The organism is Streptomyces sp. NPDC057271, from assembly GCF_042668715.1.
GTDB lineage: Bacteria > Actinomycetota > Actinomycetes > Streptomycetales > Streptomycetaceae > Streptomyces.
This window is the reverse complement of sequence record NZ_JBHUYJ010000050.1, coordinates 1-56,445: the sequence shown is the minus strand read 5'-3', so window position 1 is coordinate 56,445 and position 56,445 is coordinate 1. Positions and strand designations below refer to the sequence as shown.

45 protein-coding genes and 3 pseudogenes are annotated in these 56,445 nt (G+C 72.1%); 21 read left to right on the top strand and 27 right to left on the bottom strand.

Annotation, left to right across the window (positions count from 1 at the left end):
* Positions 1-153: 153 nt before the first annotated feature.
* The 7 genes from ACFUJR_RS22855 (at position 154) to ACFUJR_RS22825 (ending at position 6,414) form a co-directional block, all read left to right on the top strand.
* Complete coding sequence (locus ACFUJR_RS22855) at positions 154-354, top strand: DUF5988 family protein (protein WP_383171539.1); 201 nt, start codon at positions 154-156, stop codon at positions 352-354.
* Between the two features lie 158 nt (positions 355-512).
* The gene (locus ACFUJR_RS22850; protein WP_383171537.1) at positions 513-1,472 is read left to right on the top strand and encodes an NmrA/HSCARG family protein; all 960 of its coding nucleotides are present in this window, start codon (positions 513-515) and stop codon (positions 1,470-1,472) included.
* A 38-nt stretch (positions 1,473-1,510) separates the two neighbouring features.
* Complete coding sequence (locus ACFUJR_RS22845) at positions 1,511-1,774, top strand: hypothetical protein (protein ID WP_383450668.1); 264 nt, start codon at positions 1,511-1,513, stop codon at positions 1,772-1,774.
* Positions 1,771-2,679, top strand: coding sequence for a non-homologous end-joining DNA ligase (gene ligD / locus ACFUJR_RS22840; RefSeq protein WP_383171535.1), 909 nt, complete (start codon positions 1,771-1,773; stop codon positions 2,677-2,679). The genes ACFUJR_RS22845 and ligD overlap by 4 nt, the downstream gene beginning before the upstream one ends.
* Before the next feature lie 286 nt (positions 2,680-2,965).
* Complete coding sequence (locus ACFUJR_RS22835) at positions 2,966-3,385, top strand: CBS domain-containing protein (RefSeq protein WP_383171533.1); 420 nt, start codon at positions 2,966-2,968, stop codon at positions 3,383-3,385.
* A gap of 205 nt (positions 3,386-3,590) precedes the next feature.
* Positions 3,591-4,937 (top strand): NADP-specific glutamate dehydrogenase, encoded by a 1,347-nt coding sequence (gene gdhA, locus ACFUJR_RS22830; protein WP_383171531.1) that lies wholly within the window; start codon positions 3,591-3,593, stop codon positions 4,935-4,937.
* A 235-nt stretch (positions 4,938-5,172) separates the two neighbouring features.
* A complete protein-coding gene (locus ACFUJR_RS22825) occupies positions 5,173-6,414 on the top strand; it encodes a cation:proton antiporter (RefSeq protein ID WP_383171529.1) in 1,242 nt (413 codons plus the stop codon).
* Between the two features lie 62 nt (positions 6,415-6,476).
* Here ACFUJR_RS22825 and ACFUJR_RS22820 read toward each other — a convergent pair whose 3' ends face one another.
* The 7 genes from ACFUJR_RS22820 to ACFUJR_RS22790 all read right to left on the bottom strand — a co-directional run bounded on the left by ACFUJR_RS22820 (position 6,477) and on the right by ACFUJR_RS22790 (position 14,438).
* Complete coding sequence (locus ACFUJR_RS22820; protein WP_383171527.1) at positions 6,477-7,439, bottom strand: ABC transporter substrate-binding protein; 963 nt, start codon at positions 7,437-7,439, stop codon at positions 6,477-6,479.
* Position 7,440: 1 nt separating this feature from the next.
* On the bottom strand, positions 7,441-9,414 hold the full coding sequence (locus tag ACFUJR_RS22815) for an ABC transporter permease subunit (protein ID WP_383171525.1): 1,974 nt from the start codon (positions 9,412-9,414) through the stop codon (positions 7,441-7,443).
* Complete coding sequence (locus ACFUJR_RS22810; RefSeq protein WP_383171523.1) at positions 9,411-9,545, bottom strand: hypothetical protein; 135 nt, start codon at positions 9,543-9,545, stop codon at positions 9,411-9,413. The genes ACFUJR_RS22815 and ACFUJR_RS22810 overlap by 4 nt, the downstream gene beginning before the upstream one ends.
* Complete coding sequence (locus tag ACFUJR_RS22805) at positions 9,545-10,612, bottom strand: glycine betaine/L-proline ABC transporter ATP-binding protein (protein WP_383171521.1); 1,068 nt, start codon at positions 10,610-10,612, stop codon at positions 9,545-9,547. Before ACFUJR_RS22805 ends, ACFUJR_RS22810 begins: the two co-directional genes overlap by 1 nt.
* Positions 10,609-12,135 carry a GMC family oxidoreductase gene (locus ACFUJR_RS22800; RefSeq protein WP_383171519.1) on the bottom strand — a complete coding sequence of 509 codons (1,527 nt, stop codon included), beginning with the start codon at positions 12,133-12,135 and terminating at the stop codon, positions 10,609-10,611. The genes ACFUJR_RS22805 and ACFUJR_RS22800 overlap by 4 nt, the downstream gene beginning before the upstream one ends.
* Positions 12,132-13,640 (bottom strand): aldehyde dehydrogenase family protein, encoded by a 1,509-nt coding sequence (locus ACFUJR_RS22795; protein ID WP_383171517.1) that lies wholly within the window; start codon positions 13,638-13,640, stop codon positions 12,132-12,134. Before ACFUJR_RS22795 ends, ACFUJR_RS22800 begins: the two co-directional genes overlap by 4 nt.
* A gap of 213 nt (positions 13,641-13,853) precedes the next feature.
* Positions 13,854-14,438 carry a snapalysin family zinc-dependent metalloprotease gene (locus tag ACFUJR_RS22790; RefSeq protein ID WP_383171515.1) on the bottom strand — a complete coding sequence of 195 codons (585 nt, stop codon included), beginning with the start codon at positions 14,436-14,438 and terminating at the stop codon, positions 13,854-13,856.
* Between the two features lie 253 nt (positions 14,439-14,691).
* On the opposite strand from ACFUJR_RS22790, the gene ACFUJR_RS22785 reads away from it, so the two are divergent.
* Entirely contained in the window at positions 14,692-16,107 is a 1,416-nt protein-coding gene (locus ACFUJR_RS22785; protein ID WP_383171513.1) for an amidase, read from the top strand.
* A 459-nt stretch (positions 16,108-16,566) separates the two neighbouring features.
* On the opposite strand, the gene ACFUJR_RS22780 is transcribed toward ACFUJR_RS22785, so the two are convergent.
* The 3 genes from ACFUJR_RS22780 to ACFUJR_RS22770 form a co-directional block, all read right to left on the bottom strand.
* Positions 16,567-17,829: an FAD-dependent monooxygenase gene (locus tag ACFUJR_RS22780; protein ID WP_383171511.1), complete on the bottom strand. Its 1,263-nt coding sequence runs from the start codon at positions 17,827-17,829 to the stop codon at positions 16,567-16,569.
* Positions 17,830-17,963: 134 nt separating this feature from the next.
* Positions 17,964-18,212 (bottom strand): ferredoxin, encoded by a 249-nt coding sequence (locus ACFUJR_RS22775; protein WP_383171509.1) that lies wholly within the window; start codon positions 18,210-18,212, stop codon positions 17,964-17,966.
* Positions 18,209-19,402, bottom strand: coding sequence for a cytochrome P450 (locus tag ACFUJR_RS22770; RefSeq protein WP_383171507.1), 1,194 nt, complete (start codon positions 19,400-19,402; stop codon positions 18,209-18,211). Before ACFUJR_RS22770 ends, ACFUJR_RS22775 begins: the two co-directional genes overlap by 4 nt.
* 190 nt (positions 19,403-19,592) lie before the next feature.
* On the opposite strand from ACFUJR_RS22770, the gene ACFUJR_RS22765 reads away from it, so the two are divergent.
* A complete protein-coding gene (locus ACFUJR_RS22765; protein WP_383171505.1) occupies positions 19,593-19,922 on the top strand; it encodes a TfoX/Sxy family protein in 330 nt (109 codons plus the stop codon).
* 194 nt (positions 19,923-20,116) lie between these two features.
* On the opposite strand, the pseudogene ACFUJR_RS22760 reads toward ACFUJR_RS22765, so the two are convergent.
* From ACFUJR_RS22760 to ACFUJR_RS22740, 5 genes and pseudogenes are all read right to left on the bottom strand, one after another.
* Positions 20,117-20,502: pseudogene (locus tag ACFUJR_RS22760) on the bottom strand (universal stress protein).
* A gap of 240 nt (positions 20,503-20,742) precedes the next feature.
* Complete coding sequence (locus tag ACFUJR_RS22755) at positions 20,743-22,605, bottom strand: NAD-binding protein (RefSeq protein WP_383171541.1); 1,863 nt, start codon at positions 22,603-22,605, stop codon at positions 20,743-20,745.
* 478 nt (positions 22,606-23,083) lie between these two features.
* On the bottom strand, positions 23,084-23,950 hold the full coding sequence (locus ACFUJR_RS22750; protein ID WP_383171503.1) for an alpha/beta fold hydrolase: 867 nt from the start codon (positions 23,948-23,950) through the stop codon (positions 23,084-23,086).
* Between the two features lie 149 nt (positions 23,951-24,099).
* Positions 24,100-24,402, bottom strand: a complete 303-nt coding sequence (locus tag ACFUJR_RS22745; RefSeq protein ID WP_383171501.1) for a DUF3040 domain-containing protein — start codon at positions 24,400-24,402, stop codon at positions 24,100-24,102.
* Between the two features lie 97 nt (positions 24,403-24,499).
* Positions 24,500-24,643, bottom strand: a pseudogene (locus tag ACFUJR_RS22740) (PucR family transcriptional regulator); the annotation flags it as partial.
* A gap of 164 nt (positions 24,644-24,807) precedes the next feature.
* Here ACFUJR_RS22740 and ACFUJR_RS22735 point away from each other — a divergent pair.
* From ACFUJR_RS22735 to ACFUJR_RS22705, 7 genes and pseudogenes are all read left to right on the top strand, one after another.
* A pseudogene (locus tag ACFUJR_RS22735) lies at positions 24,808-25,047 on the top strand (flotillin family protein); the annotation flags it as partial.
* Between the two features lie 174 nt (positions 25,048-25,221).
* On the top strand, positions 25,222-30,069 hold the full coding sequence (locus ACFUJR_RS22730; RefSeq protein WP_383171499.1) for a DNA repair ATPase: 4,848 nt from the start codon (positions 25,222-25,224) through the stop codon (positions 30,067-30,069).
* A gap of 371 nt (positions 30,070-30,440) precedes the next feature.
* A complete protein-coding gene (locus tag ACFUJR_RS22725) occupies positions 30,441-31,979 on the top strand; it encodes an alanine/glycine:cation symporter family protein (RefSeq protein WP_383171497.1) in 1,539 nt (512 codons plus the stop codon).
* 228 nt (positions 31,980-32,207) lie between these two features.
* The gene (gene nhaA, locus ACFUJR_RS22720) at positions 32,208-33,509 is read left to right on the top strand and encodes a Na+/H+ antiporter NhaA (RefSeq protein ID WP_383171495.1); all 1,302 of its coding nucleotides are present in this window, start codon (positions 32,208-32,210) and stop codon (positions 33,507-33,509) included.
* Between the two features lie 315 nt (positions 33,510-33,824).
* On the top strand, positions 33,825-35,072 hold the full coding sequence (locus ACFUJR_RS22715; protein ID WP_383174574.1) for a cation:proton antiporter: 1,248 nt from the start codon (positions 33,825-33,827) through the stop codon (positions 35,070-35,072).
* 13 nt (positions 35,073-35,085) lie between these two features.
* Positions 35,086-35,262 (top strand): hypothetical protein, encoded by a 177-nt coding sequence (locus ACFUJR_RS22710; RefSeq protein ID WP_383174577.1) that lies wholly within the window; start codon positions 35,086-35,088, stop codon positions 35,260-35,262.
* Complete coding sequence (locus ACFUJR_RS22705) at positions 35,259-35,522, top strand: hypothetical protein (protein WP_383174580.1); 264 nt, start codon at positions 35,259-35,261, stop codon at positions 35,520-35,522. The genes ACFUJR_RS22710 and ACFUJR_RS22705 overlap by 4 nt, the downstream gene beginning before the upstream one ends.
* A 199-nt stretch (positions 35,523-35,721) precedes the next feature.
* Here the strand turns inward: ACFUJR_RS22705 and ACFUJR_RS22700 are convergent, their stop codons facing one another.
* The 3 genes from ACFUJR_RS22700 to ACFUJR_RS22690 all read right to left on the bottom strand — a co-directional run bounded on the left by ACFUJR_RS22700 (position 35,722) and on the right by ACFUJR_RS22690 (position 40,734).
* Complete coding sequence (locus ACFUJR_RS22700; protein ID WP_383174583.1) at positions 35,722-38,658, bottom strand: ABC transporter permease; 2,937 nt, start codon at positions 38,656-38,658, stop codon at positions 35,722-35,724.
* Positions 38,659-38,660: 2 nt separating this feature from the next.
* Positions 38,661-39,398: an ABC transporter ATP-binding protein gene (locus ACFUJR_RS22695; protein ID WP_383174586.1), complete on the bottom strand. Its 738-nt coding sequence runs from the start codon at positions 39,396-39,398 to the stop codon at positions 38,661-38,663.
* A 121-nt stretch (positions 39,399-39,519) separates the two neighbouring features.
* Positions 39,520-40,734: a nitrate/nitrite transporter gene (locus tag ACFUJR_RS22690; protein ID WP_383174589.1), complete on the bottom strand. Its 1,215-nt coding sequence runs from the start codon at positions 40,732-40,734 to the stop codon at positions 39,520-39,522.
* 233 nt (positions 40,735-40,967) lie between these two features.
* On the opposite strand from ACFUJR_RS22690, the gene ACFUJR_RS22685 reads away from it, so the two are divergent.
* Both ACFUJR_RS22685 and fdhF read left to right on the top strand, forming a co-directional pair.
* Entirely contained in the window at positions 40,968-42,656 is a 1,689-nt protein-coding gene (locus ACFUJR_RS22685) for an NADH-ubiquinone oxidoreductase-F iron-sulfur binding region domain-containing protein (RefSeq protein ID WP_383174592.1), read from the top strand.
* Positions 42,653-45,346 (top strand): formate dehydrogenase subunit alpha, encoded by a 2,694-nt coding sequence (gene fdhF / locus ACFUJR_RS22680; RefSeq protein WP_383174595.1) that lies wholly within the window; start codon positions 42,653-42,655, stop codon positions 45,344-45,346. The genes ACFUJR_RS22685 and fdhF overlap by 4 nt, the downstream gene beginning before the upstream one ends.
* Before the next feature lie 12 nt (positions 45,347-45,358).
* Here the strand turns inward: fdhF and ACFUJR_RS22675 are convergent, their stop codons facing one another.
* The 8 genes from ACFUJR_RS22675 to ACFUJR_RS22640 are packed head-to-tail and all read right to left on the bottom strand — an operon-like array spanning position 45,359 to position 53,165.
* Positions 45,359-46,207: a universal stress protein gene (locus ACFUJR_RS22675; protein ID WP_383174598.1), complete on the bottom strand. Its 849-nt coding sequence runs from the start codon at positions 46,205-46,207 to the stop codon at positions 45,359-45,361.
* Positions 46,204-46,884 carry a CBS domain-containing protein gene (locus ACFUJR_RS22670; RefSeq protein WP_383174601.1) on the bottom strand — a complete coding sequence of 227 codons (681 nt, stop codon included), beginning with the start codon at positions 46,882-46,884 and terminating at the stop codon, positions 46,204-46,206. Before ACFUJR_RS22670 ends, ACFUJR_RS22675 begins: the two co-directional genes overlap by 4 nt.
* Complete coding sequence (locus ACFUJR_RS22665) at positions 46,884-47,153, bottom strand: phosphopantetheine-binding protein (protein ID WP_383174603.1); 270 nt, start codon at positions 47,151-47,153, stop codon at positions 46,884-46,886. The genes ACFUJR_RS22670 and ACFUJR_RS22665 overlap by 1 nt, the downstream gene beginning before the upstream one ends.
* Positions 47,150-48,613 (bottom strand): 2-oxo acid dehydrogenase subunit E2, encoded by a 1,464-nt coding sequence (locus ACFUJR_RS22660; RefSeq protein ID WP_383450665.1) that lies wholly within the window; start codon positions 48,611-48,613, stop codon positions 47,150-47,152. Before ACFUJR_RS22660 ends, ACFUJR_RS22665 begins: the two co-directional genes overlap by 4 nt.
* Position 48,614: 1 nt before the next feature.
* Complete coding sequence (locus tag ACFUJR_RS22655; RefSeq protein WP_383174609.1) at positions 48,615-49,625, bottom strand: alpha-ketoacid dehydrogenase subunit beta; 1,011 nt, start codon at positions 49,623-49,625, stop codon at positions 48,615-48,617.
* Positions 49,622-50,689 (bottom strand): pyruvate dehydrogenase (acetyl-transferring) E1 component subunit alpha, encoded by a 1,068-nt coding sequence (gene pdhA, locus ACFUJR_RS22650; RefSeq protein WP_383174611.1) that lies wholly within the window; start codon positions 50,687-50,689, stop codon positions 49,622-49,624. The genes ACFUJR_RS22655 and pdhA overlap by 4 nt, the downstream gene beginning before the upstream one ends.
* Positions 50,689-52,491, bottom strand: coding sequence for an acetate--CoA ligase (acsA, locus tag ACFUJR_RS22645; protein WP_383174613.1), 1,803 nt, complete (start codon positions 52,489-52,491; stop codon positions 50,689-50,691). The genes pdhA and acsA overlap by 1 nt, the downstream gene beginning before the upstream one ends.
* Positions 52,488-53,165: a CBS domain-containing protein gene (locus ACFUJR_RS22640; protein ID WP_383174616.1), complete on the bottom strand. Its 678-nt coding sequence runs from the start codon at positions 53,163-53,165 to the stop codon at positions 52,488-52,490. The genes acsA and ACFUJR_RS22640 overlap by 4 nt, the downstream gene beginning before the upstream one ends.
* Before the next feature lie 201 nt (positions 53,166-53,366).
* Between ACFUJR_RS22640 and ACFUJR_RS22635 the strand changes: the two genes are divergently transcribed.
* The gene (locus ACFUJR_RS22635; RefSeq protein ID WP_383174619.1) at positions 53,367-53,633 is read left to right on the top strand and encodes a DUF1918 domain-containing protein; all 267 of its coding nucleotides are present in this window, start codon (positions 53,367-53,369) and stop codon (positions 53,631-53,633) included.
* Positions 53,634-53,638: 5 nt separating this feature from the next.
* On the opposite strand, the gene ACFUJR_RS22630 is transcribed toward ACFUJR_RS22635, so the two are convergent.
* Complete coding sequence (locus tag ACFUJR_RS22630; protein WP_383174622.1) at positions 53,639-54,238, bottom strand: CBS domain-containing protein; 600 nt, start codon at positions 54,236-54,238, stop codon at positions 53,639-53,641.
* Positions 54,239-54,608: 370 nt separating this feature from the next.
* Between ACFUJR_RS22630 and ACFUJR_RS22625 the strand changes: the two genes are divergently transcribed.
* Both ACFUJR_RS22625 and ACFUJR_RS22620 read left to right on the top strand, forming a co-directional pair.
* On the top strand, positions 54,609-55,508 hold the full coding sequence (locus tag ACFUJR_RS22625) for a universal stress protein (protein ID WP_383174625.1): 900 nt from the start codon (positions 54,609-54,611) through the stop codon (positions 55,506-55,508).
* On the top strand, positions 55,508-56,239 hold the full coding sequence (locus ACFUJR_RS22620) for a helix-turn-helix domain-containing protein (RefSeq protein WP_383174627.1): 732 nt from the start codon (positions 55,508-55,510) through the stop codon (positions 56,237-56,239). Before ACFUJR_RS22625 ends, ACFUJR_RS22620 begins: the two co-directional genes overlap by 1 nt.
* The last annotated feature ends 206 nt before the right edge of the window (positions 56,240-56,445 follow it).

Here is a 56,445-nt window from a genome sequence, read left to right as displayed (position 1 = left end):
GCCGTCCCTGTCGGCTCGCGCTCGATCCGCGGTCGGGCCACCGTGCCGCCTCGTCGTACATCGCCCCGCTGATGCCGCACGGCGCCCCGGCGGGTGTCCCCCGACAGACGCTTCCCGCGTGCGGCGCGGGGCCGGGGTGGCGAGACTGGTGCCATGGCGCACAAGGTGTTTCTGGAGGGCGGTCCGGACGACCTCCCCGAGCGGATCGTGCAGGTCGAGACCCCCGGCGAGGACGTGAAGCTCCCGCGTCTCGGCGGATACGAACACTTCAGGGAGACCCCACGACGCGAGGACACCGCCGCGGGGACCCTGCGGGTGTACGAGTGGTGGGAGCGTACGGAGATCGCCGAGTAGGCGGAGCCTCCGGATCATCCGGAGAGCGCGGACAGACCCAGGCGGGACCACACCCCTCCCGCGGCCCGTGACACACACCGGCACGCATACCGGCACGCGTCCCGGGCACGCGCTGAGAAGACGTGGACGCGCGCGGCAGGTGCGAGGCGAATCGAGCCATGACCGAGAAGAAGATCATCACGGTGTTCGGGGCGACCGGCAGCCAGGGCGGCGGACTCGTCCGCGCCGCCCTGAGCGACCCGGACGAGGAGTTCGCGGTACGGGCCGTCACCCGCCGTCCCGACGGAGACGCGACGCAGGAGCTGAAACGCCTCGGTGTCACCGACATCGTCCAGGCCGACATGGACGATCCGCCCAGCCTCGCCCCGGCCTTCGAGCACGCCTACGGCGCCTTCCTGGTCACGCCGTTCTGGGAGCACATGTCCGCCGCCCGGGAGAAGGCCCAGGCCCTGGCGCTCGCCCGGGCGGCCTCGCACGCGGGTGTGCAGCACGCCGTCTGGTCCACGCTGGAGGACACCCGCGCCTGCATCCCGCTCGACGACGACCGGATGCCCACCCTCCAGGAGCACTACAAGGTGCCGCACTTCGACGCCAAGGCGGAGGCCGACCGCTACTTCACCGACGAAGGCGTACCGACCACCTTCCTGCGCACCACCTTCTACTGGGAGAACCTCTTCGACTTCTTCCCCCCGCAGCGCGGCGAGGACGGAACCCTCCGGCTGAACCTCCCGATGGGCGACCACCGGCTCTCGGGCATGGCCGTCGCCGACATCGGCAGGACCGCCCTGGCCATCCTCAAGCGGGGTACGGACCTCATCGCCGCCACGGTCAGCATCGCCGGGGAGCACCTCAAGGTCGCCGACATGGCCTCCGCGCTGGGGGAGGCGCGCGGCGAACCGGTGCTGTACCGGCCGCTGACGCCGGACGCGTACCGGGCGCAGGGACATCCCGGCGCGGACGAGGCGGGGAACATGTTCCAGTTCTTCGCCGACTGCGAAGAGCCGTACACCAAGGCCCGCGACCTCACCGCCGCCCGCGACCTCAACCCCGCGCTGCAGGACTTCGCCGCCTGGCTCGCCGAGCACCGCGACGAGGTGCGCGAGGCCTGGCGGACCTGACGCCGGCGGCACGGCGGCCCGCACGGACGGAGACGCACATGGCCCCCCGGCACGCGGCACTGACGGAACACCCTCGGCGCAGGGACCTCTCGAAGTCGACCGAGCCGGACGGACGGAAGCTGCGCGGCGGCCGGTCGCTCACCCGCCTCCGCACCGACACGGACGGCGGGCGCCCGACGTGGCTGCCGGTCACACGGTCCGCCGAGCGCGCCTCGGGAGGGGGTACGCCAGACCCTCGGCGCGCCCGCTCGGTGCGCACGGGCCACACCCCGGGGCAGGTCGCCGCGGGGCGGGCGGCATGAGCGTCCCTCGGAGGGTCCGGGCGGGGCGGCGCACGGTCGAGGTCGGGCGACCGGAGAAGGTGCTCTTCCCCGAGGACGGCATCACCAAGGCCGACCTGGCCACGTACTACCGCACGGTCGCCCGGCGGATGCTTCCGCAGCTGCGCGGCCGGCCGCTGATGCCGGAGCGTCACCCGGACGGCATCGGCGACCGGGGATTCATGCAGAAGGACACCCCGGACCACTTCCCGGACTGGGTCCACCGCGCCGAGCTGCCCAAGGAGGGCGGCACCGTCACGTACGTCCTGTGCGACGACACGGCCACCCTGGTCCTGCTCGCCGACCAGGCCTGCGTCACCCCGCACCGATGGCTCTCCAGGGCCGACCTGCCGGACCGTCCCGACCGGCTCGTCTTCGACCTCGACCCGTCCGACGACGATTTCGCGCGGGTCCGCGAGGCCGCGTGGTGGCTCCACGAGCTGCTGGACGAGCTGCGGCTGCCCTCGCGGCTGATGACCACGGGCTCACGCGGGCTGCACGTCAGCGTCGCGCTGGACCGCGGCGCGGCCTTCGACGAGGTACGCGGATTCGCCGCCGACGTCGCCCGCTTCCTCGCCGCCCGCCACCCCGACCGGCTCACGACCGAGGCCCGCAAGAAGGCGCGCGGAGGGCGGCTCTACATCGACATCCAGCGCAACGCGTACGGGCAGACGGCCGTCGCGCCCTACGCGGTCCGCGCCCGCCCCGGCGCGCCCGTCGCAGCGCCCATCGCCTGGAACGACCTGGACGACCCGGGCCTCGACGCCCGGCGCTGGACCCTCGCCGACGCGGACCGGCTCCTCGAAAGGAACCCCTGGACCCCCGCCCCGCGCCCCCGCTCACTCGCCGCGGCGGCGGAGCGCCTGCGTCGTGTCGCGGCAGGGTGATGCCGCGCAGGCAGGACCGCGGCGTTCCAGGACGCGGCTTCGGGGCCCGCAGGACGTGCGGGCAGTCTCCGAACTCGCGTTCGACGCCTGCGTCGGATGGTTGGCCGTGTCGCGGCCGAAGGGACGCCCGACGCCCGTTGGCTCGTCGGCCGGCTCTCTGGGCTGAAGAGCGTCGATGGCAGGCGGCACGCGTACCCCGTGATGCACGGGGGCGGCAGGGTTGGCGGTGTCGGGAGGGGGCAGTCGCGATGGGGAGGACCGACCACGAGAGAATCAGGAGATACCCATGACCACCGCACGTGACCTGATGACGGCGGACGCGACCTGCGTCCGCGCGAGCGAGACCATCGTCGAGGCCGCGCGGAAGATGGCGGACCTCGGTGTCGGAGCCCTGCCGATCTGCGGCCCCGACGAGAAGCTGCACGGCATGCTCACCGATCGCGACATCGTCGTGAAGGTCGTCGCCCAAGGCAAGGACCCCGCCGCGTGCACCGCCGGCGACCTCGCGCAGGACACGATCGTCACGGTCGCCGCCGACGACACCGCCGAACAGGTGCTCCGCGTCATGAGTGAGCACAGGATCCGACGCGTACCCGTCATCGACAGCCACGTCCTCGTCGGCATCATCTCCCAGGCCGATGTCGCCCGGACCCTCCCCGAGGCCCAGGTCGGCGACTTCGTCGAAACCGTCTCCGCCGCTTCCTGACCGGCCCGCTCGCCGTCCGGCCGCCGTCCGCCCTCCCGTTCCCCGACGTTCGCACGCCGCATGCCGTTCGGCCGCTCGACCGAACGTGGATCTCCCCAACGGCCCCGCGGGCCGCCGCGTCCGGCAACAATTGCCTGACGCCGCCCCGCGGGCAACGCGACGCGAACGGCGGACCTTTCGGCGAGCAGAAGGCGAGACACCAGGCATGCACGTCAGCGCGCACATCGAGGCCGTCTACACCGAGATCTGCCGACGCAACCCCGGGGAGGCGGAGTTCCACCAGGCGGCGGCCGAAGTGCTCGACTCCCTGGCGCCCGCGCTCGAGCGGCATCCGGAGTACGCGGAGAGCGGGATCCTGGAGCGGCTGTGTGAGCCGGAGCGGCAGTTGCTCTTCCGGGTCCCGTGGGTCGACGACCAGGGGGCCGTGCGGGTGAACCGAGGCTTCCGCGTGGAGTTCAGCAGTGCCCTCGGCCCGTACAAGGGCGGTCTGCGCTTCCACCCGAGTGTCAACCTCGGCATCGTGAAGTTCCTCGGCTTCGAGCAGATCTTCAAGAACGCGCTGACCGGGATGGGCATCGGCGGCGGCAAGGGCGGCGCGGACTTCGACCCCAAGGGCCGCTCGGACGGCGAGGTCATGCGGTTCTGTCAGTCCCTCATGACCGAGCTGTACCGGCACCTGGGCGAGCACACCGACGTACCGGCCGGAGACATCGGAGTCGGGGCGCGGGAGATCGGCTATCTGTTCGGCCAGTACAAGCGGATCACCAACCGGTACGAGGCCGGTGTCCTGACCGGGAAGCCCGTGGGCTGGGGCGGTTCGCACGTCCGTACCGAGGCGACCGGTTACGGCGCGGTGTACTTCGCCGAGGAGATGCTCGCCACGCGCGGCGACGGTTTCGACGGGCGCCGGGTGGTGGTCTCCGGCTCGGGGAACGTGGCCGTGTACGCCGCCGAGAAGGTGCACGACCTGGGCGGCAGGGTGGTGGCCTGCAGCGACTCCTCCGGGTATCTGGTCGACGAGGACGGCATCGACCTGGAGCTGCTGAAGGACGTCAAGGAGGTGCGCAGGGCCCGTATCTCCGCCTACGCGGAGGCGAAGCCGACCGCGCGCTTCTCCGCCCGGGGCACGGTGTACGACGTCCCGTGCGAGATCGCCCTGCCGTGCGCGACCCAGAACGAGCTGGGCCGCGACGACGCCGTGGCCCTGGTCAAGAACGGCGTTCGGGCCGTCGCCGAAGGCGCGAACATGCCCTGCACCCCCGACGCGGTGAAGGTGTTCCGGGAGGCGGGGGTCCTCTTCGGTCCGGGGAAGGCCGCCAACGCCGGTGGTGTGGCGACCTCGGCGCTGGAGATGCAGCAGAACGCTTCCCGCGACAGCTGGTCCTTCGAGGAGACGGAGACGCGGCTCGCGACGGTCATGCGCGGCGTCCACGCCGAGTGCCGGGCCACCGCCGAGGCGTACGGCGGCAACGCGGAGGACTACGTGCTCGGCGCCAACGTCGCGGGGTTCCTGAAGGTGGCTCGGGCGATGACGGCGCAGGGCGTCGTCTGACCCCCGCAGCCGCGCCGACATCGCCGGACCCCTGGTCGGCGCCGCGCGGCACCGTCCGGAGCTGCCACCGTCCCAAGTGGTCCCTCCGTCCGGGGCGGCTCCACCGTCCCGGGCGGCCCCCCACCGCGCCAGGGGGCCGCTGGGGGGTGGGCGCGCCGTCGTCGGCGTGCTCCCACCGGTCGGCGGGCGCATCGGCCGTACGCTGCGTCTGTCCGAGGCCCCTTCGAAAGCGCGGATGCTCTTGCTTGCCGTCACCGTCATCGCGGGCGTTCTCTTCACCTGGTGCGTCCTGTCGCACCGGCTCGCGCGATGGAGCATCACCGCGCCGATCGCCATGATGGTCGCGGGCATCGCCCTCACCAGCGGCTCCGACCCGCCGCTCGTCTTCGACCTCGGCGACCTGGCCGGCTTCGAGCACGCCGTGGAGGTCGTCCTCGCGCTCCTGCTCTTCGTCGACGCGACCGAGGTGCCCAAGGGAGTCGTCCGCCGGGAGCGGAGCGTCGTCGTCCGACTCCTCGGCGGCGCGCTGCCGCTCACCCTCGCCGCCGCCTTCCTGGCCGCGCTCGCCTTCTTCCCCGACCAGCCCGGATGGGTGCTGGCGGTGCTGGCGACCGTCGTCGTCCCGCTCGATCTGGCGCCCACCGCCGCCGTGCTCCGGGACAAGCGCATCCCGGCGCGCCTGCGGGACGTGCTCAACGTCGAGGGCGGTCTGAACGACGGGATCGTCTCCCCGGTGTTCCTGCTCTGCCTCGCCGCCGCCGTCGAGTCCCACACGGCGAGCGACGACTACGCCGAGGCCCTCCTCGACGCCGTCGGAGCGGCGGCGTGGGCCGTCGGGGCCGGATCACTCGTCGGCTACGTGGCCGGACGGCTGCTGCGCGGGTCCTGGGCCCGGGGCTGGACCCAGCCCGCCGCGACGAGGCTCGCGGTGCTGAGCGTGCCGATCGCCGCGTACACCCTGTCCGTCGCGCTGGACGGCAACGGTTTCGTCGCCTCCTTCGTCGCCGGTGTCTGCCTCGCCCCGTCGTTGCGGCAGCTGCCGAAGGACGCCGTGGAGATGACCGACGACCTGGTCACCCTGCTGACGCTCGCCCTGTGGTTCCTCTTCGGACAGATGGTCAACGACGAGTTCTGGGACGGCTTCCACCTCTCCGTCATCCTCTACGGGCTCCTCGCCCTCACCCTGGTCCGTGTGGTGCCGGTGCTGCTCGTGCTGATCGGTACGGACGTGCCCCTGACCGACAGGCTCTTCCTGGGCTGGATGGGCCCCCGGGGCGTGACCACGGTGGTCTTCGGGCTCCTCGCCACACTGGAGCTGCCCGCCGCCGGCGGCGGGGACTTCATCTCCCGCGTCATGGTGATCACCGTCATGCTCAGCGTCGTGCTGCACGGCCTCAGCGCCGAGCCCCTCGGCCGTCTCTACGCCCGCCGACGCGTCTCGCCACCGGCGCCCGAGCCCCGGGGCGGCGTGGACTGACACGTACCCGGCCGGGCCGGGACACGGCGGACCGGGTATGCGTCCGGCCCGCCGCGCCCGCGTCAGGACGGGATCCAGACCCGCCAGGTGGCCTCGTTCTCCTTCACCCAGCGCCCCGCCGCCTCCTGCGGCGACAGCTTCTGGTCCGCGATCATCAGGGCGACGTCGTTCTGCATCTCGGTCGTCCAGCGGAACCTCTTCAGGAAGGCGGCGGCGTCGCCTCCGTCGTTCGCGAAGCGGGCGTTGAGGAACTTCTGCAGCGGCGTGTGCGGATACGCGCAGGCCACCTTCTGCGGGTCGGCGTCGCAGCCCTCCTTGTACGCGGGCAGCTTCACCTCCGTCATCGGGACCTTCTCGAAGAGCCACTGGGGCTTGTACCAGTAGCTCAGGAAGGGCTTCCTCTCCTTGGCGAACTGCTTGATCTGCGTGATCTGCGCTGCCTCCGAGCCCGCGAACACGACCTGGTAGTCGAGGCCGAGACTGTTCACGAGGGCCTTGTCGTTCGTGACGTAGGACGGCGAGCCGTCCAGCAACTGGCCCTTGCCGCCGCTCTCCGCGGTACGGAACTCGGCTGCGTACTTGTTCAGGTTCCTCCAGTCGGTGACGTCCGGGTGCTTCTCGGCGAAGTACGTCGGTACGAACCAGCCGATGTGGCCGGTCACCCCGAGATCGCCACCGCGCTCGATCGTCCCCTTGTCGTCGATGTACCGCTTCTCCTGCTCCGGGTGGCCCCAGTCCTCCAGGATGGCGTCCACCCGGCCCTGGCTGAGCGCGTCCCAGGCGGGTACCTCGTCGATCTGGACCGTGTCCACCCGATAGCCGAGCTCGTGCTCGAGCAGGTACTGAGCGACGGCGACGTTGGCCTGCGCGCCCACCCACGACTGCACGGACAGGGTGACCGTGCGGGAGCCCTTCGCGTCGGCGTACGGCGATGCCTGGCGGGTCATGTCGGCGGCGCCGCAGCCGGTGAGAGCGGCCGCCAGGGCGGCCGCCGTCACGAGTGCGGCGATGCGTGTACGAGCCATCTCAGGCCCCCTTTCCGGCGAGTGCGCGGCGTTCCGTCGGCTGGGTGACGCGGTCGAGCATCAGGCCGAGGCAGACGATCGCCGCGCCGGCGACCAGACCGGTCGCCAGGTCGCCCTGGGCGAGACCGAAGACCGCGTCGTAACCGAGCGCACCGCCGCCCACCAGACCACCGATGACGACCACGGCCAGCACGAGCACAACGCCCTGGTTGACGGCGAGCAGCAACGCGGGCCGTGCCAGCGGCAGTTGGACCTGGAGCAGCTGCTGCCGACCGGTCGCGCCCAACGAGCGCGAGGACTCCATCGCGGCCGCGTCCACCCCGCGCACACCCTGGGTGGTGATCCGTACGACGGCGGGCAGCGCGTAGACCACGGCGGCCGCGACCGCCGGGGCGCGGCCCACGCCGAACAGGGCGACCACGGGGATGAGGTAGACGAACTGCGGCATCGTCTGGAAGACGTCCAGCACCGGCCGCAGCGCCCGCCCCAGGCGGGTGCTGCGGGCCGCGGCGACCCCCAGGGCGCCACCGAGCAGCAGCGTCACGGCGACGGCGGCCAGCACCTGGGAGAGCGTGTCGAGCGCCGGGTCCCAGACGCCGAGCACCCCGATCGCCGCCATCGCGAGGACGGCCGTCCCGGCGGTGCGCCACGTGCCGATGAGCAGGGCGAGCGCGCCGACCGCCAGCAGGACCGCCCACCAGGGCAGCCACTGCAGGCCGTCGCGCAGGGGGTTGAGGACCCACGTGGTGAACCGCGCCGCCCAGTCGGCGGTGCCGCCGACCAGCGGCACGCCGGAGTAGAGGTGCGCGGTCATCCAGTCGACCGCGCCGTTGACGGGCTCGGCGATGCCGACCGTCCACGCGTCGGGCCAGGAGAGCCGGTCGGAGAGCCGGCCCGCGACGGCGACGACGGCGGTCACCGCGAGAGCGACGGCCCAGCCGAGTCCGGCCCGGCGGACGGGAGCCGCGCCGATCCGCTCTCCGGCCGCGGCGGTGACCCGGTCGAGGACGACGGCGAGCAGCACGATCGGCACACCGGCCGTGAGCGCGGCACCGACGTCGACGGAGGCCAGTGCCTGGTAGACCCGGTCTCCGAGTCCGCCCGCGCCGATGACGGAGGCGATCACGGCCATGCCGAGCGCCATCATGATCGACTGGTTGACACCGAGCAGAAGTTCCTTGCGGGCCAGCGGAAGCCGGGCTGTCAGCAGGCGCTGCCGACCGGTGGCGCCGAGCGACGCGGAGGCCTCCATGATCCCGGAGTCCGCGCCGCGCAGCCCCAGCGCGGTGAGACGGGCCATGGGCGGGGCCGCGTAGACGACGGTCGCCAGGACGGCCGCGGGCACGCCGATTCCGAAGACCAGGACGACGGGCAGCAGATATGCGAAGGCCGGCAGCACCTGCATGGTGTCGAGCACCGGGCGCAGGATCCGGTGCATCCGGTCCGACAGGCCCGCGGCGAGGCCGAGGAGGCCTCCGAACAGCACGGACGCGGCGACGGCGATCAGCATCAGGGCGAGCGTCTGCATCGTGGGCACCCACATGCCGAGCACTCCGCACACGGCGAAGCCGGCGACGCAGGTCAGCGCGAGACGGACGCCCGCGACACGCCAGGCCACCAGACCGGCGGCGGCGGTGACACCGGCCCAGCCGAGGGCGAGCAGCAGCAGGTACACCGCGCGGACGGACACGACCACGACGTTGCTGACGTGGCCGAGGAAGTAGAGGAACAACGGGTGGCCGTCACGGTTGTCGATGATCCAGTCGCTGGTGCGCTCCAGCGGCCCGGACACGTCGACGGCGAGCGCCGCCGGCCAGCTGCCGCCGCCCAGGAGCACGGCTCCGAGAACGAGCGCGACGGCTGCGCAGGCGCCGATCAGCCGGCCGCGGTGGTGCGCGAGGGCGCGCAGCGCACCGGACCCGGCGTCGCGGGCGGCCGCAGGACTGGGAGGGGCGGGAGTGACGGTGGTGGTCATCGGCCCCACCGCCCGGTGGTCGAGCCGTCGCGGCGGGCGGCCAGGGCGGAGAAGCCGCTCGTGCCGTTCGGCGCGGAGGTCGCGGAACCGCTCGTGGCGCCCGGCGGCGGCCAGGTCGTATGGGCGTACATCAGGCCACCGCCCTCCCCGCCGCGGCCGGTACTCCGGCGACGACACCGAGCAGTCCCGCGTGGTCGACCACGCCCAGGCACCGGCCGTCCTCGACGACCCGCGCGTTCTCGCCCGTACGGGCGACGGCCTTGATGGCCTCGTGCACGGTGGCGCTCGGGGCCAGCGAGGGACCGGCCTCCTGCTCGCCTGCGAGGGCCGGGCGCATCGCCGAGCGGACGGTCAGCACCTGCTCGCGCGGCACGTCCCGGACGAAGTCCCGGACGTAGTCGTCGGCGGGGGCGCCCACGATCTCCTCCGGCGTACCGAGCTGGACGATCCGGCCGTCGCGCATCAGCGCGATGCGGTCGCCCAGCTTCAGCGCCTCGCTCAGATCGTGCGTGATGAAGACCATCGTGCGTCCCTCCTCCTGGTGCAGACGGACCACCTCCTCCTGCATGTCCCGGCGGATCAGCGGGTCCAGGGCGCTGAACGGCTCGTCGAACAGCAGGACTTCGGGGTCCACGGCGAGCGCGCGGGCCAGCCCGACACGCTGCTGCTGACCACCGGACAGCTGGCTCGGCCTGCGGTGCTCCATACCGTCCAGGCCCACCTTGGTGACGAACTCGGCGGCCCGCTCGCGCCGTTCGCCGCGGCCCACACCCTGGATCTCGAGGCCGTACGCGACGTTGTCGAGCACCGTCCGGTGCGGCAGCAGCCCGAAGTGCTGGAAGACCATCGCCGCCCGGTGCCGGCGCAGCTCGCGGAGCCGCCCGCTGTCCATGGACAGCACGTCCTCGCCGTCGATGGCGATCGTGCCCGACGTCGGCTCGATGAGCCGGGTCAGACAGCGGACGAGCGTGGACTTGCCCGAGCCCGAGAGGCCCATGACGACGAAGACCTCGCCCTTGCGGACGTCGAACGAGACGTCGCGGACGGCGGCGGTGCAGCCGGTGCGCTCGCGCAGCCCGGCGGCGTCGAGCGACCTGAGCTCCCGGTCCGCGGGCACGCGGTCGGCCTTCGGACCGAAGACCTTCCACAGGTCGCGTACGGAGAAGACGGGCTCGGCGGGGGTCTGCGGAGCGTTCATCGGACCGTACCTCCCAGCAGGTCGGCGCATTTCTCGCCGACCATGAGCACGCCGATCATCGGGTTGACGGCGGTCATGGTCGGGAAGACCGACGCGTCGGCGATCCGGATGCCGTCGAGGCCCCGGATCCGCAGATCGGGCGCGACGACGGCGAGTTCGTCGTCGACGGCCCCCATCCGGCACGTTCCGGCCGGGTGGTAGACGGTGTGCGCGACCTGACGGGCGTACGCGCTGAGTTCCTCGTCGGAGGTCACCTCGGGTCCCGGGCACACCTCCCGCTTCAGCCATCCGGCCAGCGGCTCGCTCGCCGCGATCCGCCGGGCGATGCGGATGCCGTCGACGAGGGTGCGGCCGTCGTAGTCGTCCTCGTCGGTGAAGTACCGGAAGTCCAGGGCGGGCTTGACCTCGGGGTCGGCACTCGTCAGGTAGAGCCGGCCGCGGCTGCGCGGCTTGGGGATGTTCGGGGTCATCGACACGCCGTGCGCGGGCCGTTCGTAGCCCAGGCGCTCGGGATTGTCGGTGAAGGGGATCTGGTAGAAGTGGAACATCAGGTCCGGCCCCTCGGACTCCGGGTCCCGGCGGACGAACAGGCCGGCGTCGGAGTCCATGGCGGAGTTCTCCGGGATCGGGCCGTGCGTCTCCCACACGATGACCGACTCGGGGTGGTCGAGCAGGTTCTCCCCGACACCCGGCAGGTCGTGCACGACGGGTATGCCGAGCTTCTCGAGGTCGGCACGGGGCCCGACGCCGGAGTGCAGCAGCAGTCGCGGGGTGTCCACGGCACCCGCGCAGACCAGGACCTCGCGCCGGGCGCGTACGACGTGCTCGTCGCCGTCCTTGGTACGGATGTGCACGCCGGTGGCGCGGGTGCCCTCGAACTCCAGGCGGAACGCCCAGGTCTCCAGCGCGATGTGCAGGTTCGGCCGGTCCAGGAACGGGTGCAGATAGGCGACCGAGGCGGACGACCGCTTGTTGTTCTCCGGGTGGTACGCGAGGTCGAAGAAGCCGACGCCCTCGTGGAAGGGGCGCCTGTTGAAGCCCTCGACGCGCGGCACACCGAGCGTGGTCTGTGCCGCGTCGACGAAGTCCCGGGCGATCGCGTTCCGGTCGGCCTCGTCGACGGGCACGATGTTGTTGCGCAGCCGGGCGAAGTACGGATCCATCGCCGCCGCGCCCCACCCCTCGGCGCCGGCCTCGGCCCACTCGTCCCAGTCGGAGGGCAGGGGCTTGAAGGCGATGAGGGTGTTGTGCGAGGAACAGCCGCCGAGCACCCGCGCACGGCTGTGGCGGATGTGCGAGTTGCCGCGGGGCTGCTCGGTCGTGGGGTAGTCGTAGTCCAGCTCACCGCCGAGCAGGCCCATCCAGCGGCGCAGGGTGAGGACGTCGTCACGGCCGACGTCACTGGGGCCGCCCTCGATGACGGCGACGCTGACGTCCGGGTCCTCGGTCAGCCGGGAGGCGATGACCGAACCCGCGGTACCGCCGCCGACGACGACGTAGTCGTACACGTGCCGGTCGTTCATGCCTGGTCCTTCTCCGTCGTGCCCGCGAACCAGCGCACGGGGCGCGGAGCGAGGTTCTGGTAGATGTGCTTGGCCTCGCGGTACTCGGCGAGACCGCTGGGGCCCAGTTCGCGGCCGATGCCGCTCTTTCCGAAGCCGCCCCATTCCGCCTGCGGCAGGTAGGGGTGGAAGTCGTTGATCCAGACGGTGCCGTGGCGCAGCCGGGCCGCGACGCGCCGGGCACGGTCCTCGTCGGCCGTCCACACCGCTCCGGCGAGGCCGTACTCGGTGTCGTTGGCGAGGGTGACGGCCTCCTCCTCGGTGCGGAAGGTCTCCACGGTGAGGACGGGTCCGAAGACCTCTTCGCGGACGATCCGCATCCGGCGGTGGCACCGGTCGAGGACCGTGGGCCGGTAGAAGTAGCCGGGACCGGCCGGGCGCTCGCCGCCCGCGCGCAGGACGGCGCCCTCGCGGAGGGCGGAGTCCACGTACTCCTCGGTCCTCGCCACCTGGGCCGCGGAGACCAGCGGACCGCACTCGACGCCCGCGTCGGTGCCGCGGCCGAGCCGGATCAGTTCGGCCCGGCGGGCGAGTTCGGCGACGAAGCGCTCGCGCAGCGACTCCTCGACGATGAGGCGGGAGCCGGCGGAGCAGACCTGCCCGCTGTGGATGAAAGCGGCGTTGAGAGCCTGGTCGACGGCGGTGTCGAAGCCGTCGGCCGTCGCGCAGGCGTCGGCGAACACGACGTTGGGGTTCTTGCCGCCCAGTTCGAGGGCGACCTTCTTCACGCTGTCGGCGGCCGCGTGGGCCACCTTCGTGCCACTGACGAGACCGCCCGTGAACGAGACGAGGTCGACGTCGGGGTGCGCGGCGAGCCGGGCGCCGACGGTGTGGCCGGGGCCGGTGACGATGTTGGCCGCTCCGAGCGGCAGACCGGCCTCCAGGAGGAGTTCGACCAGGACGACGGTGCTCAGCGGGGTGATCTCGCTGGGCTTGATCACGAAGGTGTTGCCGGCGGCGAGGGCGGGCGCGATCTTCCAGCTGGCCTGGAGCAGCGGGTAGTTCCACGGCGTGATCAGCGCGCAGACGCCGACGGGCTCGTGCACGACGACGCTGCGGATCTCGTCCGATCCGGCGTCGACGACGCGTGCGCCGCTCTCGCTCTCCACGAGGTCGGCGAAGTAGCGGAAGGCGTCGCGGACGCAGTCGACGTCGACACGGCCCTCCTCCAGCGTCTTGCCCGCGTCCTGGCTCTCCAGGGCACCGATGCGCTCGCGGTCGCGCTCGAGCAGGGCGGCGACCCGCCGCAGCAGGTTCGCCCGTTCGGCGACCGGCGTACGCGGCCAGGCACCGTCGTCGAACGCGGCACGCGCGGCGGCCACGGCGTCCTCGGTGTCCGCGACATCGCCCTCCGACACGACGGCGAAGACGGTCGCGTCGACGGGGTCGATGATGTCGCGCGTGGCGCCGGAGACGGCGGCTCGCCATTCTCCGCCCACATGGATGGTCTGTTGTTCTGCGGTCACGTCGCGTCTGGCCCTTCGTTCCTTGAATCCCCCTGCCGGCTGCGCCGGCGATCGGGCCGCCTGCCCCGACCTGTGGAATCCATGCGCAATGCTTCACGGAGAGTGCTCTGTCTCACGCCCGATAGCGGTGTGAAATGGGGCATACGACGCAGATGGCGGGGTGCCCGAGCGTGCATCACCCGGTCGGGCACCCCGCCGTCGTGGACCCCTGGATTACGGGGCGTCCACCAGGACCCGGCCGTCGGCGGGGAGGCGGAGGGCCGCGCCACCGGTGTAGGCGTACTCCACCCGGGCCCGCTCGGTCGCGTTCGGGACCGCGTTGGTGCAGCTCGTACCGGCGCTCGACCCGGACATCAGCTGCGAGCACGGGCCGGGCTTGGTGTCGGGCAGGCCCAGGCTGTGGCCGAGTTCATGGGCGGCGATACGGGTCTTGTCGTACCCCTGCGTCACCGCCTGGCTTCCGAGCTCGACGCGGACCTGTCGGCCCGGACGGACGGGTCCGAGGGTGGCCTGGGGCCAGCCGGTCGTGGCCACGATCACGATCTCGGCCCGGGTGCCCGGCGCGGCCTCGACCAGCTTGACGTTGCCGACGTTCGCGTTCCAGGAGGCGACTCCGGCCGCGATGGCGGCCTCCCAGCCGCCTGCCCTGCTGTCGTCGTAACGAAGTGTCACCGCCGCCGACGCGCTCGGCGTCGACGGTTCCGGTGTGGTGGCGGACGCGGCGGTCGCCGCCGTCGCGGTGGCCAGGACGACCGCGGCGGCGGTGGTGCCTGCCTTCAGCCATGGGGAGAGGGGCATGCTGCTCCTTCACTCGTGGGGGCTCGGAACCGGCGTGGAAGACGTGCGGAACCGAGAGTGCGGGAAGTTCGTAGGTATGCCCCCGCGGTTCGATCGGTCATGTACCTGACATGATCTGATGGAGCGTCAATTTCCTTGCGATGGCGCGGGGTCGGGGAACGTATCGCGGTGGGATTCCGAAATCCTCGCGTGTTACTTGACGGTAAGGAATGATGGCGGGCAACCATCCACACGGCCGGGGGCTGAGGCAGCGGTGACGACTTTCGACGAACGAACCACGGTGCACGCGTTCCGGGACGACGCCCTGGGAGACCACGACGCCGTCGGTCTCGCCGCCGCGATCCGGCGCGGTGAGGTCGGCGCCGCCGAGGTGGCACGGGACGCGGCGCAGCGGGTACGGGCCGTCGAGGGACGGCTCCACGCCGTCCAGGTGCACGTCGACCTCCCGGCGCACGCCGCCGGTGCGAGCGGCGGCCTCGCCGGGGTGCCGACCTTCGTCAAGGACAACACCGACCACAAGGGGCTGCCGACCGGCCACGGCAGCGCCTCCTTCACCCCGAGGGCCGCCCGCCGGCACGCACCGTTCGCCCGGCAGTTCCTGAGCAGCGGCGTGACCGTGCTGGGCAAGACCCGGCTGCCCGAGTTCGGGTTCAGCCCGACCACCGAGTACGAGGGCGCCGAGCCCGTCCGCAACCCCTGGAACACCGGCTACTCGGCCGGTGGTTCGTCCGGCGGCAGCGCCGCGCTCGTCGCGGCCGGGGCGGTCCCGATCGCCCACGCCAACGACGGCGGCGGGTCGATCCGGATCCCCGCCGCCTGCTGCGGACTCGTCGGACTCAAGCCGACCCGCGGCCGGGTCGTGGGGAACGCCCAGAGCCGTCAACTGCCGCTCGACATCGTCTCCGACGGGGTCGTCAGCCGCTCCGTGCGGGACACCGCCACGTTCCTCGCCGCCGCCGAGACGTACTGGCGCAACCCGAAACTGCCGCCCCTGGGCCTGGTCGAAGGCCCCTCCGAGCGGCGGCTGCGCATCGGCCTCCTCCTCCACTCGCCCAACGGGGTCCGCGCCGACGCCGCCACCCGCGCGGCCGTCACGGAGACCGCGACCACCCTCGAACGGCTCGGCCACACCGTGGAGCCGGTGGAGCTGGCCCTCGACCCCAGGTTCACCGAAGACTTCCTCACCTACTGGGGAATGCTGTCGTTCCTCCTCGGCATCACCGGCCGGACCCTCGGCGCGGACTTCGACCGGAGTCGCATGGACGGTCTCAGCCGGGGCCTGCGCGAGGCGTACCTGGCCACCTGGCGGCGCACCCCGGGCATGCTGCGGAGGCTGAAGCGGACGGAGCGCGCGTACGCGGCGGCCTTCCGCGGTCTCGACCTCGTCCTGTCGCCCGTGCTCGCCCACACCACTCCGCGGATCGGCCACCTCAGCCCGGCCGTCCCGTACGCGACGCTGATCGAGAGGATCCTCGCGTACGTCGCGTTCACACCGGTCAACAACGTCGTCGGCACTCCGTCGATCTCGGTGCCCGCCGCGAGCGCCACCGAGGACGGACTCCCCATCGGCGTCATGTTCTCCGGCCGCCCGGGCGGTGAACGGACTCTTCTGGAGGTCGCGTTCGCGCTGGAGGCGGAGCGTGGCTTCCGGCGCATCCAGGACGTGTGACGTCGGCTCCCCGAAGGCGCTCCGCCGGTCTGGCACGCTGCCCGTGTGCCCGTGTGCCCGTGTGCCCGTGTGCCCGTGTGCCCGTGTGCCCGTGTGCCCGTGTGCCCGTGTGCCCGTGTGCCCGTGTGCGCGTGTCGATCGTGACGGCGGGAAGCGGACGCCCTACGCCGGGGAGCGGACGTCCTGCTCGGCTCCAGGGTCACGGCACCGCGCCCACGAGGGAACCCTCGGCCTCAGGCCCCCCGACGGCGGCCTCCTCGGCACGGCCCGGCTGCCCGTCGCCTCACGTCGGTGATCTCTCGGCGTGGCTGCGGCGGCGTCGTCAGGGGGCCGACACGCGGGCGGGCCCGGCGCAGCCAAACGGGGGAGTTGGCGGCACCGGGCCCTACCCCCCACGGTACAACGCGCCGAGCGGTACAGGGGCCGGAATCGGCCAGGACATGTCCGCGGTGCCGGACCTCAGGCCGCGTGAGGTGTCCGGTGCTCCTGCTCCATGCGTTCCAGCTGCATCCGTTCCTGCATGTGTCCGAAGAACTCCTCCGGCCGCGTCACACCGGCCGTCACCCGGATGAACTCGTCCTGTGCCGAGCGGCTCCGGGTCACGGCCTGAAGCAACTCCTGCATCTCGGGCGGCGGCGGTTCCATCGTGGCGAAGTCGGCCGTGAACTCGTACATGCTCATGACCTCGGAGTCCCTCGCCTCCTGGCAGGAGCGCATGGCTTCCTCGAAACCCCGGCGGCCGGCGAACACGTCGTCGAGTGCTCCGGCGCACCGCTCCGCGTCCCGGAAGGCGTCCTGGATGCCCTGGGCGGTGATGGGATCCTTCAGGTAGCCCGCGTCTCCGACGAGGATCCAGCCGGGCCCGTAGGGCTTGCGGAAGTAGTTGGGGATGGCCGTGCCGACGAACCGCTCGGTCCGGGTGGCCTTCGAGATCCGCTCGGCGAAGGCCGGCGCGCGGGCCAGCGTCTCGTGGTAATTGCCTTCGATGTCACCGCGGTTGGCCTCGAAGTCCCGCATCGGCCAGGCACAGATGACCATCGTCAGGTCGTCGTGGGTGGGCCATGCCGCGAAGGCGCGGTCCCCGCGGTCGTACGCCTCGAACGTCCCGTCCATCGGCAGCCCGGCCCAGTACGAGTAGTAGTAGGCGTTGATCTTCGGCTTCTCCGCGTAGCCCGTGGCGTCCGTCGCCTTCGCGACGGACGAGTGGAGTCCGTCGGCGCCGACGACGATCCGGGCAAGGTCGGTGGAGGTCGTGCCGTCCTTGCCGTGCCCCTTGATTCCGGTGACCGCCCCGCCGTCGAACAGGATCTCCTCGACGGTGAACCCCTCCCGGACCTCGGCGCCCGACTCGGCGGCCGAGTCGACCAGGATCTTGTCCAGGACCGTGCGGCGCGGGGCGTACGAGACCTCGAAACCCTCACCGGAGGGGGACCCGGCGATGACGAAGGGGCCCAGGTCGAACGCGTAGGTGTCGATGGCGGGGCAGCCCGTTCCGATCAGCCGGTCCAGCAGTCCCCAGCGTTCGAGCGCGGCCAGGCCGGGCGGATGGATCATGTGCGTGGAGATCGTGTCGCTCGGGAACGTCGCCCGGTCGACGAGGAGGACCCGGTGACCGAGACGGGCCAGAAGCATGGCGGTCGGCGCACCCGCACACCGGGCGCCGACGACGATCACGTCATGGTCGTGGGATGTGGCGCCGGCCGTGCCGGCCGTGCTGGTCATGGACCTCACCTGCCGATCGGGCACACAGCGGCGCGGAATCGTCCGTGGCAGACGGGGGTGTCTGTGGCTGCCGCGGTGCCTCACTTCCACGCTAGACCAGGCCGGGTCACCGTTCCAGCAGGTGGCAGGTCGGCTCAGGTCCCGCCCCGGCCGGCTCCCGCCGGCCGGGAGTCGCCGGATTCCGGTTCGTGGAGGATGATCGCGCCGGAGGGGCAGACGCCGGCGGCCATCCGTGCGGCCGCTCGATCGGTGGTGGGCGGCTCGGTGTGCAGCAGGATCACGAGGCCGTCGTCGTCCTGGTCGAAGACCTCGGGGGCGGTCATGGCGCACATCCCGGCGCCGATGCAGCGCCCACGGTCCACGCTCAGGCGTGCCGTGCTCACTTCTCGTCCCAGGTGACCGGGAGGCTCTTCACACCGAAGATGTCCGCGGTCTCCGGGCGCAGACGGACCTCTTCGGCCGGGACGGCCAGGCGGAGCGTGGGGAAGCGGTCCACCAGCGCGCGGAACGCGACCCGCATCTCGACGCGGGCCAGCTGCTGCCCCAGACACTGGTGGATGCCGTGGCTGAAGGCAAGATGCCCGGCGGCCTGCCGCCCGAGGTCGAGCACGTGGGGGTCTGCGAAGCGGTCGGGGTCGCGGTTGGCGGTGTTGTACGACAGGACGACCGTCGTCCCGGCCTCGACGGTCTGGCCGCCGACCTCGACGTCCTCCAGCGCCGTCCTCATGAACGTCTTGGCGACGCTCAGATACCGCAACAGCTCCTCCACGGCCCCGTCGGTGAGCGCGGGGTCGGCGCGCAGCGCGGCGAGTTGGTCCGGGTTCCGCAGCAGCGCGAAGGTGCCCAGCGACAGCATGTTCGCGGTGGTGTCGAACCCGGCCGCCAGCAGGATCAGGCTGATCCCCTTCAGCTCCTCGTCGGTCAGGTCGCTGTCGGTGAGTTCGCTGAGCACGTCGTCGGTGGGCTCGGCACGCTTGGCGGCCACCAGCTGCGCGAGGTACTCCTGGGTCGCGGTGTAGGCGGCGACCAGCTCCTCGTCGCTCACCTCGCCGCCCATGAACGCGTCGATCTGCTCCTGGAAGGACGCCCGGTCCTCGTACGGCACACCCAGGATCTCGCAGATCACGATGGTGGGGATGGGCTTGGCGAACGCGGTCACCAGGTCGGCCGGCGGTCCGGTCCGCTCCATGGCGTCCAGGCAGTCGGTGGTGATCTGCTCGATGCGCTCCGTCAGCAGCCGCATGCGACGTACGGTGAACCTGCCCACCAGCGGCTTCCGGTAGCGGCTGTGCCGCGGCTCGTCCATGAGGAGGAACTCGCCGGGCGGCGCCGGAGGAAGCTCGAAGTCGACGACGTTCAGCAACTCCTTGCGCGAGCTGAACCGGGGGTCGGCCAGGACCGACCGGACCAGGTCGTACCCGGTGATCAGCCAGCCGGGTTTCCCGCCGGGGTGGGTGTAGCGGCTGATGGGACCGTGGCGGCGGGCCTCGACCAGCGCTGCGGGCGGGTCGAAAGGGCAGCCGGCCGGGCGCTCGGTCGGCATCGTCGCAACAGTGTGGAGGGGCTCGCCCATGACCATTCCTCGTCTCGCGATATGACGTGTTTGACGTTGATGGAAAGCTACGTTGCCTTCATGGTGTGGTCAATCATGTCAACGCGTATCTGCAGGTAGATGCAGGGGAATTGATGCAATGGCCTGCAGTCGAATGCAACGCTTCATTGCAATGACTGCAGGCGGGGGCAATGCGGGGGAGAGTGGGCGTATGGCGTACGACGAAGGTCTGGCCCAGCGGATCAGGGAGCAGCTCCGGGACCGGCCCGGCATCACCGAGAAGCGGATGTTCGGCGGGCTGTCCTTCCTGCTGGGCGGCAACATGACCGTGGGAGTGGTCGGCGACGAACTCATCGCCCGGGTGGGTACGGACGGTGCCGCGGAGGCGCTCGCCCGGCCGGGGGCCCGGCCCATGGACTTCACGGGCCGGCCGATGCGCGGCTGGGTGACGGTCTCGGGCCCCGAGCTCGCCGAGAATTCCGTCCTGCGGCACTGGGTGACGGCGTCGGTGGCCTTCACCGGCACCCTTCCACCGAAGTAGCCCGTGCCCTGGTCCTCGTCCGCTGCGGGAGCCGGCCTGCACCGCCTCGCCCGCCGCGCCGAAGGCGGCGACCCCGGACGCATGGACGCGGGCAGCCCGACACGTGACCGTCGCCCGCTCGACGCCGGCTCGGCTTCGTCTTGGTGGTCGTCACATCAGCGCGACGCGTGCCGCCCCGGCGCCTGGAGGGCGTGCTAAGGCATCCCAGGGGTGTCGTGACCGTCCCCCGGCGCACGGAGAATCAAGACGGGACACGAGGCGCGCAGCGCGCACTGCTGGCTCACGGAACCGAGCAGCAGCCGGGCGAAGCCGCCCCTGCCCCGGTTTCCGACGACCAGCAGCTCGGCGCTTCGGGCGCGGTGATCAATGCCTCGACGGCGTTCCCCCGCACCAGGTGCTCCTCCACCGGTACGTCATGGGGCGTGCCGAGAACCTCTCTGATCTCGCTGCTCAGCTTGCTCTGTGCCTCCTCGGCGTCGAGGGCCGCGTCCACCGCGGGGGCCGACCAGCCGATTCCTCCTGCGACGTCGTACGCCGCCACCGCCTCGACGCCCGCTCCGGCCATCCGCGCGTACTCCACCGCCCAGCGCAGAGCCGCGAACGAGGCCGGGGAGCCATCGACGCCCACGAGCGACCCGTTTCCCACCTGCTTCGGCCCGCATCTCAGGTCACTCCCTCCGATGGCCGACGAGACCCTTCGAAAGCCGCGAACCCGCCTCGGGTGCGCCTACCCAGACCGTTGCTCCGTATCCGGGAGGCTGATGGCCGAAGGCGCCTCCCGCCGACGGAGTCGAAAGGACGGTCTCCTGACCTCCGTCGATCAGAGCGGGGACTGCGCGTCCGAGGGGGCACTCGCGTGGTGTCGCCCCAGCAGTTCGGCGAGGCCACGGCGGGTCGCGGCGATGACGACGCGGTCCTCCGGTCGCAACATGTAGCCGGGGTGGAGGTCCCACAGCAGCTGGGGCTGCTCACCGTCGTGGCGGGTGGAGGCGAGGTCGGGACGGCGTGAGCCGGGGGAGGCGGTGTCGAGGGCGAGGACGCGCCACGCGCCGGGGCGGAAGGATTCGGCGACGGTGCGGCCCTCGAACTGCGGGTGGCCGGCGACGAGGAGGGCGGCGAAGACGAGGACCTTTCGTTCGACCGGGATCGCGCCGAGGATCTGGCGCCCCATCATGGCCCCGGCGAACGGGGGTGCCGCGAGGTGGGTGACGCTGCGGCTGCGCGTGAGGGCCCCGGGGTGGGCGGTCCGCAGCGTGCGGTAGACGGCAGTGGCGAACTCGTCGTCGTACAGCCGCAGGGCCACGCGCAGATCGGCCTTCACGGTACGGGCGTAGAGGACGGCCTCCAGATTGGTGGTGTCGGAGCTGGTGAGGGCGAGCAGGGCGTGCGCCCGGTGGACCTTCGCCGCCTCCAGGACGCCTTCGTCGGTGACATCGCCGAGAACGACCGGCACGTTCAGGCCGCGGGCGAGGGGGACACCGCGGGCGTCGGGGTCCTCCTCGACGCAGACGACGGGGATGTCGAGCTCCCGCAGCCGGGCGAGGACACGGGTGCCGACCTTCCCGAGGCCGAGCAGGACGACGTGTCCGGACAGCCCCCGGGGCGGTCGCCGCAGCGATCCGGCGGCGCGGAACGTGCCCAGTGCCTCCAGCGCCGCCGCGACGAGGAGCGGGAGCAGGGCGAGCCCGACGAGGCCGGACAAGAGCTGGAGGATCTGGTTCGTCGGCCGCGCGTCGAGCGCGGGGTCGTTGATCGCGAACAGGTCGAGCAGCGTGATGTACGCGGCGTGCACGGGGTCGGCGTCGGTGAGTGCGGTGGCGGTGAGGGTCAGAGCGAGTACGGAGGCGACCATGCCGGCGAGCGCCCAGCGCAGGCGGCTGGAGAAGAGCTCGCGCAACGGCGCCCCACGGCGCGCCAGACGCCGCACGGGCAGGGCGGGACCGGCGTACTGGACTGCTTCCAGGACGACACGGCCGCGCCCGGTGCTGCCCGCCACGGCCCGGTCGTCCGGCAGCAGGACCGGGCCCTGCGGCCCGCTGGCCTCCGATCCTTCGGCGCCCGCCGGGTCGGCCGTCGTGGACGACAGCAGCGCCAGGGTGCACAGACCTCCCTCCGGCACCTCGCCGCGCCCGGGCGGAGTGCGCTCGGCGGCTCGCAGAAGGACGCCGTCGGCCTGGACGACCTTGCTCGTGCCGGCGACGGCGGTGGCGGCGAGCGCGGGGGCCGCGGTGTCGGCGTCGGACAGGACGGTCGTCGAGGCGTCGAGGACAGCGCGGTCCATGCCGGGGGAGTGCACGAGCGCTGCCTGGTCGAGCAGCTCCTCCAGGTGCTGGCCGAGCTTGCGGTTGTACATGCGGACGACGAGCCGCAGCCCCGGGCTGAGGCGGCGGGCGGCGAGCGCGGCACGCAGGTTGGTCTCGTCGTCCTCGTACAGCAGCGCCAGCGCCTCCGCACGGTCCACTCCGGCCCGGAGCAGTGCCTCCCGGGTGGGGGCCGGCGCGGTCCTCACGTCAACGGGGACGATCGTGCCGCCGCTCGTCGTATCCGACGGCTCCGCGACCGGCTCGACGGTCTGCCCCTCGTCCCCTGTCTCCGTGACGACCAGGACGACCCGCTGCCGGTAGACCTCCCGCAGCTCGTCGGCCAGCCGGCGGGCGAGCCCGTCGTCGCCGCAGACCACCATGTGTCCCCCGGCATGCGCCTGCGCGTCTTCCTGATACGGCAGCGCCGTCATGTCTCCCCCTGCGGCGTCGTAGAGATGCGTGAGTGCAGCGGCTGTTCGCTGACTGTCGTCACCGACGGGCGCGGCCTCGTCGGCCACCGTGTACCAGAGACGCGACCGTTGCCAAGCTGGTGGGCCTGCACCACGGCACGCCGACAGATGCTGTCACCGGACCGCACAGGAGCGCACTGCCGGAGTCCGGCAGTCCTCACGTGTCGTTGACGCTGCCAGGTCGTGTCGTCGAGGTCCCGTCTGCCCGGCGGCGTCTGGCACGCACGCTCGCCGCGTTGTCGGTCGTCGGCGCAGCCCGCTGCGCTCTCCTCCCTCCGCCTTGCGATCGCACGCTCCCCCAAGCTCTCGGCTGCGCTCGAGCAGGGGGGACCCCCATGACGCCGCCGGGCCCCCCTTCGGGCGGACGACGCTACTGCGACGACACTCCCTAGCGCGCGCCCAGAGCCTCCGACACGACCAGAGCGATCCGATCCACTGCCTCGTCCAGGACCAGGTGCCCCGCGTCGCCGATGACGAGCAGGTCGGTGCCGAGGCGGAGTCCCGCGGCGCGGCGCAGCGCAGACGCGGGCAGGAAGGTGTCGTGCCTTCCCACGACCACGAAGGCCGGAGTCGTCCGGGCGGCCGTCAGGACGGACCGGGGCAGCGGCGGCGGAGCGAGGCTGCTGCGGCAGGACGCGCCCACGAGCGCCATCCAGTCGGCCAGGGCGCGCGGCGGCTCGGTGCCGGGGGAGACCATGTGCCGTAGGAGTCGCTCGGCGTTCGGAACGTCCGGACGCAGCAACCACGGAAGGGTCGCCCCGAGGACGGCGGGGCCGACCCGCAGCCCGACCAGCCCCGCCGGCGAGACCAGCACGCGCGCCGTGATCCGCTCCGATCGGCAGGTGAGCGTGATCGCGCCGCCCAGCGAGTGGCCCACGACCACCGCGCCCCGGGGCGCGACCCGGTCCATGACCTCCGACAGCCAGCGCCCGTACCAGGCCGTACGGTCGCGCCTGGGCCGAACGTCCGCACTCAGACCGGGCTGCCCCGGCACGTCCAGCGCGATGACCTGACCGACGGCTGACAGGGACTCCAGCGTGTCCAGGGAGACGGCGGCGTTCATGTTCGTCCCCGGTACGAGGACGATGCCCGGAGTCCCCGGAGCCGGGGCGGGCCCCACCGTCGTCACGTGGGTTACCCCCGCAGAGGTGTCGACACACGAGCGGGTGTGGGGCACCGGCCACGCGTCGAGGCGTCTCTCGCACCAGGCGTGTACGCGGTCGCGTGCGGCCGCACTGCGGTAGATCGATCGCATGGCGGCATCGTAGAACCACGTACTCGGACCGCATCGCGCCAGGCGCCGATCCCGACGGGGAGTCCGCGTGAGCCCATGGGCGAGCTGGACACTCCCGGCCACCGGTGCCGCGCTCGACCTCGCGCCGGGCATCGCCACACCGGACCCCGTCACCAGTACGTGGTGAGCACGGCGGAGTGCGCCGCCGGCCGGGTGACCTCCCCGTCGGGGGGCGCCGGCGGCGAGTTCAGAGCGGCTGTGAGAATCAGTCCCAGGAGGGCGATCACGGCCAGGACGACCGCTGCCACGAGCCGGGGATCACGCCGTGAAAGGCGGGCTCTCCCGGATCGCTCCGGCTGCCCGGGAAACTGCTGGTTCAGCGTCTCCATCGTGGCGCTGAGGGCGGGATCGTCGTGTGTGAGCCCCCGCTCCATGTCCGCGAGAATGCGCTCGTCATCTGCGGGGTGACTCATCGTGACCCCCTCCACCTGCCGCTGCGGGAAGTCCTACCGTCAGTGTGCCCTTCCGGTGCCGCCTCGACGCGTCGAGCGGTCACCGACCCTCGTCGGGTCACCCGAGGAGTCGGGCTCCGATGACGGCTGTCCGGAGGGTGTGGCGCTGGACCGGATCGCCGGGGTCGGCGCCCGTCAGCTGTGGGATGCGGCCGAGGCGGTACGTCAGGGCCCCGATGCCGGGGTTCGGGCGGCGGGCCGCCGGGGGGCGTCTCTGGCATCAAGAAGACGTCAAAGACTGCCGGTTCACGGCAATGTCGACGCGGCCTCTGCTGCGCCAGAATGGTCGTCGAGAGGGCACGGGCATCGCGCCGATGCCTGGACCAGGAAACTTCGAGACATCACGGGGGGATCGATGGGCGAGCCGCCGAAGCCGTCGGCACCCGGGAGAAGGCCCTGGCGGAGGCGACCGCGGTCGGCGAGAAGCTGAAGGCGGAAGCCGCGGGTCTGACCGGGAAGGCGACCGCGATGGCGGCGCTCGACGAGGCGTCCCGTACCCATGAGGAGTACCGGCCGCGTCTGGAGGCGGAGAAGGACATCCGTCCGGCAGGGCTCGAAGTGCAGCGGCAGGTGGCAGAGGCGCAGGCCACGGTCCTCACGACCGGTCCGGGTTCCTGGACGGGTCGGCTCCAGCGGCCCCGGCCGACATTCAAGGGCTGAACGGCGCCGTCAAGAACCGACCGCCCACGGGGGAGCGGTCACAGCAGGGTCCGGTGCCGGCAAACGGGGGAGTTACCGGCACCGGACCCGTATCCACCACGGTACAAGGAGCGGAACGGGATGAGCGCGGGAATCGACCAGGACACGTACGCGGTGTTGCGCGACCGTCTTGTCGCGCAGGCCGGTGAGCTGGCCCGGCGCGCCGAGGCCCTCAACCGGGCGCGGATCACGGAGTTCGGTTCGGGCGAGCTGACGCTGACGGGCACCGGCCGCATCCGCACCGAGAGCAACGGCCTGCCCCGGGACATCGTCGCCGTCGGCGAGGACGTCCTGCTCTTCGGTCGCCACACGAGCACCGCGGGGCGGGCCGAGACCTCGGTCTCCGATGTCTTCACGCTGTACGACCGCGAGCTGAACCCGCTGCCCGAGGGCGCGGTGCCCGGCCTCCTCGACGACCCGGACTTCGTGCGGGAGTTCACCGGCCTGCACCGCTACTTCCGGGGCGCGCGTCTGCTGCGGCTGCGCCGCCTGGACGGCCGTCTCCTCGCTGTCTTCCAGACGGGAGAGCAGGCCGACGACCTCCGCGTCCTGCGCTGGTCCGTGGGACCGGCGGGCGAGACGCGTTTCCTCGACGCCCAGGGCGAGCGCGACCACGTCTTCCCTCCCTCCCACGACGTCGACTGGGTGGAGACGACCCGCGACGACCACGTGCTGGGCCGGCACCCGCACATCTCGCTCGACGGCCTCCTCTTCGTCTCCACGGTCGGCGGGGCGTTGACGGTGAAGACGGAGAACGACACCGAGACCGGCGAAGGTGTCCACAGCGAGGCCGTCGACGAGCCCCTCCAGTCCCTGGCCGACGCGGAGGTCGCGTACGCGACGGTGGGCGCCCTGATCGTGGTGCGCGTCCGCCCGTACAAGGAGGAGACCCGACGCCATCTCGTCTTCAACACCCTGACTGGCACCGTGGTCCGCCTCGACGGCATCGGACAGGCATGCCTTCGGCTGCCCGAGGACGAGGGCGTCGTGTTCCCCGGCGGCTACTGCCTCGCCTCCGGCACGGTGAAGACCTTCGACACGGACTCGGCGCAGCTGACGTTCGAGCGGGCGATCCGCTCACCCAACGGCGAGGACATCCTCTTCGCCTTCCACGCCCAGGAGACGGGCCGGAGCCTTCTCCTCCCGTACAACCTGATCCGCAAGGAGATCGCCACCCCCGTCTCCTGCCGCGGATACGCGCTCCTCGACGACGGGACGATGGTCGTGCTGCGCGCCGAGGACGGGGAGCCCGGCCGCGTGCACCCGGCGCAGATCTGGCGGACGCCGTACGTGGCCGACACCCATGTGACGCCACCGAGCGAGGGGCCGCTGGCCCGGATCGGCAACGCGGACCTCGTCCGGGGCATCTCCGACTGCCTCGCCATCGCCCGGCAGGCCGTCGAGCTGACGCCCACCGGCGCGGTGTACGAGTCGCTGGCCGCCGCGTGCGAGCGCGCCACCGACGTTCACCACTGGCTGGGCGACCCCGAGACGGGCGACCTGCACGGTCCGCTGGCCGAGCTGCGGGGCACCGCCGCGCAGGTCCTCGACGAGTTCGAGACGGTGACCACACTCACCCGGCAGGCGACCGAGGCGCTGGCCGAGTCCGCCCAGCAGATCACCCGGCTGGTCCGGCGCATCCGCGGCGAGGCGCCCGCCACCGCCGAGGAGTGGATCTCAAGGATCACCGAACTGCGCCAGGCCCAGGGGCACCTGGTGACCCTGAAGGAGATGCGGTACGCCGACACGGAGAGGATCGACACCCTCGCCGCGGACGTCGAGGCCGACATCGACTCGGCCGCGCAGCGCGCCGTCGCGTTCCTCCGGCGCGAGGACGCCTTCACCGGCCACCACAGGGAGGCGGAATCGCTCGCCACCGAGGCCGGGGAGCTGACCACCGTCGCCGAGGCGGGCCCCGTCGGCGACCGGCTCGACGAGCGCACCCTCGGGCTGCGGACGCTCAGCGAGATCGTCGCCGGGCTCGACATCGGCGACGCGACCGTACGCACGTCGATCCTGGAGCGGATCGCCGACGTCCTCGGCTCGCTCAACCGCGCCCGTGCCGTTCTCGCCTCTCGGCGTGCCGACCTCCTCGACCAGGAGGGACGGGCGGAATTCGCCGCCGAGCTGGCCCTGCTCGGGCAGGCCGTCACCGGCGCCCTGGCGGCGTCGGACACCCCGGAGCGCTGCGACGACCAGCTCGGCCGCCTCCTGCTGCAGCTGGAGAACCTCGAGTCCCGCTTCGCCGAGCACGACGGCTTCCTGGCCGGCATCGCCGAGAAGCGGACCGAGATCTACGACGCCTTCACCGCCCGCAAGCAGTCCCTCCAGGACACCCGCGCACGCCGCGCGGAGCGCCTGGCGGAATCAGCGGGCCGCGTTCTGGAGGCGATCGCACGGCGGGCCTCCACCCTGGGCGGCCTCGACGAGGTGCACACGTACTTCGCCTCGGACCCGATGGTGGGCAAGGTCCGGCGCATCGCGGCGGAGCTGCGGGAACTCGGCGACCAGGTACGGGCGGAGGAACTCGACGGCCGCCTCGGAGCCGCCCGCCAGGAGGCCGGCCGCGCACTGCGGGACCGTACCGACCTCTTCTCCGACGGCGGCGACACGATCCGGTTCGGCCGGCACCACTTCGCCGTGAACCGGCAGGCCCCGGAACTGACGCTCGTACCGTACGAGGACACCCTCGCCTTCGCGCTGACCGGCACCGACTACCGCGCCCCCGTCACCGACCCGGAGTTCGCCGCGACCCGGCCGTGCTGGAACCGGGCGCTGCCGTCGGAGTCGCCCGAGGTGTACCGCGCCGAGCACCTGGCCGCACGCCTGCTGGCCGAGCACGGCGCGGACGGCCTGGCCGGCGCGGACATCGCCGAGCTCGCCCGGCGGGCGGCCGAGGCCGCCTACGACGAGGGCTACGAGCGCGGCGTCCACGACCATGACGCGACGGCGATCCTGGAGGCGGTGCTCAGGCTCCACGAGGGTGCCGGACTTCTCCGGCACCCGGCGAAGGCGCGCGCGGCCGCCCAGACCTTCTGGGCCCACTCCACCACCGTGACGGCCCGCGACCAGTGGACCCGGCGTGCGGTCTCACTGAACCAGGCCCGTGACCTCTTCGGCTCGGCATCGGCCCTGGACGGGCTCCGGCTGGAGCTGGCCGAGGAGATCGGCGACGCGGCCGCCGCCGACTACCTGATCGCGGAACTGGCCTCCGGTCCGGCGGGCTTCGCCGTCTCCGACCGTGCCCACGCACTGCTGGACAAGTTCCGCCGGGTCGTCGTCGACTCCGTGTACGGCGACACCCTCGCCGCCCTCACGGAGCCGGGCGCGCGCCGGCAGCTTGTCGAGGCATGGCTCACCTCGTACGCGTCGGCCTCCGGAGAGCAGCTCGACGAGGGCGTACTGGCCGAGGCCGTAGCCGTCGAGCTCACCCCGGGCCTCGACCGCTATGAGATGAGCGCCCCGACCACGACGACCGTCACCGGCCTCCTCGGCACCCACCCCCGCGTGGCGGGAAGCACGATGCAGCTGCGCCTGGACGAGTACCTGGCCAGGACGCGGGCCTTCGCCGACGAGGACGTGCCCGCCTTCCGCGCCTACCAGCAGCGCCGGGCCGAGCTCGTCACGGCTGAGCGCGCTCGGCTGCGCGTGGACGAGTACCGGCCCCGCGTCATGTCGTCCTTCGTCCGCAACCGCCTCGTGGACGAGGTCTACCTGCCGCTGATCGGCGACAACCTCGCCAAGCAGCTCGGCGCGACAGGCGACGCCAAGAGGACCGACTCCCACGGCCTGCTCCTGCTCCTCTCCCCGCCCGGCTACGGCAAGACGACACTGATGGAATACGTCGCCGACCGCCTCGGCCTGCTCCTGGTCAAGGTCGACGGCCCCGCTCTCGGCCAGGACACGACCTCCCTCGACCCCGCCGACGCGCCCGACGCCGCCGCCCGCCGGGAACTGGAGAAGATCGCCTTCGCGCTCGCGGCGGGCAACAACGTGCTCCTGTACGTGGACGACATCCAGCACACCTCGCCGGAGTTCCTGCAGAAGTTCATCCCGCTCTGCGACGCCACCCGCACGCTGGACGGCCACGACCTGCGCGGCAAGCGCTTCGCGGTCTGCATGGCCGGAAACCCGTACACGGAGTCCGGGCAGCGCTTTCGGGTGCCGGACATGCTCGCCAACCGGGCCGACGTGTGGAACCTCGGCGACGTGCTGACCGGCAAGGAGGACGCCTTCGCACTCAGCTTCGTCGAGAACGCCCTCACGTCCCACCCCGTCCTCGCCCCGCTGGCGGGCCGCGACCGCGCCGACCTGGAGCTCCTGACCCGCCTGGCGGCGGACGACCCGACAGCGCGCCGTGACCGGCTCACGCACGCCTACGCCCCCGCCGAACTCGACCGTGTCCTCGCCGTCCTGCGTCACCTGCTGACCGCCCGCGAGACCGTTCTCGCCGTCAACGCGGCTTACATCGCCTCCGCCGCCCAGTCCGACGACGCCCGCACCGAACCGCCCTTCCGGCTCCAGGGCTCGTACCGGAACATGAACAAGATCGCAGCCCGCCTCTCACCCGCCATGAACGACGCCGAACTCGCCGCCGTCATCGACGACCACTACACCGCCGAGGCCCAGACCCTCACCAACGACGCCGAGGCCAACCTCCTCAAGCTCGCCGCGCTGCGGGGCACCCTCACGGCCTCGCAGGCCGTCCGCTGGTCGGACGTCACCGCCGCCTACACGCGCACCCAGGCGCTCGGCGGCGCCGGTGAGGACCCCCTGATCCGGGCGGTCGCCGCCCTCGGCCTGCTCGCCGACCGCATCACGGCCGTCGAAACGGCGATCACCCGGGCGGCGGACCCTCGTCATCTCCTCGCGCGCCCGGCCGGACGGCACGCCGCGTCGCGGTTGCGTGGAGACGAGGCGGAGAACTGACGCATGAACATGTGCATGGACCCGTACGCTCCTGACCTGCGGAGATAAGTGCACTGTGAACGGACAGTGTGTCCGGATAACGGTCACATCACGCTTGCTGGGATTTTCGAAGATCACCGTACGTTATGTGATGTCCATCACGCTGCGCGGGGCGGATGTCGTGGTAGGAATGCGCAACTTCGCAGGTGGCACCACCCCTCGCCACTCCTGCGAAGTGCCGGCACGCACCGGCAGCACGACCAAGGTGATCACGTTCCGAGTCCGTGGACGTCGACCCTCGAGTCGCCGATCGGACAACGGCGTTCGCTCAAAGCCCGCACACCCACCGGCAGCCTCCCGCACGCCGGTCCTGCGTTACTGAGGTCCCCACCGTGTCACTCGATTCCTTCACTCAGTCCGTCGACAAGGCTGTCAGCGGATTCTTCGAGCCCATAGCCAAATGGCTGGGCGAGGTCGTCTTCTACTCCGTTCCTGTCGGGGGTACGGAGCTTCCCCTCATCGTTGCCTGGCTCGTCGTCGCCGGTCTGGTCTTCACCGGCTGGTTCGGCTTCGTGCAGCTGCGCAAGTTCAAGCTCGCCGTGAACGTGGTGCGGGGCAAGTACGACGAGAAGGGGTCGACCGGTGAGGTCAACCACTTCCAGGCGCTGACCGCCGCCGTCTCCGGCACCGTGGGCCTCGGCAACATCGCCGGTGTGGCCGTCGCCGTCTCCATCGGTGGCCCCGGCGCCACGTTCTGGATGATCCTCTGCGGTCTCCTCGGCATGGCGACGAAGTTCGTCGAGGTCACCCTCGGTGTGAAGTACCGCGAGGTGCACGCCGACGGCACCGTCTCCGGCGGCCCGATGCACTACCTGCCCAAGGGTCTCGCCGAGCGCTTCGGCAAGAACGGCAAGACGCTCGGCAAGGTCCTCGCCGTCCTCGCCTCGTTCTTCGTGCTGTTCTTCGGCCTGTTCGGCGGCAACCTCTTCCAGGTCAACCAGTCCTACGCGCAGCTGGTCTCCGTCACCGGCGGCGAGAGCGGCCTGATGGGCTCCTCCGCGGGCGCGCTGTTCTTCGGCATCCTGATCGCTGCGCTCGTCGGCATCGTGCTCCTCGGCGGCATCCGTTCGATCGCCTCCGTCACCAGCAAGCTCGTCCCCGCGATGGCCGGTATCTACATCGCCGCCTGCCTCGTCGTCATCCTGGTGAACGTCACCGCCGTTCCTGCCGCGGTCTCCACGATCATCGAGGGCGCCTTCAACCCGCAGGGCGTCGCCGGCGGTGTGCTCGGCGCGCTGATCATCGGTTTCAAGCGGGCCGCGTTCTCCAACGAGGCCGGTCTCGGCTCCGCCCCGATCGCGCACTCCGCGGTCAAGACCAAGCACCCCGCGAGCGAGGGCCTGGTCGCCCTGCTGGAGCCGTTCATCGACACGGTCGTCATCTGCACCATGACCGCCCTGACCATCGTCATCGCCAACCCGGCCAGCTATGTCGAGGTCCGCGAGGGTGGTGACTCCATCGGCGGCGTCACGATCACGTCCGACGCCTTCGGCACCGTCCTGCCGTGGTTCCCGTACATCCTGACCATCGCGGTGATGCTGTTCGCGGTCTCCACGGTGCTGACCTGGGGCTACTACTGCATGAAGGCCTGGACGCACCTCTTCGGCCGCAGCAAGGTCAGCGAGGTGACCTTCAAGGTCTTCTACACCCTGTTCGCGGTGGCCGGCTCGCTGCTGACCCTGCAGACGCTGATCGACATGGCGGACGCGGTGCTGTTCATGCTGGCGGTCATCAACATCATCGGCCTCTACCTCCTCGCCCCGATCGTCAAGCGGGAGCTGAACACCTTCCTCGCCTTCGTGAAGAAGCGTGAGTCCGGCCTCGACGCGGACGACGACGAAGACCAGGAGCCGGTGAAGACCACCGTCTGACCGCCCCCGCGGCCCGGCTTCCGAAGGGCCCTGTCCCCACCTCGCGCCTTGGTGGGGACAGGGCCCTTCAGCGTGTTCCAGCAGGTGAGAGACGCCTGGTGAGGCTCCCGCGCGCCCGATAGGGTGTAAACAACGCGTCAAACGGAATGACGCTGGTGTGCCGGGAAGTCTGGTCGGCGTCCGAGGGCCCGTGTGCCCGTTTGTCGACATCCCCCGGAGGCCCGCCCCATGACGCAGTCACGTCCCCGCAAAGTGATCTTCGGTCTGCTGCCCTGGCCCGAACGCCAAGCCGTCGCCGAAGCCCTGCGCACGGAGACGGTCGGCGGCCTGGTCCTCCTAGCGGCGGCCGTCGTCGCGCTCGTCTGGGCCAACAGCCCGTGGAGCGCGGCGTACGAGTCCGTACGGAACTTCCACTTCGGCATACCCGCCCTCGGTCTGGACCTGTCGGTCGCCCACTGGACCGCCGACGGCCTCCTCGCGGTCTTCTTCCTCGTCGCGGGCATTGAGCTGAAGCGCGAGCTCGTCGTCGGTGAACTGCGCACGCCGGCCACGGCCGCACTCCCCGTGGTCGCCGCACTGTGCGGCATGGTGGTTCCGGCCGCGCTGTACGTTCTCGTCGCGGCGGGCGGAGGGGGCAGCCTGGACGGCTGGGCCGTCCCGATGGCCACGGACATCGCCTTCGCCCTCGCCGTCCTCGCGGTGATCAGCACTCATCTGCCGTCCGCGCTCCGGGCGTTCCTGCTCACCCTCGCCGTCGTGGACGACCTCGGCGCGATCCTCATCATCGCGGTCTTCTTCACCTCGGACCTCAACTTCTGGGCGCTGGGCGGGGCGTTCATCGGCCTGGTCGTCTTCTACGCCCTCCAGCGCTTCCGGGTGCGCGGCTGGTGGTGGTACGTGCCGCTCGGCGTCGCCGTCTGGGCCCTGATGTACAACTCCGGCGTCCACGCCACCGTTGCGGGCGTGGCCATGGGCCTCATCCTGCGCACCACCCGCGACAAGGGCGAGGCCGCGTCCCCGGGCGCGCGGGTCTCCCACCTCGTCCACCCCTTCTCCGCGGGCGTCGCCGTCCCCCTCTTCGCCCTCTTCGCCGCCGGCGTCGGCATCTCGGGCGCCGCGCTGGGCCACGTCTTCACCGACCCCGAACCCCTCGGCGTCGTCGTCGGCCTCGTCGTCGGCAAGATCCTCGGCATCTTCCTCGGCACCTACCTCGCCGCCCGCTTCACGCGTGCACAGCTCAACCCCGATCTCGCCTGGGCCGACGTGTTCGGTCTCGCCACCCTGGCCGGCATCGGCTTCACCGTCGCCCTCCTCATCGGCGAACTGGCCTTCCCGAACGCGGCCGAGGGCGAGCACATCAAGGCCGCCGTCCTGATCGGCTCCCTCACCGCCGCCGTCCTCGCCGCCGTGATCCTGCGCCGTCGCAACCGTGTCTACAAGCGCCTGTACGACGCGGAGGAGCGCGACGACGACGCCGACGGCATCCCCGACATCTACCAGGACAGCGGACGAGCGGGCACCGGCCGGTGACCACGCAGGACGCGGGACCCGCACTCCTCGGCACGGCTCTCGTGGCCGCCGTCCAGATCATTCGCACCGCTTCCGCTTCCGCTTCCGCCGAAAGGCACGGCTGCCCGCGGTGAGTACGGATCCGCCGCCGACCACCAGGTAGGCGAGGGGCGGACTTGCCGAGCACCGGCAAGTCCGCCCCGCTCTCGTTGCGTGTCAAGGGCCTGTCAATAATGCGTAAGGACCGTATAAGATCCGTACCGGTGTGCCGGGAAGTCTGGTCGGCGAACAGAGGAGACGTCTCTGTTCTCACCTGCCGACAGGGGGACTTCTGCCATGGTGCTCGTCGCTGTCTTCGGAGCCGCGCTACTCGTCGCGGTGCTCCTCTCCGGGCTCGCCGCCCGTACCGTCCTGTCGACCTCGCTGCTCTTCCTCGTCGGCGGGGCGCTGGTCAGCGACGGGTTCCTCGGGCTGATCCACATCACGCCCGAGAGCGAGATCGTGTCGGTCACCGCCGACCTGGCCCTGTTCGCCGTGCTGTTCACGGACGGCATGCACGTCTCGTTCGCCAAGCTGCGCGCCAACTGGCGCAATCCGGTACGGGCCCTGGGTCTGGGGATGCCGCTCGCATGCGTGGGGATGGCCCTGATCACCCACTACCTGGTGGGTCTGGACTGGACGACGTCCTTCCTGGTCGGAGCCGTTCTCGCGCCGACCGACCCGGTGTTCGCCTCGGCGATCGTGGGTCGCAAGGAGGTTCCCGCCCGACTGCGTGAACTCCTCAACGTGGAGAGCGGCATCAACGACGGGCTCGCCCTCCCCGTCGTCCTGATCCTCATCGCCGCCGCCGGCCCGACCTCACCCCACGCGGAGGCGTCCTTCGGGAAGATCGGCCTGGAGCTGGGGCTCGGTCTCGCCTTCGGCGTGGCTCTGCCGCTGCTCGTCGCCCTGCTCACCCGGGTGAGGTTCCTCGGCGCCGAGCCCAAGCTCCAGCCGCTGTTGCCGCTGGCCACCGGCGTCATCCTCTACGCCGCCTGCCACCTCACCCATGCCAACCCCTACCTCGCCGCGTTCTCCGCGGGCGCGGTCCTCGCGGCCGTCTCGCCGGAGTCCCACAAGGCGTTCGAACCCCTGGGCGAGTCGCTGGCCGAGCTCGCCAAGTTCGCGGCCCTGCTGGTGTTCGGCGCACTGCTGACCCCGCAGCTCTTCGGGGAGCTGTCCTTCGGCGGGTACGTGGCGGTGGTCCTCGCGATCGCACTGGTCCGGCCGGGTTCGCTGCTGCTGTCGCTGTGGGGGACGCGGATCGACCGCCGGGAGAGGCTGGTCGCGGCCTGGTTCGGTCCGAAGGGATTCGCGTCGGTGGTCTACGGGCTCCTGGTCCTCCAGGCGGGCATCCCGCAGGGGCAGGAGGCGTACACGCTGATCGCGGTCTGCATCGCCTTCTCGATCATCGCCCACAGCAGCACGGACGTCCCGATCGCCCGTCTCTTCCAGGTCGACGACCTCGTCGAGGCCGGCGGTGAGCGGACGCAGGCCCGCTCGGAGGCCGCCGACGTGGCAGCGGGGGCCCCTGCGCGCAGATGACCTCGCCGGCGTCGTGGCCGACCGTCTCGATCACGAACTCCGCGCGAGCACGGCCGCGTCGACGGTCACCGCCCCGCCGCCCCGCCGCCCCGGCGCTGTGTCGCCCCGGCGCCATACCGCCCTCGCGCCTGACGGCGGCTCCATGCCGCTGACCGCCTCGGCACCCGACCCCACCAAGGAGCGTTCGTGAACAACGACGACGAGCCCGTCTTCAAGAAGAGCGCATGGGGGACGAACCGTTACTACTACAACCCGAACAACCCCATCGGTCTCTTCCTGATCTTCGCCAGCGTGGCCCTGGTCATCGTGATGATGGTGATGATGGAGAACCGTGCGGGCCCTTTCGCGCCCCCCTCGACCCCCACCTGGAGCCCGCCCGCGTACGACGAGCCGTGGACCTTCTCGCCTCGCCCGCAGGCCCCCGACTCTCCGCCTACCGCGCAGCCGTGAGACGCGTCAGCGGTCTGCGGCCTCCGAGCGGATCCGCCCGCCTTCCTCCGGGGAGGGGAACCGGCGCCCTCGGAACAGTGGGCCGAGACCGCCCGGTTGTTCCGGCTGCCCGGCCGCGGCTGTGGGGACCACCGGGATCGGGCGGCCGTCACGCGTGGTCGGACGACACCGCCCGGGAACTCGACGCGTGGGCGGCTCGTCATTCGGTGACGCGGACCGCGAGCGCCGGGCGGATGGCGGCCGCCCGGCGGGCCGGCCCGATCGTGGCCAGGAGGGACGCGGCGAACGTGGCTGCCGCCAGGCCGCCGATACTCGTCCATTCGACCGGGAAACCTCCTTCGAGGCCTTCGAACGCCGCGCTGTTGGTGTACATCAGCCAGGTCGTCAGCACACCCAGCAGGGATCCGAGCACGATTCCCTCCACCGCGACGAAGGCGCTCTCCCACAGGAAGGATCGCTCGACGGTACGTGCTCGGAAGCCGAGGGCCCGCAGGATGCCGATGGTGCGTCGGCGTTCGCGAACGGCGCGGACCATGACGACGCCGAGGCCGGTGATGCCCACGCCGAGGCCCAGGGCGAGGAAGCCCTGCATGAGGCGGAAGAAGGCGGTGCTGGAGTCGAACTGCCGGCGGATGTCCGACTCGATGGGTGTGGCGACCAGGCTGGACGAGAGCTGCTCGCCCTGCAGTCGGGTCGCCAGGGCGTCGGGGGAGGTTCCGGGGGCGGTACGCACCAGCGCGGACGCGTTCTGGGCCTGGGCGCCGAAGAGCGCGCGCATGCCGCGCTCGCCCGTCACGACGGGGTACGTGGTCGAACTGGCGCCGGTGCCCGGGTAGAAGACCAGCCCGTTGCTGAGGACGCCGGCGATGACCTTCTGTTCGCTGCGGCCCGTCCGGGGATCCGTCAGAGTGAGGGTGTCCCCGGGGTCGTAGTAGTCGCCGGCCGGACCGCCGGTGCTGCCGAAGAAGCCGTCGATCACGACGTAGCGGGGATCGCTCGCGAGCGCACGCCAGACCGAGGGGTCGTCCGCCAGGCCCGGCAGGCGCTCCCGGAACGTGATGCCGGTGATCGCCCCGTCGGGTACGCCGACTACCGCGGTGTCCAGCGGTCGAGGGCTGCGGTTTCCCGGATCCGTCGCCCGCCCCGTGGCGTTGAGCAGCGGTGTCACGGCGGCGATCCCGGCGGCCGACGGGCCGCCACGGAGGTCGGGAACCAGCCGGTCTCCCGCGACCTGGGGGTTGTAGTCCAGGCGCAGGGAGTAGCCGGCGGTGGCGTCGGCGACGACTCCGTCGACTCCGGCGCGCAGGACGCCCGAGATCTCCGTCAGGAGCACGAGGACGAACACGATCAGCGTGTACATCACCAGCGTCGCGCCGGTCCTGAACCGCTTGGCCAAGGGGTACGCGACCGCGAGCCGCGCCGCCAGGCCGCCCTCCGTAGGGCGCTGGAGCAGCCGCCGTACCGGGCGGAGCAGCGTCTTCTGGTTGTCGCTGACGAGAATCACGGCGGAGAAGGCGGCCAGAGCGCCCTGGATGACGTACACGGACATGGAGGGCGTGTCGAAGATCCGGGGACGTACGACGGGGGCCAGAAGCGTCCAGGCGAGCACGGCTCCGGCGACCAGGGTGGTGACCGTGTGGCGGGGGAGGACACGCAGCAGCGCCGGAGTGGCGAAGGCGAGGGCGAGGGCCGGCATGAGGTACGTCGCGTCGGGCTGGCTCCGCGCCACGGCCGGGACGGCCGCGAACGCGCACAGCACGGCCAGGGCGGTGGAGACGGCGAGCACACGGCGGCGTGGCCCCTGTCCGGGCGTGGCGGGGAGGTCGCGGATCGCGGCGATGATGTTGAACCTGCTGATGCGCACGCTGGTCGCGAGGATCGCGCCGAAGGCGATGAGCAGGCCCATGGCCAGTCCGTTGAGGACGCTCGTGGGAGTGACGGCGAACACGATCCGGATGCTGCTGCCACCGACCGACCAGCCCTGGAAGATCTGCGCCGCCACCACGGCGACGCCCCAGCCCACGGCCACCCCGACGGCCACGCCCGGCAGCGCGGACAGCAACGCGTAGGCCGCCCCTTCGAGGGTGAAGGACCCGACCAGCCGCGAGCGCTTCATCCCCACCGCCCGCACCATGCCCATCTGGGACTTCCGCTCCTCTCCGAGCATCACGAAGATGTTCACCAGCAACAGGGCGCCCGCGATGATGCTGAAACTGCCGATCATGAGGAACAGGGCTCCGAGGGAGTCGCCTGCCTGCCTGGCGTCCCGCAGAACGGTGTGCTTCGGCGTCTCGATCGCCGTCTGGTCGGCGAGCGGGCCCAGAGCCTGCCGGATGTCGGCGCTCACCCGGTCCGTCAGGGCTTCGCCGCTTTCGACGCCGCCCCGATTGGACACGAAGGTGACCGAGCGCGGCTCCGCACCGGCGACCCGCGCGGCGGAGTCCAGGGCCTCCGGTGGCAGGAACACGTCGCGGTTCAGCCTGCCGCCCAGGCCCACACCGGCAAGGCCCTGCTCCGGGACCACCCGCTCGACCCGGTACGTCTGCGGCGCACCGAACAGATACACCGTGATCGGATCACCGGCTCCCACGCTCAGGGACCGGGCCAGCGGCTCGTTGACCACCACCTGGCCCGGCTTCGGGTTCGGTCCGCCGAGGCCGGAGTCCCCACCCGCCGAGCCGAAGCGCGATGCCTCGTCGAAGTCCATCTGCCAGGCCAGGACGCGCGGTTCGGCGACCGTCCGGTCACCGCTACCCCCGACGGCCGACGCCTGGGCGGCTCGGGCGTGCAGAACTCCGTCGACGTCCGGATCGCCGGCCAGGACCGCCAGTCGTTCGGAGACGGCCCGCCCGGCCGGTCCGGGAGGTGCGACCACTCGCTCGTCCACCGGCCCCAGGGTCCGGTACGCCTCCTGCCGTACGGAGAAGTTCAGGGTGTCGCCGACGACCAGGGCCCCGATGACGATGGCCGTGCCGAGCATCGATCCGCCGATCACCAGAGCCGCCTCGGTGCGCCTGCGGGCGACCTGCCGGAAGGCCAGCCGACGTGAAACCGGCTGCCGGACGGCGACCAGCACCAGGGTCGCGAGGGCGAGGGCCAGGACGGTGAGGAGCGGGACGAGGAGGTTCGGGTACATCGTCAGCCCCGCGGGACGTCGGAGTCCGCGGCGGGCGCGGTGACGGCCTGGCGTACGTCGTCCACGAGGCGCCCGTCGCGCATCCGGATCAGTCGGGGGACGCGCGCGCCGATCGCGCTGTCGTGGGTGACCAGGACGATCGTCTGGCCCTCGTCCCGGTTGAGTTCGCACAGCAGGTCCATGACCTGGTCGGCCATGGCGCTGTCGAGGTTGCCCGTCGGTTCGTCCGCCCACACGATCGCCGGGCGTCCGGCCAGCGCGCGGGCGATGGTCACCCGCTGCTGTTCACCCCCGGACATCTCGCTCGGCCGGTGCTCGACCCGGTGGGCGAGGCCGACCCGGTCGAGCATGTCCGTCGCCCTCTGACGTGCTTCGCGCGGCCGGGTGCCCACGAGCAGCAGGGGCAGTTCGACGTTCTCCACCGCGGAGAAGACCGGGATGAGGTTGAACGCCTGGAAGACGAAGCCCATGGTGTGGGCACGGTGCTCCGTGCGTGCCGCGTCCGACATCGCGAACAGGTCGTGGCCGTCGACCTCCACCCGGCCGCCGTCGATGTCGTCGAGCCCCGACAGACAGTTCAGCAGCGTGGTCTTTCCGGAACCGGACGGTCCCATGACCCCCACCATCTCGCCGTGGCGCACGAGGAGGTCCAGGTCGAGCAACGCGGTGACCTCCACCGAGCCCGTTCGGTAGATCTTGCGTACCCCGGTGGCGACGAGGAGCGCCTGATCGGTGTTCATGCCACCCATACCAGCCTCAGGAAGGGATGTGAGGCTACGGCCACCCAGGCCCGGAAGGAGGGCCGAAGGGCCCAATCGCCGGGTGACCGTGAGGCCCGCCGGAGCGGCTCCGCCACCGCGTTCAGGTGTCCGCGGTCGCCCGGGCGCGTCGCCGGACCGTGGTGGAGGCCAGGACTCCGGCGCCCGTCGCGGTGACGGCGAGGAGGACGAACCCCCACGTGTAGTCGTGCGCTACGCTCTCCACCGTTCCCATCACGAGAGGCGGGAAGAAGCCTCCGAGACCGCCCGCGGCCCCGACCACTCCGGTCACAGAGCCGACGCGCTCGGCGGGAACCAGACGTGCGACGAGCGCGAAGACCGCCCCGGACCCGGCCCCGAGGCCGACGGCCATGCCGAGGAACGCCCCCGTTCCCACGGGAATCAGTTCCGTCTCGAACGCCGCGACCAGCGCACACGCGGAGACGAGCCCGTACGAAACCGTCAGCACGGGTACGGGACGGATACGGTCCGACAGCCAGCCGCCCACCGGCCGCATCGCCACGGCGATGACGACGAATCCCGCTGTCCTCAGCGCCGCGTCGGAGCGGCCGAGGTCGTAGGCGCGGGTGAGATACGTCGGCAGATAGACACTGAACGCGACGAACCCGCCGAAGGACACGGCGTACAGGAACGCCAGCTGCCAGCTGGCCGACATACGTACGGCCGAGGCGGTACGGGACAACAGCGACCCCTTCGCCGTCGCCCGCCCCGGCTTGTCGCGGAGCAGGAACCAGGCCGTCGCGGCGTACACGGCGAGGCAGGCCGCCACGAGATCGAAGGGGAAGGCTCGTCCTACGGAGTCGGCCAGCTGGACGGTGGTGAAGGCCGAGAGCGCCGTTCCGCCGGTGCCGATCCCGAAGATCCCGAGGGCGGCGCCCCTGCGCGCGGGCGGGTACCAGGCGTTGACGAACGGTACGCCGACGGCGAATGTCGTTCCCCCGAGCCCGAGGAGGAAGCCGCCCGCGAGCACCTCGGCCAACGAGTCTGCCAGGTGACCCAGGTAGAGCACAGGGACGATCGTCAGAGCCGCGACGAGAGGGAAGACGCGGTGCGCGCCCCAGCGGTCCGTCAGCGCCCCCGCCGGGATCCGGCCGAGCGAGCCGACCACCACGGGCACGGCCACCACCAGCGACTGCTCGAAGGAGCTGAGGCCGAGGTCGTCGCGGAGCCGTGGTCCGAGGGGGGCCAGCAGCGCCCACGCCCAGAAGCAGAGCGCGAACCCGATCGTGGCGAGCAGCAGCATCTGCCACGGTTGCGGCGCGTTCGCGACCGGCCGGCTACGCGTGTTCCGGACCATGGTGGCCTCTCGGCAGTGTTCCGCACGGGCGGCGTGAGTCCTGCTGTCTCCCACCCTCCGGCCGTCGGGACCCCGGCTCCATGGGCCACTCGTTCTCTTCCCGTGACCGTCCGGCCCCCGGTCAGGGACCGGACGGCCCTGTGCGCCGCCGGGGTCTCCCCGCGCGGCACGGAACCGTGAGCCCCGTGACCGGCTGGGATGCGGGCGGGGGGCGGCCCGGTCACCCTGGGAGCATGAGGATGTCCGGGGAGCCGGGCCGACGCTCGGACGCGCTCCGTGAGCTGACCGCTCGGCACGGAGCGCGCGGAGGACTGTTGCCGGCCGCGCTGGAGCGTGCCAGGGCGGGTTCCGCCGAAGGGCCCGAGGCATGGGCACCCCGCGTCGCGGAGGCAGGCGGACTGCCGGCCGCCGCGGGGCTCGGCCCTGCCACGTTCTTCGCCGATCTCGCCGCCCCGCGCGGCGAGCGGCATGTGCGCGTGTGTACCGCGACGGCGTGTTTCGCAGCGCGGGGCGGGCGGCACCTGGCCGAGGTCGAAAGCGCCCTCGGAGTGGTGGCCGGAACGGTCGACGAGGCGGGTGCCACCTCGCTGCAGACCGTGCACTGTCTCGGCTACTGCTACGCGGGCCCCGCCGCTCTCGACGGGACCCTGCCCCGCACGGGCCCGGACCTGGCCGACCAGCTCGGCGGGCGCACGGAGCCGCGCGCGCCCGCCATCCCCGTGGCGGACACCACCGGGGCGCCCGTCCTGCTCGCCGGAATCGCGGCAGGGCAGTCCGCCTGGGACGTGTGGCGCGACGTGAGGGCCGGGTTGCGGCCCGAGGACGTACGGGAGGAGACCGCCGCCTCGGGACTGCGCGGGCGCGGCGGCGCCGGATTCCCGGTAGCCGCCAAGTGGGCCGCCGTGGCGGGAACGCCGGACACCGTCGTCGTCGCCAACGGGGACGAGGGCGACCCCGGCTCGTACGCCGACCGGCTGCTCATGGAGGAGGATCCCGAGCGCGTCCTCGTGGGGCTGGCCCTGGCCTGTTTCGCCTGCGGAGCCCGGCGCGGGACCGTCCTCGTGCGCTCCGAGTACCCGAGAGCGATGGCCCGGCTGCGCAGGGCGGTGGACCGCGCGACGGCGGCGGGGGACCTGGCCCCGTCCGTCGAGGCGGCCGGGCCGGCGCCCTTCGTCGAGATCGTCGAAGGAGCCGGTTCCTATGTGGCCGGCGAGGAGACCGCCCTCATCTCCCGCCTCGAAGGCGCGCGCGGCTGTGCGCGCCCTCGGCCCCCGTACCCCACGGACCGTGGCCTGTGGGACACGCCGACGGTGGTCAACAACGTGGAGACCCTCGCCGCAGTGCCCTGGATCGTCGCCCACGGCGGAGCGTCCTACGCCCGGCGCGGGGTACCGGACGAGACCGGCACCAAACTCGTCTGCCTCTCCGAGCGGTTCACCCGTCCCGGCGCCTACGAGGTCGAGCTCGGCACTCCTGTCGGCGAGATCGTCACCCGGTACGGGGGCGCCCTGAAGGACGGCCGCGAGCTCGTCGCCCTCCAGATCGGCGGGCCGCTCGGCGGCTTCCTCGCCGGGCACACGCTCGACGTCCCGCTCACCACGGCGGCGCTCACCGAGCACGGTGCCGCACTCGGTCACGCCGGCATGGTCGCCTTCGATGCCGACACCGATCCCTACGCACTCCTGCGGCACGTCTGGGAGTTCGCCGCCGACGAGAGCTGCGGAGCCTGTTCGCCCTGCCGGGTCGGCACCAGGCGAGGACTCGAACTCGCCCAGGGCCGCGGCGGGCCCGGGGAGTCCTACGAACGACTGGCGCGGCTGATGGGCGAGGCGAGCCTCTGCGCCTTCGGCCGCCGCGTTCCCGCCGCCGTCCGCAGCCTGGCCCGCGCCTACGGGCCGGCCCTGGAAGGATGGGACCGATGATCCGGCTCCAGGTCGACGGGGTGCGGGTCGAACTGCCCGCCGACGCCTCACTGCTCGACGCGGCACGTGCCGTCGGGGCCGAACTGCCCGCCCTCTGCCACGACGACCGCCTCCGGCCGGCAGGCTCCTGCCGGACCTGTCTGGTCCGCGCCGACGGGCGGACCGTCGCCGCCTGCGTCACGCCCGCGACGCCGGACATCGAAGTCGACACCCTCGACGAGGACGTGCGCAATTTGCGCCGCGACGCGGTCGTCCTCATCGCCTCGGCGCTCCCGCCGCACGCACTCGCCGACCACGCGCACAGTGAACTGACCGAGGCGTGCCGGGCCTTGGGGATCCCCGCGGACACGGCGGCCGCCGACCCCACGCGCGGGCGGGACGAGAGCCACCCGTACGTCCATCTCGACCGCGACCTGTGCATCGCCTGCGGGCGCTGCGTCCGGATGTGCTCCGACGTCCAGGGCACGTTCGCGCTCACCCTCACCGGACGCGGTGCCGACACCGTCGTCGCCCCGGGTACCGGCGGCCCTTGGGCCGACTCCGACTGCGTCTCCTGCGGCGGCTGCGTCGACACCTGCCCGACGGGGGCGATCACCCAGCCCGGACCTGGTAGGGGCCTCACCTCGCGGCACGCCCCCAGTGACCGCGTGCGCACCACCTGCGGCTACTGCGGAGTCGGCTGCACCCTCGACGTCGTCGTCCGCGAGGACCGTGTGGCCGCCGTGCTGCCCGCCCGGGACGGGCCTGTCAACCGGGGCCACGCCTGCGTCAAGGGCCGCTTCGCGTACGGATACCTCGGCTCCGCGGACCGTCTCACCGAGCCCCTGGTCCGCGAGGACGGCCGACTGCGACCGGCGTCCTGGGACGAGGCGGTGACCCGCATCGCCGACGGACTGCGCACGGCCCTCCGTGACGGTGGTCCCGACTCGGTCGCCGCGATCTCCTCCGCCCGTGCCACGAACGAGGAGAACTACCTCGTACAGAAGTTCCTGCGGACCGTCATCGGCACCAACAACGTCGACAACTGCTCCCGCCTCTGCCACGCACCCTCCGCCGCAGGACTCACCGCCTCCTTCGGACGTGCCGGCGGCACCGACCCCTTCGACGACGTCGAGACCGCCGACTGCCTCCTGGTCGTCGGCGCCAATCCCGTCGAAGCCCACCCCGTCGTCGGTGCCCGCCTCCTCCAGCGGGCACTCGCGGGCGCCGCCCTGATCGTGGCCGACCCCCGTGCCGTGGGCCTCGCCCGCCATGCCGACGTGCACCTGCGCCCCCGCCCCGGCACGAACGTCGCCCTCTTCCACGGCCTCGCCCATGTCCTCCTCGACGAAGGCATGACCGACCCGGGCTTCCTCCGCGACCGCGCCACCGGACTGGAGGAACTCTCCGGCCTGCTGGCCGACTACCCGCCCGAGCGGGTCGCCGGCATCACCGGCGTCCCCGCCGACGACATCAGGAAGGCCGCTCGACTCTACGGCCGCTCGGAGCGACCGGCCGTCGTGTACGGGCTCGGGGTCACCGAGCACCTTCACGGCACCGACGGCGTCCGGACCCTGGCGAACCTCCCCATCCTGCGGGGCGCCGTCGGCGGCACCGGCCGGGGGTTCGGCATCAGCCCCCTGCGCGGCCAGAACAACGTCCAGGGCGCGTCCGACATGGGCGCCCTGCCCGACCTGCTCCCCGGCTACGGCCGTGTCACCGACCCGGAGGCCCGCGCTCGCGCCGAGGCGGTGTGGGGCCGGCCGGTCCCACGGACCCCAGGGCTGCGCATCCCCGAGATGTTCGCCGCGGCCCGGGAAGGCCGGCTGCGAGCGCTGTGGATCATCGGTGAGGACGTGTGCGCGACCGATCCCGACAGCCGGCGGGTCGCGGAAGCCCTCGACGCCTGTCCGCTCGTCGTCGTGAACGAGCTCTTCCTCGGCGAGACCGCCCAGCACGCCGATGTCGTCCTGCCCGTGGCCTCCTGGCTGGAGAAGGACGGGACCTTCGTCAACTTCGACCGCCGCTTCCAGCGCGTACGTCCGGCCGTACCTCCGCCCGGTGCGGCGCGCTCCGACTTCGAGGTCGTGCACGCCGTCGCCGGTGCCCTCGGTGCCGACCTGGGCTGCCCCACCCCGGCGGCGGCACTCACCGAGTGCGGACGGGTGACACCCCTCTTCGCCGGACTCTCGCACGAGCGGATCGACCGGGAGGGGGCTGTGCCCTGGCCCTGCCCCGCGCCGGACCGGCCGGGCGAACGGACTCTGTACGCCGACGAGTTCGCGACGGCCGACGGACGCGCCCACCTGTGCCCGGCCCCCTATCTGCCGCCCGGCGAGGAACCGGACCAGGAGTATCCGCTGGTGCTCGTCACGGGTCGCCGATGGGCCCACTACAACTCCGGGAGCATGACCCGGCGCGGCGGCAACCTCCTTCTCGACGCGCATGACCGGCTGGACCTGCACCCCGAGGACGCCGCCCGCTACGGCCTGCGGGACGACACCCCCGTCACCGTCGAGAGCCGCCACGGACAGGCGCGACTCGTCGCCCGCGTCGGGACGGAACTCGCTCCGGGGCAGGTCTTCTGCGCGTTCCACTTCCCGGCCAGCGGCGTCAACTCCCTCACCTCGGAGCACGCCGACACCGTGACCTCGTGTCCGGAGTACAAGGTCACGGCGGTACGGTTGCGGCCGGCGGCGTCCGACGACTGACCGGCGCCGAGTTCAGGAGTGGGGCACCAGGGCCACGGGCGCCGGGCTGTGGTGCAGCACCGCGTGGGCCACGCTGCCGATGTGCGAGCCCAGCGCGGAGTGGCGAGTACGCCGACCCACCACCAGGAGCGCGGCGTCCCCGGCCGCCCCGACCAGTTCGAGGCCGGCCGATCCGACCACCACGCGGCCGGCGGCCTTGACGTCGGGGTACTTCGCGCGCCAGGGATCCATCAGCTTCTCGAGCGAATGCCCGATCTCCGGCGCCACGGCGGCGGAGATGTCCGGGACCATGGCGGGTCCCAGTGCCGCGTGGAGCGGGAGCTGCTGCGCGTACACGACGTGGACCTGGGTCCGGCGCCGGGCGGCTTCCTCGAAGGCGAAGCCCAGGACGGCGTCCACGGGCTGCCGCACATCGCTGCCGACCACGACGGGCCCCGTCGGAGTGCTCGCCCCGCCGACAGCCCGTACCAGGACGACGGGCCGCTCGACGGCACCGGCGACGGTCAGGCCGACGGAGCCGAGGAGATAGCCGGCCACGGCGCCGAGCGCCCGCGAGCCGAGGACCAGCAACTCGCTCTCCGCGGCCGCCGCGACGAGCGCCGGCACGGGACCCGTGGCCAGCATCTGCGTGGTCACCGACAGGCCAGGACGGCGCTCGCGCAGCCCGGCGGCGGCGCGCTCCAGCATCTCCTCGGCCCACGCCTCCTCGGACTCCCGCGACAGCACGGCCTCCGGTGCCGGTTCCTTCGCGTGCACCAGCCGCAGGCCGACGCCGCGCAGTAGCGCCTCCTCGGCCGCCCACGACGCGGCGGCGTTCGCCTGTTCCGTGCCGTCCAGGCCGACCACGATGCTCCGCGTCATGATCGCCCACCTCCTCGTCCGGTGTCGTCGACGTCGTACGTGAGCCGCGTGCAGGAGACCGAGACCACGCCGTCGACGGTCGCGCACATACGCTCGATCGCCGGGATCATGCCGCGGAAGGGCAGCCTGCCGCCGAGTTCCACCCGTCCGTCGTGCACCTCGACGGCGAGGGCGGTCGGTTCGAGACGCAGCGTGTGACCGAGCACGTCCTCGACGATCTCCCGGCGGATGTCGTCGTCCTGGCGGAGGAAGACACCCAGGAGGTCGCGGCGGCTCACGATGCCCACCAGCCGGTCCTCGTCGTCGACGACGACGAGCCGCTTGACCCCCTGGACCTCCATCAGCCGTGCCGCCTCCGCGACGGTCCACTCGGGCCGGGTGCACACGGCGGGCGCGGACATCAGTTCCTCGGCCCGCGTCCCCTCGGCCTTCGCCCGCTCCCACGCCTCCAGGTCCGGAACAGCAGGCAGGTCACCCGGTGTGGCGGCCTGGTCCGCGGTCTTGCGCAGCAGATCCCCCTCCGACACCACCCCGACGACCCGGCCCCCGCCGTCCACCACGGGAACAGCGGTCACCTTGTGCCGCGACAGCGTGCGGGCGATCTCCTTGAACGGGGCGTCGCCGCGGACGCTCACCACCTCACGGGTCATCAGCTCGCCGATCCTGCGGTGCCGCATCACTCTCTCCTTCCCTGTGCCGACGCACCCGCCACGCCCGCCAGGCGAGCAGCGCAGCTGTCCCAGGTGTCGAGCGCCGGATAGTCGTCCTCCGTGAGTTCCGTGCCGCTGAGTTCGGCGAGCGCCTCGACGAACTCGAGGAAGTCCAGCGAGTCCATCTCGAAGGTGTCCCGCAGGGACACGCCGGGATCGAGCCCGGTGAGGTCGGCGCCGGGGACGACACGCTGCACGGCCTGCCGGACGAACGCCTTTGCCTGGTCGTGGTTCACAGTTCCTCCGGTTGTTGCAGGAGCCTGTCCAGCGCGGTCAGGAGACGAGCGCCGGTGGCGCCGTCAGCGGCTCGGTGATCGGCGGACAGCGTCGCCGTCAGCACGGGCCGCACTCCCAGCAAGCCGTTCACGGCCACGGGCCGCTCGACGATCCTGCCGAGGCCGACGAGCGCGACCTGCGGCGGGTACACGACGCCGAACACGGCCTCGACGCCCTGGTCCCCGAGGTTCGTCACGGTGAGACTGGGGTCGGCGGTCTCGGACGCGCGGAGCCGGCCGCCCCGTGCCCGCGCCACCAGGTCCTTGAGCGCGGCCATCACCTCGGCGACGGAGAGCGTGTCGGCGTGGGCGAGGGCCGGGGCGACAAGGCCGCCGCCCCGCAAGGAGACGGCGACGCCCAGCCGTATCCCTTCCGCCGGGACGAAGCCGTCGTCGATCCAGTGCCCGTTGAGTTCCGGCACCTTGCGCGCCGCCAGCGCGACGGCCTTGAGCGTGAGCGCGGCGGGCACGAGACGGACGGACAGTGGAAGTTCGCGGTTGCGGGCGTGCATCCACCGCAGGGCCGCCGCCATGTCCACCGTCGTGGAGAGGTAGAAGTGCGGGATCTCCCGGTTGGACCGGCTCATGAGCCGTGCGGTGGCCGCCTGGGCCCCGGCCGGGACGGCCGGCCGTGAGGTGCTTCCGGCGGCTGCGGCGGTACGGACGTCCTCGGCGCGGACGGTGCCGCCACGGCCCGTGCCGGTCACTTCGGCGAGGTCGACGCCGAGTTCCGTGGCCAGCCGCCGCGCGAGGGGTGAGGACTTCACGCGCGGTGGAGCGGGCCGCTGCCCGGTCGACTCGTCGCCGCGCACCGGCTTCGGGGGCCGTGCCGTCGCCCCGGTCCTGTCGCGTGCTGGTGCTGGTGCTGGTGCTGGTGCTGGTGCTGGTGCTGGTGCAGGTTCCGGTTCCGCGTGCTCCACGTCCGCGCGGGTGATCCTGCCTCCCGGGCCCGAGCCACGGACGGCGGCGAGCTCGACGTGCCGGTCGTGGGCGAGCCGGCGGACCAGGGGCGTCGACGCCGGCGTGCTTTCGCCGTGCGTGCCTTCGGCGGTCGTGCTTTCGGCAGTGGTGCTTTCGTCGGGCGTGCCTTCGGCGGTCGTGTCTACGTCGGGCGAGCCCTCGGCAGTCGTGTCTACGTCGGGCCGGCCTTCGGCCGGCGGGACCCTTTTGGGAGTGCCTGCGGCGGTGGTCGTGCCGATACGGGCCAGCGGGGTGCCCACCGGCACGGTGGCGCCTTCGGCGACGAGGAGGGCGTCGACCGTGCCGCTGTGGAAACACTCCACCTCGATCGCGGACTTGGCGGTCTCGACCACCGCGACGACGTCGCCCCGCGTCACCTGGTCACCCGGGTGCACCAGCCACTGGGAGAGCGTGCCCTCGTCCATGTCGGCGCCGAGCGAGGGCATGGTGAACTCGGCCATCTCAGCTCACCACCCGGCGCGCCGCCGCCATGATTCCTGCCGGCTGGGGGAGCGCCGCCTCCTCAAGACGGCGGGCGTAGGGGATCGGAACCTCCGCACTGCACACCCGCTCGACGGGTGCGTCGAGTTCGAAGAACGCCTGCTCGCAGATGCGCGACTCGATCTCGGCGGACAGACTGCCGCTCCGCCAGCCCTCGTCGACCACGACCGCCCGGTGGGTCCGTTGGACCGAGCCGACGATCGTGGCGTCGTCCAAGGGCCTCAGCGTCCGCAGATCGACGACCTCCGCGCTGATTCCCGCGCCCGCCAGCCCCTCCGCGGCTTCGAGGGCCTTGGGTACGCAACCGCCGTACGCGACGACGGTGACGTCGGTGCCCTCGCGGCGGACGGCCGCGCGATCCAGGTCGACCTCCTGGACCGTCGGGTCGAGCGTGCCGGCCGCGTTGTAGAGGCCGCCGTGTTCGAAGAGCAGCACCGGGTCCGGGTCTGCCAACGCCGCGGACAGCACGTGACGGGCGTCGTCGACGGTGGCCGGCGCCAGGACGCGGAGGCCGGGGATGTGCGCGTACCAGCCTTCGAGACTGTGGGAGTGCTGGGCGGCCAGCTGCCGTCCCGCGCCCGTCGTCATGCGGATCACCAGCGGTACACCGAGCTGCCCTCCGGACATGTGCCGCAGGGTGGCTGCGTTGTTGAGGATCTGGTCGAGGGCCAGCAGGCTGAAGTTCACCGTCATGATCTCCACGACCGGCCTCATCCCGGCCAGCGCGGCGCCGATCCCGGCTCCGACGAACGCGGACTCCGACAACGGGGTGTCCCGGACCCGCTCGGGGCCGAACTCCTCCAGGAGACCGAGGCTCACCCCGAAGCAGCCGCCGTAGCGGCCCACGTCCTCGCCCATCAGGAAGACCCGGTCGTCCGAGGTCAGGGCCTCGCGCAGACCCTCCCTCAGCGCCTCCCGGTATGTGGTGGTGCCGTCGTCGGGATGCGCACCCTGTCGCGTGCGCGCGCTCATGACGGAGCCTCCTCGTGTCGGCCGGTGACATGGCGCAGGAGGTCCTCGGCCGGCTCTTCGGGAGCCTGTTCGGCCGCTCGGACCGCGCGGTCGATCTCCTCCAGGACTTCGTGGTCCAGGGCCTCCAGCCCGGCCGAGTCGAGGTGACCGGCCGCAGTCATGCCGTCGGCAAGGCCCGTCACCGGGTCGTGCCGCTTCCACTCCTCGATCTCGTCCTTCGGCCGGTACCGGTCCGGGTCGTACATCGAGTGTGCGCGGAACCGGTACGTCCGCATCTCCAGGAAGTGCGGTCCGCTGCCTGCCCGGATGGACTCGACCGCACCACGCGCAGCCTTCTCCACGGCGTGTACGTCCATGCCGTCGACGGCCCAGGCCGCCATGCCGTACGAAGCGGCGCGCATCGCCAGGTCCGTCTGGGCGTGTTCGCGGGCGAGGGCCGTACCCATCGCGTACAGGTTGTTCTCGCAGACGAAGAGCACGGGCAGGCCCCAGAGCGCCGACAGGTTGGCGGTCTCGTGGAACTCGCCCTCGGCGAAGGCCCCGTCACCGAAGAAGCAGCAGGTCACCCGGGACTCGCCGCGCATCCGGTCGGCGAGCGCCAGACCGGCCGCGAGCGGGAGCCCGCCGCCGACGATGGCGTTGCCGCCGTAGAAGCGGCGCCCGGCGTCGAAGAGGTGCATGGAACCACCGCGGCCGTGGCTGCAGCCGGTGGACTTCCCGTACATCTCGGCCATCACGGCCTCGGGCGGTACCCCGCGGGCCAGGGCGTGGCCGTGTTCGCGGTACGTGGACACGACCGCGTCCCGCTCGTCGAGCGCCTGGTGGACGCCGACGGCCACCGCCTCCTCGCCGATGTAGAGGTGGACGAACCCGCGGATCGCCGCCGCGCTGTACAGCTCGACGCACCGCTCCTCGAACCGCCGGATGAGCAGCATCTGCCGCAGGAGGCCCAGGTCGTGCGACGCCGCAGGGGTGCGGGAGGAGGGCGTCGCGGGTCCACGAGCGCGACGGGGGCGTTTCGTCTTCGGTGTTCCGGCGGACGTGCCGCCGTGTGCCGTGGCCATCACGGATCCTTCCCGGAGACGCCGGCCGTCCCGGCCGGTTCACGTGTCTCCAGCGTCGACACATCGCCTTCGGGCAGGCCCAGTTCGCGGGCCCGCAGCAGACGGCGCATCACCTTTCCACTGCGGGTGTGGGGAAGATCCTCGACGAACTCGATCTCCCGGGGGGCCACGGCCGGGCCGAGGCGCCGACGCGCGAACGCCAGCACGTCGCGCCGCAGTTCGGCGTCGGGTGGATACTCGGGGCGCGGCAGCACGAACGCCTTGACGATCGCACCGGCCAGCGGGTCGGGGCGTCCGATGACGCCGGCCTCGGCCACCGCCGGATGCTCCATGAGCGCGCTCTCCACCTCGAACGGCCCGATGAGGTGCCCCGCGGACTTGATGACGTCGTCGGCCCGGCCCACGAACCAGTACCAGCCGTCGGAGTCGCGGCTGACCAGGTCGCCGGTCAGGTACCACCCTTCCGCGAAGCACGCCTCGTAACGGCTCGGCTCGTGGAGGTAGCCGCGGAACATCGACGGCCAGCCCGCCCGCAGGGCGAGCTCGCCCTGGGCGCCCGGCTCCTGGAGGATCCGGACGTGCCCGCCGGTGACCTCGGCACGGCCGTCCTCGCCGCACGCCAGCACAGCCGCCTCGACACCGGGAAGGGGTCGGCCCATCGAACCCGGCCGCACGGGATCCGCCGCGAAGTTGGCGATCATGATCGCCCCCGTCTCGGTCTGCCACCAGGTGTCGTGGACCGGGCGCCCGAGTGCCTCCCGGCCCCAGTGCACGGCCTCGGGATTGAGCGGCTCGCCGACGCTCGCGACGAACCGGAGCGCGGAGAGGTCGTGGCGCGCGGCAGGCGTCGGGTCGCCGCTGCGCGGCGCGGCCCGCATGAGCATGCGGAGCGCGGTGGGGGCCGTGTACCAGACGGTGACGTGCTGGTCGGCGAGGATCCCGTACCAGCGTGCGGGGGCGAACTCCCCTTCGTCGACGACGGTCGTCACCCCGTGGGTGAGCGGCGCGATGATGCCGTACGACATGCCGGTGACCCAGCCGGGGTCGGCGGTGCACCAGAAGACGTCGCCCTCGTGCAGGTCCAGGGCGTAGGCGGCGGTGACGTGATGGGCGAGGACCGCCTCGTGCACGTGTATCGCGCCCTTGGGGGTGCCTGTCGTGCCGCTGGTGAAGTGCAGCAGCGCCGGCTCGGCCGGATCGGTCGGTCCCACCGTGTACTCGTCCGGCGCGGCGGTCGTGAGAGCGGGGAAGGAGAGGGTGCCCGGGGGCGGGTCGGCCCCGGGGTCGAGAAGCAGGACGTGCCGCAGGTGCGGAAGCCGGGACCGTACCGGGGCCACCTTGCGCTCGTACAGCTCACGGGTCGTGACCAGCGCCCGGGCGTTGCCCAGCTCCATGCGCAGTGCGACGGGTTCGGGACCGAACGCGGTGAACAGGGGACAGAGGACCCGCCCGGCACGAAGCGTTCCGAGGACGGTGCCGTACAGCTCGAACCGACGGCCCAGCAGGGTGAACACCCGCTCGCCGCGTTCCAGCCCGAGCGCCTCCAGCACGTGCGCGAACCGGGAGCTCTCGGCCGCGAGCCGGGCGAAGGTCATCGTCGACACGGACCCGTCGCGGGCGATGCGGCGCAGCGCGACGCGTTCGCCGTGGCCCTCGCGCAGATGCCGGTCGACCGCCTCGTACCCGATGTTGATGCCGCCGTCCGGCAGCCCGGCGAGCCGGGACCGCTCGCGTCGCCACGAGAACGTGGCCCGGGCGCTGTCGTAGTCGGGCATGACGGGTTCCACCCAGAGGGCGTTCATCGCGGTGGCTCCACGTCGAGCGTGAGGTTGTCGTAGGCGTACTCGATCGATTCGTGCAGGGCGACGACTCCGTCGACCGAGCGGCAGAGCCGCACGATCACGGGGATGTCCGCGCGCTCGTCGACCCGGCCCGTCAGCCTGACGACTCCGTCGTCGACGCTCACACGGATCGTGTCGGGGGCGAGGCGCAGAGTGTCGGCCAGGACGTCGTGCTCGATCTCGTCCCGGATCGCGGTGTCGCTGCGCAGGAAGGGCCGCAGCAGGTCGGTGCGGCTGATGATCCCGACCAGCCGACCGGTCTCGTCGGCGACAGGAAGCCGCTTCACCCCCTTGCGGTGCATCGTCCGAGCCGTCTCGACGAGATTCCAGCCCGCCTGTGCCGTGACCGCGGGCGAGGTCATCAACTGGGCGGCCGTCTCCGCCTCGGGCAGCCCTCGCTCCTGTGACAGCAGCCGGACTCCGGCCGAACGGCCCTCCAGGTCCGGAAGCTCGGCGGTGGCCCGCAGCAGGTCGGCCTCGGAGACCACGCCGAGAAGGCGTCGGTCGGCGTCGACGACAGGGACCGCGGAGACGTCGTGTTCGGCGAAGAGCCGGGCGATCTCCTTGAACGGGGTCTCTGGGGCGGCGGTGACCACGTCGTGGGTCATCACCTCGAAAACCGTGCGGTGCTGCATGACGGTCCTCCTTCACGGGACGCGGCGGCCCCGGTAGATCTCACCCTGCTGCGCGAGGCCCGCCCTCGGGCAGTGCCGAATGGTCCCCTCCCGGGACTGTTGGCCCCTATGGCGGTCCGCCGGTCGGGACGCAGGGTGGAAGGCGGGAGCGCCGGTCGCGGGAGGCCCACGGCCGGGCGCTCCGGCCGGGAGGCGAGAACCATGACTGCGACCGGAGCACGGCAGAGTCAGGAGAGGCCCCGCGCCGGGATGTGGGCTCGCGTCGGCGACCGGCTGATCGTGGGCGGTTCCACGGTCGGGGACGAGGGGCGCGACGGTGAGATCGTCGGGCTGCACCATGAGGACGGCACTCCGCCGTTCGACGTCCGATGGTCGGACACGGGCCGGGTCACTCTGGTCTTCCCGGGCCCGGACGCGCGGGTTCAGCACTTTCCGCCGCACGGCATGAAGACCGCTCCGTCCACGTGAACCCGCTACGCGGTCGTGAACGCCGCCGCCGCGCCCACCACGCCGGGCACTGCCCGGGTCAGCCGCAGGACCAGATCCTCAGGGACCGACCGGGGGAGGCGTCCGGCCAGCGTCACGGCGCCGTCCGTGACCCGTACGGTGAGTACGGCGTCGCCTTCAGGGATCAGGTGTGTGAGGAGTTCGTGCCGCACGTCCTCGGCGAGTTCGGCGTCGGAGCGCAGATAGACCTTGAGCAGGTCCCCCCGGCTGACGACACCGACCGGGCGGCCTTCCTCGTCCACGACGGGGAGCCGCTTGAGGCCGCCGCGCCCCATCAGCCTCGCGGCCCCCGCGATCGTGGCACCGCGCGGAACGGTGACGGGCGGCGCCGACATCAAGCCGCCCGCCGTCATCGATCCCGCGCTGTCCTGGTCCTCTCGCGGAACCTTGCCGAGAACGTCGGCCTCCGACACCACGCCGACCACCCGCCCCTCGGCCGACAGTACGGGCACCGCGCTGACGCCCCAGCGCCGCATGGACCGGACGATCTCCTTGACCGGTGCGTCCAGCCTGGCGGAGACCACCGCATGGGTCATCACGTCATCGACCGTACGTGGGTGCTTCATGACCGGCCTCCGGTACTCCCGCGTCCCGAGTCCTCTCGCTGCGAGGGTGGCGCCGCCCGACAGCGGACGACAAGGGCCGAACGGGGCACGTCCGGACCCTGACAGCTCTGGCGGCGGCCGTCGACCGGTGCTTTCCTGAAAGTGAGGAGGGGGCCCGCCAGAAGGACGCGGGGAAGCGGCTTCGAGCCGCGCACCGCGCGATCAGGATCCGCGAGAAGCGGATGGGCCCCTCCTCCCGTCGTGTCTCCGCGCCACCCCCACGCGTGGTCCGGGCGGGCCGGGCTCGGGGCCGACCGGCCCTACCCGCCACTCCAGCGCGGTGCGAGCGTGGCAGCAGGCCACCACACGTCCCGGAAAGGCGGTGGGCACGATGGAATCGCCCCTGGTTGCAGGAGTGGACGGGTCCGATGCCAGTCTCACGGCCCTGGACTGGGCCGTCGACGAAGCGGTACGCCACGCACTTCCGCTGCGGATCGTCCATGCCTCGATGTGGGAACGGTACGAGGGAGTCGTGCCGGCCTGGACCACGGACCGCCCCTCCGGCCAGATCCTCGCCGAGAACATCGTGGGAGTCGCGGCCGAACGCGCCCGGCTCCGCGCACCCGGCCTCCACCTCACCACGGACGTCCTGGCCGAGGACGCCTCCACCGCGCTGCTCAGAGAGGGGCGGGAGAGCACCCTCCTCGTCGTCGGATCCCGCGGGCGTGGCGAGTTCGCCGACCTTCTGCTCGGATCCGTCGGCCTCGTCGTGGCCGCCCGGGCCCGCTGCCCGGTCGTCGTCGTCCGGGGTGACCGGCATGCCCTGGAGGCACGCCACGGGCGCGTCCTGCTCGGTGTCGGGGACCACGACGTGGACTCGGCGGCCGTGCGGTTCGCCTTCCGGGAGGCGGCGGTCCGGGACGCGGAACTCGACGTCGTCCGCACCTGGCGACGCCCCGGCCCCGAACCGGTCGATCACCCGTTGTTGACCGGCGACGGTGGAGCCCACCTCGCGGAACGGTCCGCCGGACTGCTCGACAAGGCCCTTGAGGCCGCGACGTCCGACCATCCCCGAGTCCGCCTGCGCAGGACCACGGTCGAGGGCCCCGCACGCAGAGTGCTGACCGAGCGCTCCGCCGCCGCCGACCTGCTGGTCGTCGGCGCCCGGCGCCGTGGCGGGCTCGTCGGACTGGAGCTTGGCAGGGTCGCCCACCGCGCCCTGCACCACGCCTCGTGTCCGGTCGCCGTCGTTCCCCAGCGGAGCCCGCAGACCACGGAAGGAGACCGGTGATGAACACGGCCGGTGACCCGCACGCCACACACCACGCGAGCGACCTCGGCCGCCGCGTCGCATCCAGGCGCGCCCGACTCGGCCTGTCCCGGCAGGACGTGGCCGAACGGGCAGGCTCCACGCCCGGATACATCACCTACGTGGAGGAGCGGGTGCCCACTCCGGGGATCGAATTCCTGGTCCGGCTCGCGAACGCACTGGAGACCACGGTCCAGGATCTCACCGGGTCCACGGCGGACCTTGCGCCCGGCGGAGCCGGCGCCGGGTACCAGGCACGGATGGAGGAGATCGACGAGGCGGAGTGCTGGGAGCTGCTCGACGGCCACGGCGTCGGCCGGGTCGCCGTCGAAGGACGGGACGGGCTGATGGTGATCCCCGTGAACTACCAGGTCGTGGACCGGGACATCGTCTTCATGACTGCTCCGGACTCGTCCCTCGCGCGCGCCTCGGCATCCGGCGTGGACGTCGCCTTCGAGGAGGACCGCATGGACGAGGCCTTCAGCCAGGGCTGGAGCGTGCTCCTCGTGGGGCCGGTGCGCACGGTGTCCGAGGAGGCCGAGGTGCGGAGGATCAAGGACGCCGTCCACTCGACGCCATGGGCGGGGGACGGAAGAGACACCGTGGTGACGCTCGCACCGCGCCGGGTGACCGGCCGCCGTATCCGGGTGTCGGGCGCGCCCGGCACACCGCGCGGTTCCGCCGGCCAAGGGCCGTCCCGCAAGGATCTCTGACTGCCGAGTGGGCCCGTACTGGGGCAGGCGGCGCGCCCGGACCCGTGTACGCGTGGTACGTGGGGCACACTGCCGGCATGGCCGAGGACGAGGCGCAGCCCAGCCCCCCTGAGAGGTCGTTTTCTCCCAGTGTTTCATCCCGGAATCGACTGTTTGGTCTGCGGTGTCGGGTCGCGCCAGGAGATGGCGTTCTCGCTGGTGAGGCG

Bases quoted from the DNA above. Each gene is read 5' to 3' on its own strand.
- ACFUJR_RS22820 (WP_383171527.1), bottom strand. From the start codon at position 7,439: ATGGCTCGTACACGCATCGCCGCACTCGTGACGGCGGCCGCCCTGGCG.
- ACFUJR_RS22855 (WP_383171539.1), top strand. From the start codon at position 154: ATGGCGCACAAGGTGTTTCTGGAGGGCGGTCCGGACGACCTCCCCGAG.
- ACFUJR_RS22730 (WP_383171499.1), top strand. From the start codon at position 25,222: ATGAGCGCGGGAATCGACCAGGACACGTACGCGGTGTTGCGCGACCGT.
- ACFUJR_RS22790 (WP_383171515.1), bottom strand. From the start codon at position 14,438: ATGCCCCTCTCCCCATGGCTGAAGGCAGGCACCACCGCCGCCGCGGTC.
- ACFUJR_RS22805 (WP_383171521.1), bottom strand. From the start codon at position 10,612: ATGAACGCTCCGCAGACCCCCGCCGAGCCCGTCTTCTCCGTACGCGAC.
- nhaA (WP_383171495.1), top strand. From the start codon at position 32,208: ATGACGCAGTCACGTCCCCGCAAAGTGATCTTCGGTCTGCTGCCCTGG.
- ACFUJR_RS22675 (WP_383174598.1), bottom strand. From the start codon at position 46,207: ATGACGCGGAGCATCGTGGTCGGCCTGGACGGCACGGAACAGGCGAAC.
- ligD (WP_383171535.1), top strand. From the start codon at position 1,771: ATGAGCGTCCCTCGGAGGGTCCGGGCGGGGCGGCGCACGGTCGAGGTC.
- ACFUJR_RS22765 (WP_383171505.1), top strand. From the start codon at position 19,593: ATGGCGTACGACGAAGGTCTGGCCCAGCGGATCAGGGAGCAGCTCCGG.
- ACFUJR_RS22620 (WP_383174627.1), top strand. From the start codon at position 55,508: ATGAACACGGCCGGTGACCCGCACGCCACACACCACGCGAGCGACCTC.
- ACFUJR_RS22700 (WP_383174583.1), bottom strand. From the start codon at position 38,658: ATGTACCCGAACCTCCTCGTCCCGCTCCTCACCGTCCTGGCCCTCGCC.
- ACFUJR_RS22630 (WP_383174622.1), bottom strand. From the start codon at position 54,238: ATGAAGCACCCACGTACGGTCGATGACGTGATGACCCATGCGGTGGTC.
- ACFUJR_RS22685 (WP_383174592.1), top strand. From the start codon at position 40,968: ATGAGGATGTCCGGGGAGCCGGGCCGACGCTCGGACGCGCTCCGTGAG.
- ACFUJR_RS22695 (WP_383174586.1), bottom strand. From the start codon at position 39,398: ATGAACACCGATCAGGCGCTCCTCGTCGCCACCGGGGTACGCAAGATC.
- ACFUJR_RS22780 (WP_383171511.1), bottom strand. From the start codon at position 17,829: ATGACCAGCACGGCCGGCACGGCCGGCGCCACATCCCACGACCATGAC.
- ACFUJR_RS22825 (WP_383171529.1), top strand. From the start codon at position 5,173: ATGCTCTTGCTTGCCGTCACCGTCATCGCGGGCGTTCTCTTCACCTGG.
- ACFUJR_RS22815 (WP_383171525.1), bottom strand. From the start codon at position 9,414: ATGACCACCACCGTCACTCCCGCCCCTCCCAGTCCTGCGGCCGCCCGC.
- ACFUJR_RS22660 (WP_383450665.1), bottom strand. From the start codon at position 48,613: ATGGCCGAGTTCACCATGCCCTCGCTCGGCGCCGACATGGACGAGGGC.
- ACFUJR_RS22850 (WP_383171537.1), top strand. From the start codon at position 513: ATGACCGAGAAGAAGATCATCACGGTGTTCGGGGCGACCGGCAGCCAG.
- ACFUJR_RS22635 (WP_383174619.1), top strand. From the start codon at position 53,367: ATGACTGCGACCGGAGCACGGCAGAGTCAGGAGAGGCCCCGCGCCGGG.
- fdhF (WP_383174595.1), top strand. From the start codon at position 42,653: ATGATCCGGCTCCAGGTCGACGGGGTGCGGGTCGAACTGCCCGCCGAC.
- acsA (WP_383174613.1), bottom strand. From the start codon at position 52,491: ATGAACGCCCTCTGGGTGGAACCCGTCATGCCCGACTACGACAGCGCC.
- ACFUJR_RS22835 (WP_383171533.1), top strand. From the start codon at position 2,966: ATGACCACCGCACGTGACCTGATGACGGCGGACGCGACCTGCGTCCGC.
- ACFUJR_RS22715 (WP_383174574.1), top strand. From the start codon at position 33,825: ATGGTGCTCGTCGCTGTCTTCGGAGCCGCGCTACTCGTCGCGGTGCTC.
- ACFUJR_RS22745 (WP_383171501.1), bottom strand. From the start codon at position 24,402: ATGAGTCACCCCGCAGATGACGAGCGCATTCTCGCGGACATGGAGCGG.
- ACFUJR_RS22810 (WP_383171523.1), bottom strand. From the start codon at position 9,545: ATGTACGCCCATACGACCTGGCCGCCGCCGGGCGCCACGAGCGGTTCC.
- ACFUJR_RS22640 (WP_383174616.1), bottom strand. From the start codon at position 53,165: ATGCAGCACCGCACGGTTTTCGAGGTGATGACCCACGACGTGGTCACC.
- ACFUJR_RS22845 (WP_383450668.1), top strand. From the start codon at position 1,511: ATGGCCCCCCGGCACGCGGCACTGACGGAACACCCTCGGCGCAGGGAC.
- ACFUJR_RS22655 (WP_383174609.1), bottom strand. From the start codon at position 49,625: ATGAGCGCGCGCACGCGACAGGGTGCGCATCCCGACGACGGCACCACC.
- ACFUJR_RS22800 (WP_383171519.1), bottom strand. From the start codon at position 12,135: ATGAACGACCGGCACGTGTACGACTACGTCGTCGTCGGCGGCGGTACC.
- ACFUJR_RS22770 (WP_383171507.1), bottom strand. From the start codon at position 19,402: ATGGGCGAGCCCCTCCACACTGTTGCGACGATGCCGACCGAGCGCCCG.
- ACFUJR_RS22670 (WP_383174601.1), bottom strand. From the start codon at position 46,884: ATGCGGCACCGCAGGATCGGCGAGCTGATGACCCGTGAGGTGGTGAGC.
- gdhA (WP_383171531.1), top strand. From the start codon at position 3,591: ATGCACGTCAGCGCGCACATCGAGGCCGTCTACACCGAGATCTGCCGA.
- ACFUJR_RS22750 (WP_383171503.1), bottom strand. From the start codon at position 23,950: ATGCGATCGATCTACCGCAGTGCGGCCGCACGCGACCGCGTACACGCC.
- pdhA (WP_383174611.1), bottom strand. From the start codon at position 50,689: ATGGCCACGGCACACGGCGGCACGTCCGCCGGAACACCGAAGACGAAA.
- ACFUJR_RS22625 (WP_383174625.1), top strand. From the start codon at position 54,609: ATGGAATCGCCCCTGGTTGCAGGAGTGGACGGGTCCGATGCCAGTCTC.
- ACFUJR_RS22690 (WP_383174589.1), bottom strand. From the start codon at position 40,734: ATGGTCCGGAACACGCGTAGCCGGCCGGTCGCGAACGCGCCGCAACCG.
- ACFUJR_RS22755 (WP_383171541.1), bottom strand. From the start codon at position 22,605: ATGGTGGTCTGCGGCGACGACGGGCTCGCCCGCCGGCTGGCCGACGAG.